Annotated in this window: 48 protein-coding genes and 2 tRNA genes (1 of these 50 only partly in view); 31 read left to right on the plus strand and 19 right to left on the minus strand. The window is 62.5% G+C overall.

The genetic code is table 11. The features are described from left to right. The first annotated feature begins 253 nt into the window (after positions 1-253). Positions 254-1,774, plus strand: a complete 1,521-nt coding sequence (locus tag BMIN_RS02430) for a sensor histidine kinase (protein WP_022861359.1) — start codon at positions 254-256, stop codon at positions 1,772-1,774. Positions 1,775-1,975: 201 nt separating this feature from the next. Here BMIN_RS02430 and BMIN_RS02435 read toward each other — a convergent pair whose 3' ends face one another. From BMIN_RS02435 to BMIN_RS02455, 5 genes are all read right to left on the minus strand, one after another. Next, positions 1,976-2,254 (minus strand): WhiB family transcriptional regulator, encoded by a 279-nt coding sequence (locus BMIN_RS02435; RefSeq protein ID WP_022861360.1) that lies wholly within the window; start codon positions 2,252-2,254, stop codon positions 1,976-1,978. 96 nt (positions 2,255-2,350) lie between these two features. After that, a complete protein-coding gene (locus tag BMIN_RS02440; protein WP_022861361.1) occupies positions 2,351-4,141 on the minus strand; it encodes an FtsK/SpoIIIE domain-containing protein in 1,791 nt (596 codons plus the stop codon). Positions 4,142-4,161: 20 nt separating this feature from the next. Beyond that, the gene (locus BMIN_RS08700; protein ID WP_022861362.1) at positions 4,162-4,422 is read right to left on the minus strand and encodes a hypothetical protein; all 261 of its coding nucleotides are present in this window, start codon (positions 4,420-4,422) and stop codon (positions 4,162-4,164) included. Continuing rightward, positions 4,419-5,747: an LCP family protein gene (locus BMIN_RS02445; protein ID WP_022861363.1), complete on the minus strand. Its 1,329-nt coding sequence runs from the start codon at positions 5,745-5,747 to the stop codon at positions 4,419-4,421. Before BMIN_RS02445 ends, BMIN_RS08700 begins: the two co-directional genes overlap by 4 nt. A gap of 90 nt (positions 5,748-5,837) precedes the next feature. Then, the gene (locus BMIN_RS02455; protein WP_051126349.1) at positions 5,838-7,256 is read right to left on the minus strand and encodes an LCP family protein; all 1,419 of its coding nucleotides are present in this window, start codon (positions 7,254-7,256) and stop codon (positions 5,838-5,840) included. A 219-nt stretch (positions 7,257-7,475) separates the two neighbouring features. On the opposite strand from BMIN_RS02455, the gene BMIN_RS07990 reads away from it, so the two are divergent. The 3 genes from BMIN_RS07990 to BMIN_RS02470 all read left to right on the plus strand — a co-directional run bounded on the left by BMIN_RS07990 (position 7,476) and on the right by BMIN_RS02470 (position 12,141). Then, a complete protein-coding gene (locus BMIN_RS07990; protein WP_051913486.1) occupies positions 7,476-8,153 on the plus strand; it encodes a hypothetical protein in 678 nt (225 codons plus the stop codon). Positions 8,154-8,257: 104 nt separating this feature from the next. Continuing rightward, complete coding sequence (locus BMIN_RS02460; protein WP_156097296.1) at positions 8,258-10,630, plus strand: glycosyltransferase family 2 protein; 2,373 nt, start codon at positions 8,258-8,260, stop codon at positions 10,628-10,630. Further along, positions 10,627-12,141, plus strand: coding sequence for a DUF5719 family protein (locus BMIN_RS02470; protein ID WP_152595203.1), 1,515 nt, complete (start codon positions 10,627-10,629; stop codon positions 12,139-12,141). Before BMIN_RS02460 ends, BMIN_RS02470 begins: the two co-directional genes overlap by 4 nt. Positions 12,142-12,194: 53 nt before the next feature. Here BMIN_RS02470 and BMIN_RS02475 read toward each other — a convergent pair whose 3' ends face one another. Beyond that, positions 12,195-12,644, minus strand: a complete 450-nt coding sequence (locus BMIN_RS02475; RefSeq protein WP_152595204.1) for a metallopeptidase family protein — start codon at positions 12,642-12,644, stop codon at positions 12,195-12,197. 57 nt (positions 12,645-12,701) lie between these two features. On the opposite strand from BMIN_RS02475, the gene BMIN_RS02480 reads away from it, so the two are divergent. After that, positions 12,702-13,520, plus strand: coding sequence for an HAD-IIB family hydrolase (locus BMIN_RS02480; RefSeq protein ID WP_022861368.1), 819 nt, complete (start codon positions 12,702-12,704; stop codon positions 13,518-13,520). 136 nt (positions 13,521-13,656) lie between these two features. Beyond that, positions 13,657-14,358: a ComF family protein gene (locus BMIN_RS02485; protein ID WP_152595205.1), complete on the plus strand. Its 702-nt coding sequence runs from the start codon at positions 13,657-13,659 to the stop codon at positions 14,356-14,358. 140 nt (positions 14,359-14,498) lie between these two features. On the opposite strand, the gene BMIN_RS02490 is transcribed toward BMIN_RS02485, so the two are convergent. From BMIN_RS02490 to glgB, 5 genes are all read right to left on the minus strand, one after another. Next, complete coding sequence (locus BMIN_RS02490) at positions 14,499-15,860, minus strand: Y-family DNA polymerase (protein ID WP_022861370.1); 1,362 nt, start codon at positions 15,858-15,860, stop codon at positions 14,499-14,501. After that, positions 15,857-16,465 carry a LexA family protein gene (locus BMIN_RS02495; protein ID WP_022861371.1) on the minus strand — a complete coding sequence of 203 codons (609 nt, stop codon included), beginning with the start codon at positions 16,463-16,465 and terminating at the stop codon, positions 15,857-15,859. Before BMIN_RS02495 ends, BMIN_RS02490 begins: the two co-directional genes overlap by 4 nt. Positions 16,466-16,696: 231 nt before the next feature. Next, positions 16,697-17,764 (minus strand): sensor histidine kinase, encoded by a 1,068-nt coding sequence (locus BMIN_RS02505; RefSeq protein WP_026647513.1) that lies wholly within the window; start codon positions 17,762-17,764, stop codon positions 16,697-16,699. Between the two features lie 32 nt (positions 17,765-17,796). Next, positions 17,797-18,540 carry a response regulator transcription factor gene (locus BMIN_RS02510; protein WP_022861374.1) on the minus strand — a complete coding sequence of 248 codons (744 nt, stop codon included), beginning with the start codon at positions 18,538-18,540 and terminating at the stop codon, positions 17,797-17,799. A gap of 14 nt (positions 18,541-18,554) precedes the next feature. After that, positions 18,555-20,837: a 1,4-alpha-glucan branching protein GlgB gene (gene glgB, locus BMIN_RS02515; protein WP_022861375.1), complete on the minus strand. Its 2,283-nt coding sequence runs from the start codon at positions 20,835-20,837 to the stop codon at positions 18,555-18,557. A 144-nt stretch (positions 20,838-20,981) separates the two neighbouring features. Here glgB and BMIN_RS02520 point away from each other — a divergent pair, with 144 nt between their 5' ends. Both BMIN_RS02520 and BMIN_RS02525 read left to right on the plus strand, forming a co-directional pair. Further along, a complete protein-coding gene (locus BMIN_RS02520; protein ID WP_022861376.1) occupies positions 20,982-21,578 on the plus strand; it encodes a CarD family transcriptional regulator in 597 nt (198 codons plus the stop codon). 87 nt (positions 21,579-21,665) lie between these two features. Next, complete coding sequence (locus BMIN_RS02525) at positions 21,666-22,151, plus strand: 2-C-methyl-D-erythritol 2,4-cyclodiphosphate synthase (RefSeq protein ID WP_026647514.1); 486 nt, start codon at positions 21,666-21,668, stop codon at positions 22,149-22,151. Here BMIN_RS02525 and BMIN_RS02530 read toward each other — a convergent pair. From BMIN_RS02530 to BMIN_RS02540, 3 genes are all read right to left on the minus strand, one after another. After that, on the minus strand, positions 22,120-22,965 hold the full coding sequence (locus tag BMIN_RS02530; RefSeq protein WP_022861378.1) for a metal ABC transporter permease: 846 nt from the start codon (positions 22,963-22,965) through the stop codon (positions 22,120-22,122). The two genes, BMIN_RS02525 and BMIN_RS02530, sit on opposite strands and share 32 nt — an antisense overlap. A gap of 111 nt (positions 22,966-23,076) precedes the next feature. After that, entirely contained in the window at positions 23,077-23,916 is an 840-nt protein-coding gene (locus BMIN_RS02535; protein ID WP_022861379.1) for a metal ABC transporter ATP-binding protein, read from the minus strand. Between the two features lie 131 nt (positions 23,917-24,047). Continuing rightward, positions 24,048-25,085, minus strand: a complete 1,038-nt coding sequence (locus BMIN_RS02540) for a metal ABC transporter solute-binding protein, Zn/Mn family (protein WP_026647515.1) — start codon at positions 25,083-25,085, stop codon at positions 24,048-24,050. A gap of 128 nt (positions 25,086-25,213) precedes the next feature. On the opposite strand from BMIN_RS02540, the gene BMIN_RS02545 reads away from it, so the two are divergent. The 6 genes from BMIN_RS02545 to pyk all read left to right on the plus strand — a co-directional run bounded on the left by BMIN_RS02545 (position 25,214) and on the right by pyk (position 33,416). After that, positions 25,214-26,095: a bifunctional methylenetetrahydrofolate dehydrogenase/methenyltetrahydrofolate cyclohydrolase gene (locus BMIN_RS02545; RefSeq protein WP_022861382.1), complete on the plus strand. Its 882-nt coding sequence runs from the start codon at positions 25,214-25,216 to the stop codon at positions 26,093-26,095. A 215-nt stretch (positions 26,096-26,310) separates the two neighbouring features. Then, entirely contained in the window at positions 26,311-27,795 is a 1,485-nt protein-coding gene (gene rpsA, locus BMIN_RS02550) for a 30S ribosomal protein S1 (RefSeq protein WP_022861383.1), read from the plus strand. A gap of 124 nt (positions 27,796-27,919) precedes the next feature. After that, positions 27,920-28,591 carry a dephospho-CoA kinase gene (gene coaE, locus BMIN_RS02555; protein ID WP_022861384.1) on the plus strand — a complete coding sequence of 224 codons (672 nt, stop codon included), beginning with the start codon at positions 27,920-27,922 and terminating at the stop codon, positions 28,589-28,591. 4 nt (positions 28,592-28,595) lie between these two features. After that, positions 28,596-30,707: an excinuclease ABC subunit UvrB gene (uvrB, locus tag BMIN_RS02560; RefSeq protein ID WP_026647516.1), complete on the plus strand. Its 2,112-nt coding sequence runs from the start codon at positions 28,596-28,598 to the stop codon at positions 30,705-30,707. Between the two features lie 70 nt (positions 30,708-30,777). After that, positions 30,778-31,755, plus strand: coding sequence for a TerC family protein (locus BMIN_RS02565; RefSeq protein WP_026647517.1), 978 nt, complete (start codon positions 30,778-30,780; stop codon positions 31,753-31,755). Positions 31,756-31,973: 218 nt separating this feature from the next. After that, complete coding sequence (pyk, locus tag BMIN_RS02570) at positions 31,974-33,416, plus strand: pyruvate kinase (protein WP_022861387.1); 1,443 nt, start codon at positions 31,974-31,976, stop codon at positions 33,414-33,416. Positions 33,417-33,627: 211 nt separating this feature from the next. Here the strand turns inward: pyk and BMIN_RS02575 are convergent, their stop codons facing one another. Beyond that, entirely contained in the window at positions 33,628-34,239 is a 612-nt protein-coding gene (locus tag BMIN_RS02575) for an NUDIX domain-containing protein (RefSeq protein WP_022861388.1), read from the minus strand. Positions 34,240-34,454: 215 nt separating this feature from the next. Between BMIN_RS02575 and BMIN_RS02580 the strand changes: the two genes are divergently transcribed. The 6 genes from BMIN_RS02580 (at position 34,455) to glgX (ending at position 42,652) form a co-directional block, all read left to right on the plus strand. Further along, a tRNA-Leu gene (locus BMIN_RS02580) sits at positions 34,455-34,528 on the plus strand. Positions 34,529-34,603: 75 nt separating this feature from the next. Beyond that, positions 34,604-35,425, plus strand: coding sequence for an ANTAR domain-containing response regulator (locus BMIN_RS02585; protein WP_026647518.1), 822 nt, complete (start codon positions 34,604-34,606; stop codon positions 35,423-35,425). Then, complete coding sequence (gene polA / locus BMIN_RS02590; RefSeq protein WP_051126353.1) at positions 35,403-38,477, plus strand: DNA polymerase I; 3,075 nt, start codon at positions 35,403-35,405, stop codon at positions 38,475-38,477. Before BMIN_RS02585 ends, polA begins: the two co-directional genes overlap by 23 nt. Positions 38,478-38,635: 158 nt before the next feature. Next, positions 38,636-39,604, plus strand: coding sequence for a Nif3-like dinuclear metal center hexameric protein (locus BMIN_RS02595; RefSeq protein ID WP_022861391.1), 969 nt, complete (start codon positions 38,636-38,638; stop codon positions 39,602-39,604). 177 nt (positions 39,605-39,781) lie between these two features. After that, positions 39,782-40,414 carry an NUDIX hydrolase gene (locus BMIN_RS02600; protein ID WP_026647519.1) on the plus strand — a complete coding sequence of 211 codons (633 nt, stop codon included), beginning with the start codon at positions 39,782-39,784 and terminating at the stop codon, positions 40,412-40,414. Positions 40,415-40,528: 114 nt separating this feature from the next. Next, positions 40,529-42,652: a glycogen debranching protein GlgX gene (gene glgX, locus BMIN_RS02605; protein ID WP_026647520.1), complete on the plus strand. Its 2,124-nt coding sequence runs from the start codon at positions 40,529-40,531 to the stop codon at positions 42,650-42,652. A gap of 55 nt (positions 42,653-42,707) precedes the next feature. Here the strand turns inward: glgX and BMIN_RS02610 are convergent, their stop codons facing one another. Beyond that, complete coding sequence (locus BMIN_RS02610) at positions 42,708-43,901, minus strand: ABC transporter permease (protein ID WP_022861394.1); 1,194 nt, start codon at positions 43,899-43,901, stop codon at positions 42,708-42,710. Positions 43,902-44,063: 162 nt separating this feature from the next. Continuing rightward, on the minus strand, positions 44,064-44,537 hold the full coding sequence (locus BMIN_RS02615) for a DUF4186 domain-containing protein (RefSeq protein ID WP_033395576.1): 474 nt from the start codon (positions 44,535-44,537) through the stop codon (positions 44,064-44,066). Between the two features lie 164 nt (positions 44,538-44,701). Here BMIN_RS02615 and BMIN_RS02620 point away from each other — a divergent pair. The 10 genes from BMIN_RS02620 (at position 44,702) to BMIN_RS02665 (ending at position 56,343) form a co-directional block, all read left to right on the plus strand. After that, positions 44,702-44,775 (plus strand) — tRNA-Pro (locus BMIN_RS02620). A gap of 301 nt (positions 44,776-45,076) precedes the next feature. Continuing rightward, positions 45,077-46,714: a type I restriction-modification system subunit M gene (locus BMIN_RS02625; protein ID WP_081648025.1), complete on the plus strand. Its 1,638-nt coding sequence runs from the start codon at positions 45,077-45,079 to the stop codon at positions 46,712-46,714. After that, positions 46,701-47,705, plus strand: a complete 1,005-nt coding sequence (locus BMIN_RS02630; protein ID WP_022861397.1) for a virulence RhuM family protein/type II toxin-antitoxin system death-on-curing family toxin — start codon at positions 46,701-46,703, stop codon at positions 47,703-47,705. Before BMIN_RS02625 ends, BMIN_RS02630 begins: the two co-directional genes overlap by 14 nt. Further along, a complete protein-coding gene (locus BMIN_RS02635; protein ID WP_022861398.1) occupies positions 47,702-48,916 on the plus strand; it encodes a restriction endonuclease subunit S in 1,215 nt (404 codons plus the stop codon). Before BMIN_RS02630 ends, BMIN_RS02635 begins: the two co-directional genes overlap by 4 nt. After that, positions 48,913-52,035: a type I restriction endonuclease subunit R gene (locus tag BMIN_RS02640; protein ID WP_022861399.1), complete on the plus strand. Its 3,123-nt coding sequence runs from the start codon at positions 48,913-48,915 to the stop codon at positions 52,033-52,035. The genes BMIN_RS02635 and BMIN_RS02640 overlap by 4 nt, the downstream gene beginning before the upstream one ends. A 125-nt stretch (positions 52,036-52,160) precedes the next feature. Beyond that, on the plus strand, positions 52,161-53,471 hold the full coding sequence (locus BMIN_RS08000; protein ID WP_022861400.1) for a nuclease-related domain-containing protein: 1,311 nt from the start codon (positions 52,161-52,163) through the stop codon (positions 53,469-53,471). Positions 53,472-53,845: 374 nt separating this feature from the next. Then, positions 53,846-54,373: an FMN-binding protein gene (locus BMIN_RS02650; RefSeq protein WP_022861401.1), complete on the plus strand. Its 528-nt coding sequence runs from the start codon at positions 53,846-53,848 to the stop codon at positions 54,371-54,373. A gap of 5 nt (positions 54,374-54,378) precedes the next feature. Continuing rightward, a complete protein-coding gene (locus BMIN_RS08005; protein ID WP_022861402.1) occupies positions 54,379-55,014 on the plus strand; it encodes an FAD:protein FMN transferase in 636 nt (211 codons plus the stop codon). Beyond that, positions 55,004-55,432: a hypothetical protein gene (locus tag BMIN_RS02660; RefSeq protein WP_034886246.1), complete on the plus strand. Its 429-nt coding sequence runs from the start codon at positions 55,004-55,006 to the stop codon at positions 55,430-55,432. Before BMIN_RS08005 ends, BMIN_RS02660 begins: the two co-directional genes overlap by 11 nt. Continuing rightward, the gene (locus BMIN_RS02665; RefSeq protein WP_156097297.1) at positions 55,387-56,343 is read left to right on the plus strand and encodes a ferric reductase-like transmembrane domain-containing protein; all 957 of its coding nucleotides are present in this window, start codon (positions 55,387-55,389) and stop codon (positions 56,341-56,343) included. The genes BMIN_RS02660 and BMIN_RS02665 overlap by 46 nt, the downstream gene beginning before the upstream one ends. 213 nt (positions 56,344-56,556) lie before the next feature. Here BMIN_RS02665 and BMIN_RS02670 read toward each other — a convergent pair whose 3' ends face one another. Then, positions 56,557-56,865: a GIY-YIG nuclease family protein gene (locus BMIN_RS02670; RefSeq protein ID WP_193345790.1), complete on the minus strand. Its 309-nt coding sequence runs from the start codon at positions 56,863-56,865 to the stop codon at positions 56,557-56,559. A gap of 51 nt (positions 56,866-56,916) precedes the next feature. Between BMIN_RS02670 and BMIN_RS08705 the strand changes: the two genes are divergently transcribed. Continuing rightward, the gene (locus BMIN_RS08705; protein ID WP_162138761.1) at positions 56,917-57,252 is read left to right on the plus strand and encodes a MoaF-related domain-containing protein; all 336 of its coding nucleotides are present in this window, start codon (positions 56,917-56,919) and stop codon (positions 57,250-57,252) included. 130 nt (positions 57,253-57,382) lie between these two features. Here the strand turns inward: BMIN_RS08705 and BMIN_RS02680 are convergent, their stop codons facing one another. Then, positions 57,383-57,671 carry the 3' portion of a hypothetical protein gene (locus BMIN_RS02680; RefSeq protein ID WP_022861406.1) on the minus strand. 86 nt of this gene lie beyond the right edge of the window, so the window shows 289 of its 375 coding nt (coding positions 87-375); its start codon lies beyond the right edge, outside the window; the stop codon is at positions 57,383-57,385.

The following is a 57,671-nucleotide window of genomic DNA, read 5'->3' on the forward strand; positions in this document are numbered from 1 at the left end:
GCTCGACGTCTGGGAATCCATTGTCCCTCCAGTCTTACATTACGGTACCGTAACCTACGATACCGTAACAATGGGATGTGTCAATCCGCGTGTCAACGCGGCGCCGATGCGGCGATCCGGCACGATGAGACCGGCCGGCGGATGCCGGCGATCGGCTAGTGAGCGGTGCCGGCGATCATCTGGCATACCGCTCCTGGGATGCGCCGCGTGTGCGATGGCACGATCCCTGACGTCATGCGTATGATGAGGAATTATGGCGGACTTCTCACAGATTCTTACCACGCGTCCCGACCTGTCCGACGGCGATCGGGAGTGGCTGCATCATCTGGTGGCGGATTGGCAGGTCATCGCGGATCTGAGCTTCGCCGACCTTCTTCTGGTTATGCGCAGGGGGGACGGACGGTATGTGGTGGCCGAGCAATGCCGGCCGTCCACGGTCATGACGCTGCGGGTGGATGATGTCGTGGGTCATGAGGTGGACGAGAACCTTGTGGAGGAGCTTGATATGGTCATGGCCTCGACCAAGCCCGTGAAGTCAGATCATCTGACCTGCGTGGGACGGGCGCAGGTGTGCAACGTCTACACGCCCGTGCGTCGCGAGGGACGGACACTGGGCGTCGTGGTCCGTCAGACGAACATGGCCACGCGGGAGTCGAACGGCCGCTATGAGAACGAGAGCATCAACGCTGGAAAGCTACTGTTCCAGATGATCGCACGTGAGCAGTTCCCCTACAGCAATCCCGTGATGAGCCAGCGCCATGTCGCCAGGGTGGCGGACGGCTTCATTCTGGTGACGAACGAGGGCATCGTGAGGTACGCGTCCCCCAACGCGATCAGCTGCTTTCGGCGACTGGGATCCCTGGCGACGATGCAGGGGCATTATCTCAGCGAGATCGGCACCCAGCTGATCCATGCCAAGGATCCGGTTCCCGAAAGCCTTCCTCTGGTGCTCAGCGGAAAGGCGGCCGTGGATTCGGAGCTGGACGCCAACCGCTCCGCCGTCTCGATGAGGTCGCTGCCGTTGTGGGATGAGATGGGACGCACGGGCGCCATCGTCCTATGCCGCGATGTGACGGAGATCCGTCGGCGCGAAAAGGAGCTGCAGACGAAGGACGCGACCATCTCCGAGATACATCACCGGGTCAAGAACAATCTTCAGGCGGTTTCGGCCCTGCTGCGCCTGCAGGCGCGCAACACCAAATCCGCTGAGGTGAAGAAGGAGCTTGCCGAGGCCCAGCGTCGCATACAGACCATAGCCACCGTCCATGAGGGTCTGAGCCAGACGGCCGACGAGATCGTCGACTTCGACAAGGTGATATCCAAACTGCTCAGGATGAGCGTCGACCTCGCGTCGATGAGCGATCAGAACATCCATATCGGATATGTGGGACGCTTCGGCATGATGCCCGCCCAGGACGCCACCCCCTTGTCGCTGGTGCTCACCGAACTGATCACGAATGCGGTGGAGCATGGGTATGAGGGCCGATCCGAGGGGTCGATCACGGTGTCCGTGGGACGTAGTGGCAGCAACCTCAATGTGGTCGTCGAGGACGATGGATCGGGTCTGGATTCGGAGGAGTCCAACGGCATGGCACGGTCGTCGGGATCAGGTCTGGGGACGCAGATCATCAACACCTTCGTCACCAATGATTTTGGAGGCACGGTGCGCTGGGAGCCTCGGCACGAGGGGGGAACGCGCGTCGTGCTCAATATACGGCTGAGAGCGGCGCAGGATTACGCTCAGGATTATGCGGATGATGACGCCCTGGGATGACGCCCTGGGGCAGATCCCGAGGATGATGCGATTCCACCCGCGATTCCACGGGTGAGAGCTGGCTGGGTGATGATTGGTTTCTTGCGAAAGACGGAAGAGGGCCCTGCCGTTGTCGTGACGGCGGGGTCCTCGGAATCCAAGCATCGATGACGCCGTGTCGATGGCGGGGGAGTACGGGACCGGCCCCGTCGCGGAATGAGATCAGATCTGCATCTGAAGGTTCTGGGAGCGCCGCGCCCTCATGGCCCTGCGCTTCAAGGCCCGACGCTCATCCTCGCTCAGACCCCCCCATACGCCATAGTCCTGATTGGTGTCCAGCGCGCATTTGAGGCATGCGTCGATGACCTTGCACGTGCGGCATACGGCCTTGGCCTCCTCGATCTGCTGATACGCCGCTCCCGTGTTCCCCACGGGGAAGAAGAGCTCGGGATCCTTGTCGCGACAAGCGGCCTTGGCACGCCAATCAAACGCACTGCTCATAGATATGTGCCTTCCTTGTGTCATCCACGATGACGGTGAACGAAAACGAACCTTTATCAGATAACCACTAACGGTCTGACTTTTCAAGGGTTTTACTCAACGTAAATATTCCGTGCCCGCCTTTCCGATCGCGCATTGGATCATGCGGGCCGTTCCTGCGCGGATCAGGACCGCCCGACCGGGGATGGAATAGTCCTCGTCGTCAAGGTCTCCCAGAAGGTTCGACGGAATGCCGTCCATCGCGTCGATGGCACGGTCGCCGCTGGGAAAGACGATTCTCGTCGACACCCCGTCGAGTCGCGACCGCGGTGGTTTCGACGCCGCCGCGACAACGGTCCATGAGGTGTCGTGCGATGCCTCTTCGATGATGTTCGAAAGAGGATCGGTGCTTAGCGGATCGAGGAGGGCGTCGGCGTCGTCCACCAGAAGAAGACGGTGGCCATCCTCGCGTCCGGCGCCGTCGTCCGTCTCCGTCGTCGGACCGGCGTCATGCCCGCTTCCGATCGTGATCTCGCGGAGGACGTGGCGGTGACCGCCGTTCGCGTCCTCCGTCCGGCGTGGCCATGATATGAGCGTGATGACGGGAGAGACGCCCCCATGCGTGCGAAGCTCCTGAAGGATGGTCCGCAGAAGCGTGGTCTTCCCCCGTCCGCGTGGTCCCGTGATGATGATGGTGCCGTCTCCGATGGGCAGTCGAGCGGTCGTCAGATGTATGCCGTCGTCGGACAATCCTATGGCGATCGCGCGGCGCCCGGAGTCCACATGATCCGGATGATTCGCATCGCCGCGTCGGGACAGACCGGTCAATGGCACGCTCCGCGGCAGCGCGCGGCTGAACAGGGGAGGCTGGGGCGGGATCCCCGTGACCGACATGGCCGTGATCGTTGAAGCCACCAGTCGTTGGGGCGATTGCGCGGCCGAACAGCGGAAGCGTCTGATCGACTCCCCGTCGTCCACGTATCCCAGTCCGGGGGAGCGGGGACTGATAAGAGCCGCCGAGCCGTTCCCGATCATCTCCACGGACTGAAGGGAGTCCTTCACCCGAAGGCAGATGCGCAGGGACAGGTTCGCCTTCATGTCCGAACCTACCTGTCCCAGAGGATTCTGCGTGCAGGCGATGAGGTGCATACCCAGGGATCTGCCCAGCGACGCTATGGTCGTCAGCCGGTCGATGTAATCGGGCAGTCGCCCTCGAAGTGCATGGAACTCGTCCACGACGATCATCATCGTCGCCGGAGGGATGGGAAGATCCCGAGTGTCGCTGACATGGTGCTTCGCGACCAGCATCTCCCTGCGTGTCAGCTCCTTTTCGATTCCCAGCAACGCACGTCTGGCGTGACGAAGATCCAGATCGCATACCGTCCCCACCGTATGAGGCATATCCGCAAGCGCGTCAAGGCCCGCGCCTCCTTTGAAATCCAGAAAGACGAACTGGACGCGCGTCGGCGGGTATCGGCACGCCAGAGCGAGGCACCAGGTGCGCAGGACGACGGATTTCCCCGATCCCGTCGTGCCCGCCACCAAGGCGTGGGGACCCTGAGCCGAAAGATCGAGAGCGAGCTCTCCTGTGTCGCACATGCCGATGGGGACGCGCATGGGCGGCGCCCATCCCGAAAGACAAGGCGCCCACATCCCCGCGATGATTCGCCACCAGAGACGTGGATCTCCCCGCATCCCCACAAGCGGCTCCAGAGGAGGGCACGCGAGGATGGCGTCCTTGTCGCATGCCGATGATTCACGGGCGGGCGGGCGTTGCCCGTCGTCCGTCCGTCGGGCGTTCGCCGTATGCCTTCTCATAAGGAACCATGCGACGGGCGAGATCATGGCGGCGGCCGACATCAGAGCAAAAAGCCAGTTGCCGTGGATGAGGAGAACGATCAGAACCACGGTCTGTCCCAGAAGGGGGATCAGAGAAAGGACGAGAGGGGTCGTCCCGGAAGCCGCATCTCCTCGGAGACCTCGGAGACCCCGGAGACGAGGACGCCAGCGACGTCGGCGGCGCTGGGAGCCATATGATGCGGCTGCTTCCGGCATCTCATCAGGGTTTTTGCGTTCATGAGCCATGTACCCACGATCGTGTGCGGACCCGTCGGAAGGCGGGGAAGCGGCCGGGTGTGGTCGAACGTCGAGGCGTGGCCGGAGTCCGTCCGTGCCTCGACGTCGCTCATTGGCTTTCGGCGAGCGTCCCCACAACTCCGGCCTTATGCGTCCCCTGTACCAGGGAGTTGAAGAGGTCAAGGTTCTTGGCATCGTCAAGAAGAACGGATGATCCGACGCCGTCCACATAGTAGTCGGGGTCGCTCCAATAGAGGCTTCCCGTCACGCCGTCGTCTCCCGTGGCGCTTTTGAACGCCAGCGCCATGGACACGAGGGTCAGAGGCGAGGATTTCTCATCCACGGTGATTGAATCGAGTCCCGAGGACGCCAGCGCCCGGACCGTCGAGGGATTGGCAAGGACCTTCGCGGAAGTGGCCTTCGAAACCACAGCGGCGATCACCTTGCGTTGTCGTTCCGCCCGTCCGAAATCCCCGTTGGGATCCTGATAGCGCATGCGGGAGAAGGCCAGGGCGGTGGCCCCATCGGCGTGATGGCATCCAGCCGTCCACTTCAGCTGCGAATCCGCGTCATCGACGGTTCTGTCATAGCAGAGCTCCACTCCGCCTATCGCGTCGACGACCTTCTGGAGCCCTCCGAAGCGGATCTCCGCGACGTGGTCGATCTTGTGCCCGGTTATTGATTCGACCTGCTCCACAAGCGCCTTCCGGCTGACCACTTCGGCGACCGCGTTGATCTTCATGTAGGAGTCCGACACCTTCATCAACGAGTCACGTGGTATCGAGATGAGCGAGCTCGCTCCGCTTTTCGGCTTCGTCAGAACGAGGATGGTGTCCGTCCGGAATCCCGGGGTGTCCTGCGAGGTTCCTCCCGCCGATCCATCACGCTCGTCCGAGCCAAGAAGCAGCCAGGACGTCGCCGCGGAATCGTCGGCCATGGAGCTGAGCCATGATGTTTTGTTCAATCGAGAATTCACCCAGTTCCATGCGCCGAACATCGAGAACCCCAGCGCGAGGACGAGCGCCAGAAGGATGGCGAGAACGATCCTCCCCGCTCGGCGCCGCCGCCGAGGCGCCTGCGAGCGCGCCTTGCCGGATGAAGGGGCCGTGGCCGCGACGGCCATCCCCGATCCCCTTTGCGCGGATGAGCGCGGGGGAATGGTCTGCGTCCCTCCCCGTGACGACCGGGGGGCGGGACGAACCGACGACGGGACGGCCATGGGACCCGACGCGGACGATGAGGATGATCGCGGAAGTGCTGTCGCCCGGGGAGCCGATGGGGATTCGGGCCGGCCCGCCGACGAGGAGGGCGTGAAGCTGGGTGGGGTGGCGTCCGAGGCCCTTCTGGCGGAGGAGCCGGACGCCGACCCCCTTCTCGATCGGTGGAGACCGGGATCCGAGGAGGGGATGAAGCTTGGTGGAGTGCCGTCCTGTGCCATGCCTGTCCTCTCTGCCCGTGGTCTCCCCGTGACTACCTACGACTCCACACAGATTTACACTGCATGGCGCGTCAAGGGCGCGTCAACTGGCTAATCCTGCGCAGGAACGGCACAAATTGTGGCATTGAGATACCTGTCGGCGATGCCGATGTACTGTCCGGTGCTGGCGTCGCGTATCGTTCCCGTTTCCGGGTCGACGATCCCGTTGGTGTTGGGATCGATGAGCTGCCCCTGCGCGTCGGTGATGAGCCCGGTCGTCGGATCCACGGTCTGAGTGGACGTGGCAGACGGCGAAGACGACGACGAGGACGACGACGATGACGACGAGGACGATGACGACGAGGACGATGACGACGAGGACGACGACGGGGATTTGGTGGTCGAGGACTCCTTCTGCTCCGTCAGAGGCTTATGGTTGCGCATCTTGGTCCATACCGCATCCGCGGCGGAGGACCATACGACCCTGTTCGGATCGCTGGGGGCGGCCTCGACGGGGGTGGTCATCATGAAGAGACGCGAGGTGTCGAGGTTCTTGAGGCTCATCGCCAGAGAAGCCAGAACCGTGGTGCTCGCCAGTCCGCTGCTGATGTTCAGCGATCCCAGAGCCGCCTTCGCCAGCTGGTAGAGCTGGCTGGTCTGGGTGAAGAGGTTCTTGGCCATGGCCTGTTTGATGAGCTCCTTGACCAGATACTGCTGTCGGGTCGTGCGCATGATATCCGAGCCGTCGGTTCCCGTGCCGTGACGCATACGGGCGTACTGGGTGGCCTGCGTTCCGTTGAGGTGATGGAGCCCCTTGCTCAGGTTGAGGCTCGTGTAGCTGTCCTTGGTGTCCACGGGAATGCAGATGCTGACCCCACCGATGGCGTCGATCATATCCCGCAGTCCGGCGAAATCGACGACGATGAAGTTCTGTATGCTCATCCCGGTCAGGGAGTTGACCGCCGCCATCGTGCAGCTTGCGGCCGATGACAGATCCCCTCCCTCCTGCCAGGCATTGGCGAAGACGGAATTGAACATCACGCTGTACTGCGCGGGAATCGTGCCTTTGGTGGTCTGGCAGCTGGGAACGTCGACGAGCGAGTCGCGTGGAATGGAGACGAGGTTGATGTAGGAACGGTCGGCGCTGACCTGCATGACCATGGTGGTGTCGGCGTTGTGCAGACCTGGATCGTTGCTTCCGCCTATCGCCTCGTTTCCGCTGCCCTCCCGTGAGTCCTGCCCTATGATGAGGATGTCGATCGGCTGACCCTTGTTGGGGTCGACCAGAGTCGGAGTGGATGAGGACTTCTGCGGGATCACATCGACTTTGCTGTTCTGGACCGAGGCATCGAAATCAACCCAGATCGCCGCGGCGATGGTGGAGGGGAGGACGATGAGCACGGAGACCACCACGGCGATCCATGTACCAAGGCGATGGCTGATCCTATAGGCCTGACTGTGCTTGGGAGCCGTCGCTCTCCAACCGGTGAGCTCCGGATTCTTGGTGACTTGTCGTCGATGGGATGCCACTATGCGGCCTTCCTTCTCGCGCGACCAGCCCGGACGCCCTGTCGTGACGGGCGACGGCTAGTCCTTTCTGCAATGAACCACTAAATGATACGGCACTCTCATGAAAGAACCTGCGCGGATCATCATGGGCAGGCCGTGAACCGCGCAGAAGCGGGGACGGGATCTCGCGGGGCAGGTGGCGTCTGACACGCGCCAAGCGTTGTTGCGTACACTGGAAACGTGCATTCCACAGACGGCATTGACCTTTCCGACGCGATCTCGCGCGTTGCCTCGGGTTTCCTCATGCGTTCGGACCAGCGGATCGATGATTCGGTGGCCGCCGTCATCCCCTGCGGTGCGGATACCCGCTATATGCCGGCGACCCTGGCCGCGGTGCTGTCCCAGAGCGTCCTGCCCGGTGCGCTCATCGTGGTGGACTGCTCCAGACACGGCTACGCGGTGGTGCCGTCGAGAATGGTGCTTGCTGACGTGGAAGGTCACGGTTCCGGGGATGTCGTCGGGGATGCGGCTCCGGGAGACGTCTCCCGCCGTGGAGTGTCGGTGGTCGTCGTGGGGGCGCCGCGCGCACGATCCTTCGCGCAGGCCGTGTCGGAGGCGATGCCCGGACTGGGGCTGGCCGGTGATTCGGGCCGGGTGAGGTTCCTGTGGCTTCTGCATGACGACTCGCGCCCCATGGGACGGCGATGCCTTGAATGTCTTCTCGAGGTCAAGAGCAACACGCCAAGCGCCGACGTCGTCGGAGTCAAGCAGCTGGATTGGGACGGGGACGGATTGCATGACGTGGGACGATACGCCTACGGTCATGGTCTTGTGTCTCTGGTCGTGGACGGGGAACCCGACCAGCAGCAGTATGATGACCGACGCGATGTCTTCGCGGTGTCCCTTGCCGGCGCCTGATTCCGTTGGCGACCATCGAGAAGTATGGAGGCATCGACTCATGGTTCGGGACCTTCGCCGAAGGCGACGACCTTTGCCGGAGGATATGCCGTTCAGGTGGTCGTGTGGTGGTTGTTCCGATGGCGGCAGTGGCCCACAGGCGGGCGCGTTACGAGGGCGTCCGAACGCGTGATGGGAGAGCCGTCGATGAGATGGGTCCCCTCGATCCCCTTCCGGAGAGGCTGCGCGCCGAGCGTCGATACCGGTACACCGACGTGGCGATGCATCGGTGGCCCTTCCTGTGGATCGCCGATGTTCTGATGTCCGTTCTCGGCGCGATGGTGAGCCTGCTGCGCAAGAGTCCCTATGAGGCATGGACGCGTCTGTCGTTGCCATGGCGGGGATGGGGGGATGCTTCCCGGGCGGTACGGGCGAGGCGTCGTGTCTCCGCGCAGAGTACCGTCGCCATGTCGCGGCTGCGCATGCTGCGCGCCACGCGACGTCAGATCAGGCAATGGCGCTCCAGGGACCGTGCGCGCCTGTCCGATGGCGCGACGCTGGCTCTCAATCCCCTTGTCAGGGCCCATCTTCATCGACGTGCCATCATTCGTTCCACATGTGCGGTGGCGATGGCGTTCCTCGCCTTCCTCTCCATCGTCATCGTCAGATGGGATGTTTTCCGGGGTGCGCTCGCCGGCGGTTCCCTGATGTCCTCCCAGCTGCCTCCTACGGCGGCGGATCTGGGGATGGTGATTGACGCCGCCGATAACTGGTGGTATTTGGGGAATGCCGCGGGTACGGCCGTTCCCTCGACGCCATGGATGTGGGTGTGGGCCGGGGCGTCCGTGCTCGCCGGAGGCAATGTGGTGGCGGCCCTGTCGCTTCTGTTCTTCGCGTCAGCGCCGGTGTGCGCGCTGTCGATGTGGGCGTTGGCCGGGGTCTTCACGCGGTCCGACACGCTTCGGGTGGCCGCCGGATTGGCATGGGTGTCGGTGGGCGTGCTTATGGGGCTGTACCAGACCGCCAATCTTCCCATGCTCACGGTGATGATGTTTCTTCCCGTGGCCTTCGCCTTCGTGTTCCGGGCCGTGGGCATGTACCATACCGAGGATCCCCGGATCCCGCGGGCGTCGGTGCAGGCGGCGGCGTGCGCGGCTCTGGCCTTCATGCCCGCCGTCGCTGCCGAACCTCAGCTTGTTCTGGGGCTTCTGCTTGTTCTCGTGTCGTTCATGCCGCTTGTCAGACGGCATCGGATCATGCTTCTGATGATTCCCATCCCTTCCGTGGCCATCGTCGCCCCCAACGTCGTCCATGCGCTGGCGACGGTCACCTCCGGAGGCGTCCGGCAGCTTTTCGGCGATGTGATGGTCTCTGGCGTCGACATCAACGGTTCCCCCGCGGCCATGGGACTGATCGACGTTCTCGACAGGGCCTTTGGCCTGCGTCTTGCGACGTTGATCGCCTCGCGGGAGGATCTCACCATGATGCTCACCGTGGTGTCGGCGGTGATGCTGGCCGTCACGGCGGTGGTGGCGTGCCTGTCGCTTTTCCTCCCCTTCGTTCTCCGGGTGTCCCGCATGATGTGGATGGTGATGGTCGTGGGGCTGCTTCTTTCCCTGGCTTCCTCGCGCATCGCGGTATCCACGTCGTCTCAGGGATCCGTCGCGGGGTCCGTTCTGCCCGGGATCGCCTTGGTGATGCTGGGTCTTCTGTCATGCCTGTGCATGGTCGCAGGCGGTGCGGTCCGCCGATTCTCTCCTCTTCCGTTGTCCGCGCAGAGCGAGAAACGCCCGGATTCCCATGGCGCCGTCCGTGCGTCGATGTCCCGCGTCGCGCGCGTCGCCTTGGCCGTCGTCCTGGCGGGGTCCTGCGCCGCGTGGTTCATGTCCGGTCTGGCGCGCGATATGGGACGGGGCGTGTCCACGACGGTGGATGGTCTTCCGATCATCGCCAGCGATTATCTGGGGAAGGACCCGACCCATCGCATACTTGCGATGAGCGCTCAGAACCTCTCCCGTGTGGATACGTCGCTGATGCGGACGCAAAGGGGTGACCTGGTCGACTCATCCCCGGCCATGGCGGCCGCGGAACTGTCCTCGACGGTCGGCCACGCCTCGAATCTTCTGTCCTCGTCGGCCGCCCGGCTTGTGGCGGGGACCGATGACGACGCCATCCGCGACATCGCCTCATTGGGGATCGGCGGGATCTACGTGGTGGCGGACTCGGACGATACGACGGCTTCGAAGGCCACGGAGCATCTGGTCACGAACATCACTTCATCCGACGGCGTGGAGGTCGTGGTAAGCGACGCCTCCGGGGTCTACTACCGGATCACCACTCCTCTGGGATCGACGGTGAAGGACTCCGTCGGACGGTCCGAGCAATCGCGTGCGGATTCGTGGCGTCGTCTATGGCTGGTCGTCATGGGCGTTGTGACGGGTCTTTACTGTTGCGTCGCGATCCCCCTGTCCTTCCGATTGAGAAAGGAGACGGCATGAGCTCCCGCCCAGGACGCATGATGGCGTGGCGCATCGTCGCGGCCATCCTCACCATTGTTCTTGTCATGGCCTTCGTCGCGGCCGTGTCCCTGTATTCCCCGCTCTCCTCATGGGTGGATCAGGCCCGGGGTGATGCGGGCGTTCCCCAGACGGTCGGAGCCTCGCAGATGGAGATGTACTGTCCCGCCCGCATGACGCTGGCCGATGCGGGCGCCTACGGGGACGAGGAGTTTCGGTCGTCCGAGGGTGACATCGCCTCATCTGCGCGATTCGTCGCCGTTGGCTCCGTCTATCGCGCCGACACGACTGGTCTTGATGGGAAGTCCTCCGTCGAGGACATTCCCTCGGCTACGGGCTCCAAGGAGATGTCCGTTCTGTCCGCGAAGGACGGGGACGCATCGTCGCGTCTTCTTTCGGGGCGGGCGGTGGGGGCCAGCAGGGGGACGGGGGTGTCCGGAACCCGCGTGTCGTGGGCGACCCAAGGCGATCTGCGCGGAATCTCGTCCAGCGCGTGTGTGACGGGAGCGATGACGCAGTCCCTTATGGTGTCCGGCACGAAGATCGGAACGACGCAGCAGCTGATTCTCGCCAACTCCTCATCGACTCCCACGACGGTTACCCTAGCCGTGCGGGGAAGCGAGAAAACGGGCGCGGTGGTTCTGTCCACAGGGGGTACGGTGACGGTTCCAGCGGAGGGTGAGAAGATCGTCGACCTGTCCGCCGCGGCTCCGTCTCATGCCGCGTTGTTCCTCACCCTGTCAAGCAGCGCGACTCCGGTGTCCGCAGTCGTGCGCACGGTCGCGATGAATGGTCTGGAAAGCCGCGGATCGGATTTCTCCACCCCATTGGATGCGGCGGCGAAACGGACGGTGATGGCCGGAATGCTTCCGGGGGATTCGGTGCGTATGCTTCTGTTCTCCCGTTCGGATGCGACGGTGTCGGCGTCCTGGCTCACACGCTCGGGACGGAAAGACGTCAGGAGCGTCGAGCTCACCTCCGGCAGGGTCTCATCCATCGACGTCGGCGATGTCCCCAAGGACGCCTATGCGCTTGAGGTGCGGTCCTCGTCACCGTTGTATGCCAGTTCCGTGGCGTCCCGCGCAGGGGATGACGGGCAGGCCGATTTCGCCTTCATCCCGTCATCGTCGGGACATCATTCGGCTGCCGTGGCTCTGCCCGAGGGCGTATCGGGACGCGTGGTCCTGGCCAACGGATCGAACGCCGCGATCGATGCCACCATCCGGGCGGTGGATTCAGACGGATCGCTGATCGGCACGTCAACGGTGTCTCTGGCGGGTGGGGAATCGCGATCCGTCTCCCTGTCCGACGAGTTCCCCCATGCGGCTGCGGTTATGGTCTCAGCGGCGTCGCCCGTGGTCTGGGGTGTGCGCTTATCGGCGTCCGCGCTGTCGGATGATGGGCTGGCGGCCGTCTCGTATGTGGGGTCGACGGCCTTGGAACCCACCAATATGGTCGTGACGACGTACGACGATCGTTCCATCGTTCGCTGATCGGACGAACGTCCGTGACCGCATGCGGTCACGTGGTCACATGGTCGACGTGGTCACATGCCCCAATCGGGATCGATCTCGTCGGGGCGACGGCCAGTCAGATCGGCCAGGCGGGAGACCAGTTCGTCGCGGATCCCCCATTGGAGCTCCATTCTGGTCCGGCAACGGGTCTGCATGGGTAGGCGATAGAGGACTATGCGTGCGGGGATTCCGCGACCGGCGGCGAACCCATGCGACAGCAGATCGGGCTGATCCTCCCAGGGGGCGGGGGAGGACGGAGGAACGTCCTCGACGGCGAATTGGATGGCGTCGACGAGATCCGGCCATGCCTCGTGCAGGCGCCTGATCTGCGCGGCCACCATATCGTCGAACATGCCGGATCGAGTGCGGTATCGGGGGAGGCGCACCCCGAAGGTCGGCGTTCGGATTCCGCGGCCATGACGGTTGCGGTATACGGGCGATTCCCATGGGGGTGTTCTGCGCATGCCCTCCACAATAGCCATGTTCCCCGCCGCCACGCGATACCATAGGCTCAATATGCGAGGAGAAAAGGCGGCGACATGGCGATTGTGCATGATCCCGACGTGCTGGCATCAGGCCATGGCCCTGAATCCATAGGCGCGGTGGGGTTCGATCTGGATAACACTCTGGCGCGCTCCAAAAGGCCGATGACACCGCTTATGGCGTCGAAGCTGGCCGGGCTGACCCGGATGCGGACGGTTGCCGTCGTGACTGGCGGGAGCTTCTCCCTGGTGCGTAGCCAGATCATCGATGTTCTTCCCGAATCCACCGCCCGGTCGTCGATGATTTTTATGCCCACCAGTGGGACCCGCTGCTATGGCTGGGATGGAGAACGCTGGGACTGCATGTATTCCCATGATCTGAGCGAGGCCGATCGCGCGGCCGCGATCGAGTCGCTCACCAGACATGCGAAGGAGCAGGGAATCTGGGAAGAGCATGTCTGGGGGGAACGCATAGAGGACAGAGGCAGCCAGATCACCTTCTCGGCTCTTGGACAGCTTGCCCCTCCGGAGGCCAAGGAGAGATGGGATCCCGACAACTCGCGCAAGAACAGGCTCGCCGATGCGGTGGCGAGCGATCTTCCCCATCTGGAGGTCCGTTCCGGAGGATCCACAAGCGTCGATGTGTCGGACAGGGGCATTGACAAAGCCTATGCCGTCCGGCGCCTTGCGGATATCTGCGGAATCGGTGTCACCGACATCGTTTTCGTGGGCGATCGCATGGATCCGGGTGGCAACGATTATCCGGTGGCTGAGGCCGGGGTTTTCGCGATCCGCGTGTCCGGCCCGGAGCAGACCCTGCACGTGTGCGATGATCTGCTGGCCATCCTGCATGATGGGTCGCATGACGGATCGTGAATCAGTCGGCCTAATTCCCCTTTGATGGGGCGGCTGATGGAGCACAGGGAGTCCTTCGACCACAATTCGTGTCCGTGATGCCGTATCCGGTCGGCGGCACGACCATGGTTCCGTGGGATGGTTCCGTGATTGGCTGATGGCGATTCGTGACGTTCTTCTTCCGCGTGGCTGCGCGGGATGCGACGAGCCCGACGCCGTTCTATGCGGGGCCTGCTCCCGGCTTTTCTCCATGGATCTCGTTCGCCCCTTGCCGGGGATCATCAGCGGGATCTGCCTGTGCTGCGCCGATTACGACGCTGAGGCGCGCCAGGCGATTCTGGCGTGGAAGGACCATGGCGATGAGGAATGCGTCGGGGAATTCGGACGTGCCATGGGGGACAGGCTCGCGCGATGGGTCGTCGGCGATGGACGTGCCCTGATGGAATCGGGGCATCCGGCGGTGGCGCTGGTTCCGGTTCCGTCGTCGTTGTCGTCGATTCGCCGGAGGGGACGGTGGCATATGGAGGGGCTGGCCCGGGTCGTCGGCAAGAGGCTCCGCGATTCGGGGATCGATGCGATCGTCGTTCCCGCGATCTCCCTTGATCGACGCATGAGGCGTTCCGTGGAGGTCGGTGGGCGTCGGGGCCGCGCTCGACGGATGGACGGCGGCGTCTCCCTCGTCGAGCCGCAGCGGGACGTGCTTCGTCGTTCCGCACGCTCGGGCGCCTGCGTGTGCGTCGTGGATGACATCGTTACGACGGGGGAGACGATGCGGCGATGCTGCCGGACTCTTCGAGAGGCGGGCGTGGACGTCGACGTGGCCATGGCTCTCGCCCGGACGCCTCCGCCCATGCCGTGATGCGTTCTGCCGTGATACTCCCATGCCTCGTGATACTCCCGCCATGCCGTGATGCGTCCTGATATGACGCCGTGACGCGGATCCATGGTCGCGGTGAAACGTGGAGGGGCATGCCGGGACACGCCGGGTTGCGCCGAGGCTCAGCGCGCATGGACGACGGCCATCTCATCCCAATGCGTTGTCGATCGGGGTGACAGCATGCCGCGCCGCATGGACCAGTCGGGATTCCCGTCACGGCCGATGACTTCGTTGCGTTCCGTATGCGACCTCCGGATTCCCGCGTGTCCCACCCCGACGCGGCCGGGACCGAATCGCATGGAGACCGCGTCCAGTGCCTGTCCGAGAAGATGACCTCCAGGGTCCGGCCCGAAACCCTCAAGGGCGGGAGCGTCGTCGCGGTCGACGATTCCGCTGAGCATGACGCCGGCCCGCATGAATGCCGTGTGGTCGGTGAACCGGCTTCTCAACGCCGCTCGTGCCGCGCCGGAGATGGCAAGAGGGCTGTCGCTGGGTTCGGGCAACGACATGGACGCGTGAACCGATGGCGTCGCGGTATCGTCGGGCGATCGTCGGCGGCCCTGGCAGAATATGGTGACCTGCGTGCACAGCCCATTCTGCCGGCGCAGTCTGGCGGAGGCGCGTTGGGAATAGACCGTCAGGGCCTCGCCAAGGTCGTCGAGGCTCGTGAGAGGACGTGAGAACATCTGCGAGCAGAGTATCTGCCCGCTTCGATGCCCTCCGACCGCATCGGGATCGGGAGGTACGCAGGGGATTCCCCGAAGCTCCAGAACGGTGCGTTGCACGAAGGTTCCGTATCGTCGCGCGATCATCGTCGGATCGGCGTTTCGAAGGTCCAGAGCCGTTTGGATTCCCTGACTCTCCAATCGCGGCGCGAGTCGTCGTCCCACTCCCCAGATGTCCGCCACGGGAGTGGCGTCGAGGATCTCGTCCGTGGCGCGTCGTGGTCCGGCGCCGTCGCTCTCGGTGCGGCCAATCATCATGACGCCGCCGGTATCGGGGTGTTTTTTGACGTGGTGGCTGACTATCTTGGCCAGCGTCTTCGTGGGGGCCACGCCCATGCTCAATGGCAGACCCAGCCCCTGCATGACCTCGTGTCTCATCAGCCGGGCCGTCTGCATCGTCCGGTTGTCGTCCCACGGCGAGTGCAGGAAGCATTCGTCAATGGAATAGACCTCCTGCTCCGGCATGCGGTGGGAGAGCAGACCCATCATCCGAGCCGAGAGGCTGGCGTAGAGCTCGTAGTTCGAGCTGCGCGCCAGGAGTCCCCACGATGAGGCTTTGTCCCGTATCCGGAACCATGGTGTTCCGTTCGCGATGCCGAGGTCCTTGGCCGCGGGTGAGCGCGAGACGACGCATCCGTCGTTGTTCGACAGCACGACCAGGGGACGGCCACGCAGGGATGGGGCGAACACCGTCTCGCAGGACGCATAGAAGTTGTCCACGTCGGCCAGAACGATGAGCTCGCCCCCGTCATGGGTCATGAGTCGACTCCGGGATCCTGCCCGTCTCGTGATGACTGGCCGCCGCCGCATGCCGGTGGATGACGGCCTCCGCCGTCTATGGGCAGGGCGCGCGGCGCCGGTCTCAGGGGATGGTAGCAGCCGGTGGCCACTCCCCAGACGAGGAGGCTTTGGGGCTCCTCGACGATGATGTCGGGATACCGGCGGTTCTCGGGATGGAGAAGGATCCGATGTCCCCTGCGGACGAGGCGTTTGACCGTGAGATCGCCGTCGATCGCCGCAATGACCACATCACCGTCCTGCGGGTCGATCCCTCTGTCGACGATGAGGAGATCCCCGTCCCAGATGCCGGCCCCCTGCATGGAGTCTCCCGCCACGCTCACGATGAAGGTGGTCTCCGGATGGGGGATGACGTGGTCGTCAAGGCTGAAGTCGCCCACCATGTAATCCTGGGCGACGGAAGGGAACCCCGCATGGACGGATTCCAACGCGATGGGCGGACGGGGGCCGTCCTCGCGTGCGGGGGATGGTCTGTAGGATGCGGTGATGCGGCAGGGGAAGTCCTCCTGGCATGCGGATGGCTGCGTGGTCATGGTTGCGGCGGGGTCTGCGATGATCCGGCTCATAGTCGCCTCCTTCGATTCGAACATATGTTCGATTATAGGAGGGGTGTGGATGTTCGTCCCGCGGTTCGGACACCACTGTGGATGGGAGCCGTCCCTCGACCGTCCCTCGACCCGTCCCCGTCACGGATCCGTGCGGGACTCCCGCGTACGTTTCCGGGGCCATCGCGCGTCGTGGCTCGCGCGTCGCGCGAAGCTCACGGATGGCGGATGGCATGGATCCGGAAGCGGGTTTCAGGCGCGGGCGTCGACATGGTACTGAGGCAGGACGATCTCGAAGTCGGCGCCACGCGGATCGTCCACCACCCGGACCGATCCTCCATGAAGCTGGGCGGCCCAGCGTGCGATCGACAATCCCAATCCGGTCCCGCCCGACTCCGTTCCCGGAGCTCCGCGGCCCTTGACGAAGCGGCGGAAGATGTCGGATCTGGCGTCGAGGGGGATCTGCGATCCATAGTTGACGACGTTGGTGACGATGGTACCCGCGGAGGAGTCCTCCCTGACGCTGATGAGGACGGTGGACTCGTCCGGTGAATGCTTCAGCGCGTTGGAGATGATGTTCGTGAACAGCTGCCGAAGCCGGTCCTGATCGCCTTCCATGGCGATGTCGTCGGGAATCTCGCGCTTGATGACGTGCGCATGACCCGAGTCGGCAATCTCCAGAGGCTCAAGCGTGTCATCGATGAAATCGGCGACGTTGAAACGTTCGATCTCCAGACTCGCCGCCCCGGCCTCCATGCGGGACAGATCGAGGAGGAAGGCGATGAGGTCGGAGAGCCTGTGCGTCTGGTTGAGTATGCTCTCGAGATTCGCGGGTGTGGGATCGACGACGCCGTCCGCCAGGTTCTCAATCATGGCCTGCAGCGCCGACACGGGCGTGCGGAGCTCGTGACTGACGTTGGCCACCATGTCGGCGCGCATCTGATCCGCGTGCTGCAGTTCCTCGGCCATGTCGTTGAACGATCGTGCCAGCTGCCCCACCTCGTCATTGCTGGATGTTCCGGTCCGCACGCGGACGCTGTAGTCGCCGTCGGCCATCGCCTCCGCCGCATCCCTCATCTGTCGGAGGGGAACGGTCAGACCGCGTGAGAAGACGTAGGCGATCCCCAGGGACACGGCGAGCGTCAGCGGCATGGCTATCCACCCGCTCCAACCCACCTTGAGAAGGAACCATGCCATGATGAACGCGATCGTCGTCGAGATCACGATAATCGCTCCCAGCTCCATCTTCAGCGAGGAGATGAACCCGATGGGACGGTCCGAATCGATATGCCGGGTAGTCGAGCGCGATATCCCACGCATGGCGGATTTGCCCTGCTGGCGGATCGTGGGCATCAGTCGGTCCTCGCCGGCGCGTCTCCATCCTCAGGAGGTTCGAAGGCGTATCCCACGCCATGCGCCGTACGGATGGAATCGGAACCCAGCTTGTGGCGCAGGGCCTTGACATGGGAGTCGACGGTTCTCGTTCCGGACGCGTCCGGCCAGTCCCATACCTCCTCGAGAAGCTTCTCGCGTTTGAGAACGGCCCGCGGATGCCGGGCGAGCGTCGCCAGAAGGTCGAACTCCGTGGGCGTCAGATGGATTTCCTCGCCGTTGCGCGTGACGATGCGCTGACGGGGATCGATGACCAGCGAACCGAAATCGAGCACCTTCTCGTTCTCCATGTTCTTTGCGATCGTCGCGGCGCGCTCGACGCGTCGGAACAGGGCCTCGCACCGCGCTATGAGCTCGCGAGGGGAGAAGGGCTTCGTCATGTAGTCGTCCGCGCCGGCACCAAGGCCAAGAACCTTGTCGGCCTCCGCGTCGCGAGCGGTGAGCATGAGCACGGGGACGGGACGCTCCGCCACGATTCGCTTCGTCGCCTCGATGCCATCCATAACCGGAAGCATGATGTCCATGATGACCAGATCGGGTTTGAGCTGCGATGCGGCACGCACCGCGCTCGCTCCATCGGATGCCACTCGCGCGGTCCATCCTTTGGCGCTGATGCGCTGCGCGATGGCCGTCGCCAGATCGGGCTCATCCTCGACCACAAGAATGGTTCGTGGGACATTGCCTTGTGCCGAAGCGTTGAGCATACGGAATCCGCCTTTCAGTTCGTCGGCTTCAAGAATACCGCTCCCAAGGCGGGGATGGTGAGATGCGCCGACCAGCCACGGGAATGGAACTCCCCCTCCCGTGCGGAGAAGGTTCCGTTATGGATTCCCGATCCGCCGTATTTCTCGTCATCCGTGGTGAGAACCTCCGTCCACGTTCCCGGAGCGGTGAGGGGAACCTGGTAGTTCTGCCAGGCATCGCCGGAGAAGTTGACGACGACGACCATCTGGCTTCCGTCGGAGCCCATACGGACGAAGCTCAAGGTGTTGTGCTGAGAATCGTCGCTGGTGAGCCATTGGAATCCGGCGGGATCGAAGTCCTGCGTCCATAGGGCGGGCGTCGACCGGTAGAGTGCGTTCAGGTCGGCGACGAGGGCTTTCACCTGGTCATGGCGCGGATCCCGCAGGGAGTCCCAGTCGAGGGAACCATCGTGGCTCCATTCCCCGGACTGCGCGATCTCGTTGCCCATGAAGGTGAGCTTCTTGCCGGGATGCGCCCATTGATAGGCGAAGAGCGCGCGCACGCCGGCGAAGCGCTGCCAGTCGTTCCCGGGCATCTTGCCCAGCAGCGATCCCTTGCCGTAGACGACCTCGTCATGGCTGATGGGGAGCACGTAATGCTCGGAATAGGCGTAGACCAGCGAGAAGGTGATCTCGTTATGGTGCCAGCTGCGGTTGATGGGATCCTCGTGGAGGTACTGCAGCGTGTCGTGCATCCATCCCATGTTCCATTTGAGGCCGAACCCCAGCCCTCCCATGGACGTGGGCGCCGTGACCCCCGGATACGCGGTGGACTCCTCGGCGATCATCATGATGCCGGGGTTGTTCTTGTACGCGGTGGCGTTGGCCTCCTTGATGAAGTCGATGGCCTCGAGGTTGTCGCGGCCGCCCTGGACGTTGGGATGCCACTGACCGGGTTTGCGGCTGTAGTCCAGATACAGCATCGAGGAGACGGCGTCCACCCTCAACGCGTCGACGTGGTACTCGTCCAGCCAGAAGCAGGCGTTGGCGACGAGGAAGTTGCGCACCTCGCGGCGTCCGAAGTTGAAGATGTAGGTTCCCCAATCGGGGTGCTCGCCACGGAGAGGATCCGGATCCTCGTACAACGGCGTTCCATCGAAGCGTCCCAGCGCGAACTCGTCCTTCGGGAAGTGCGCCGGCACCCAGTCCATGATCACGCCGATCCCCGCCTGATGGAAGGCGTCGACGAGGTATTTGAAATCGTCCGGTCCGCCGAGCCGGGAGTCGACCGCATAGTAGCCGGTCACCTGGTATCCCCAGGATCCGGCGAAGGGATGCTCCGCCAGGGGCATGAACTCGACATGGGTGAAGCCCTCGTCCTTGACGTACGGGACCAGCTGGTCCGCCAGATCGCGGTATGTGCCGATTCCCGGGCGCCAGCTTCCGGCATGCACCTCGTAGATGCTGATGGCGGACTCGTGGGGATCGGATCGCGCGCGGTCGGAAAGCCAGGGGCCATCGTGCCATTCATGTCGGGAGTCGACGATGATGGAGGCCGTTTTGGGGGGGACCTCATGCGACCGCTCCATCGGGTCGGCCTTCATGATCCACGAGCCATTCGCGTCGAGGATCTGATACTTGTAGGCCTGTCCGGCATGCGCGCCGGGAACGAACAGCTCCCAGACGCCCGAGACCCCCAGGGAGCGCATCGCGTGGCGTCGGCCATCCCAGGAGTTCATGTCGCCCACGAGCCGCACGGCATGGGCATTGGGAGCCCATACGCTGAAGGCCGTTCCCTGAATCTGGCGTCCGGATTCGCCGTCGATCGATCCCAGCGGATCGTCGAAACTCATCACGCGGGCTCCCAGAGCCTCCCAGAGCCTTTCATGGCGTCCTTCGCCGAAAAGGTACAGATCCATGTCCCCCAGCGTGGGGAGGTACCGGTAGGGGTCGTCGTCGATGACCGTCTCGCCGGACGGATACGTGGCCTCCACGCGGTAGTCGGGGACGCTCCAGCCGTGCGGGGTGCGGGTGGAGGGAACGAGGGCGACGAATACGCCGTTGCGCTCATGGCGCGCCGCGTAGCGTCCGCCAAGCGTGATGATGCGCACCTCGCCGGCCAATGGCCTGAGCACTCGTATCGTGGTGACGTCGGCGTTCTCGCCTTCGGCGAGATGTCCCCCCAGAACCGCGTGCGGGTTGTGGTAGGAGCCATTGCTCACCAGATCGAGGACATCGTCGTCCACGGGTATCATCGCCGAGTCGTTCAGTGCGGGCGCAGCGACGGGATCGTCATTGATTGTCGTTTTTCCAGCCATGTCACCAGCATAGGCCCGTCATGTCGCCTAATGGGGCCGTGTCCCGATAAATGGCGGCCGTGTCGCCCGTTTTTCCCATGACCGATGGGCGGTCCCCGCCTGATGGCATAATGAACCGGGTTCATTATCTGTGACGGAGGATTCATGGGGTATAAGGTCGGAGACATGGTTGTCTATCCGCGGCATGGCGCCGCGAAGGTCGAGGCCATCACGGAGCGGACCGTCAAGGGCGTGACCCGCGAGTATCTGGAGTTGTCCGTTCTTTCATCGGATGGATTGGTGATCAACGTTCCGGTCGACAATGCCGCCAAGGTGGGGGTGCGCGACATCGTCGGGGCGACCGAGGTCGCCAAGGTCTTCGACATTCTACGCACTCCGGTCATCGAGAAGGAGATGAACTGGTCGCGGCGATACAAGCTGAACGTGGAGAAGATCGCGACGGGGGACGTGAACAAAATCGCCGAGGTCGTTCGTGACCTGTCCCAGCGTGATGTTGACGAGCATGGTCTTTCGGCCGGCGAGAAGCGCATGCTGACGCGCGCGAGGAGCATTCTTTCGTCGGAGATCGCCCTGTCGGAGAACATCGACGAGGAGGAGACCCAGCGTCTTCTTGACGTCAATCTGGGATACGCCGATCCGTTGCCCGGGGATGACGACCATCACACCAAGGCCCCTGATGAGCCGGCGTCCCAGACGCTGGCCCGGCTTGACAAGCAGTCCCCGAAATCCAAGAAGAAGTGAGTGGACGTCGTGGATGATCACGCCACCCCCGATGACTTGGCATCCAGGGGTTCGACGCCGTTCGCTTTCGGCGGGTCGCGCACGGGAATGGGGTTCGACGCCCATCGTTTCTCGGCCGTCGATTCCGGCCGGCCGCTGTGTGTGGCCTGTCTGGAATGGCCTGGCGTCGGCCTTGAGGGTGACTCGGACGGCGATGTGGCGGCCCATGCGTTGATTGACGCTGTCCTCTCGGCGGCGATGCTGGGCGACATCGGCGGCTTCGCCGGTCTGGGTCCTGATTCGCCCGGCGCCGGAGCGTCGGGTCGCGAGCTGCTGATGCGATGCGCCGATGAGGTGGGATCGCACGGGTTGATGATAGAGTCCGCATCCGTGGTCGTCATCGGCAACCGGCCCCGGATCGGCGAGAGGCGGATTCTGGCCGAGAAGGTCATGTCGCGATGTCTGGGCTGTGCGGTGTCCCTCACCGCCACTACGACGGATGCGATGGGATTCACCGGCAGGGGAGAGGGCGTTGCGGCCATGGCCACCGCCGTGGTGAAAGCTATCGCTTCGACGGACGACGCACGCGGATAGCGTGGATGGCGTGGGCCGCGCCCCAGATGATCGTGGACAGGGTCACGATGACGAAGCTCGGCGGCATGGGGACCATGGTGGAGAGCGCGAGCCCCCCCCATATCGATATCAGGCATAGAAGTCCGGACACCAGCATCGCGGCGACCGGCGATGAGGTGACCATCATGGACGTCGCGGCCGGTGTGACGACGAGCGCGAAAACGAGCAGCGTTCCCACTGCGGGAACGGATATGGTGATCACGCCGGCCATAATCGCCATGAAGGCGATGTTCATGGCCGTGATGGGCACTCCTCTCGTGGCGGCGACCTCGTCGTCGAGCGAGCTGAACAGCAACGGATGGAAGATGACGGAGACTACGGCGAGCAGAAGAAGATCGAAAACCGCGAATCCGATGATCTGATTCGTCGTTATCGTCAGAATGGATCCGAAGAGGATCGCCTGCATCTGCTGGGATGCGGCCGTTGACATCCGCGCGAAGAACAGGCCCAGTCCCGTGGCGAAGGCCAGAACGGTTCCAGTGGCTATCTCACGCTGCGACGCGCGCTTCCCCAGCGCGCCTATCGCCAGTGCCCCCGCCAGAGCGAAAACACCCATCCCGGCCCAGACCGGGGCGCCGATGAGCACGGCTCCGGTGGCTCCCGGCAGGCCGATGTGGGCAAGCGCATGGGCCGCGAACGTGGAGTGTCTCGCGATGGTGAAGTACCCCATGACGCCGGCGGCGATGGAGATGCATATCCCCGCGAGGAAGGCGTTCGTCATGAATGGGGAGGACAGTGTCTCCATCCAGTTGGGGTCAAAGGTGAGTCCTGTCATGGAATCCTTCCCGTCTTGTCCGCGTCCTTGGTCGGGCCGTGGGCGTCGTCATGGGCTCCGCTTCCCCGTGGGGGAGACGGGAGTCCGGTTGTGGTGAAGCGTGTGGTGGTGCTATCGGATGTGGGCCGGTTCGGCGCCGGTCGATCTGGCGGCCGACCCGGCGCCGGCTGTGATGAACATGTCCCCCTGGGGGGTGGTCACCACTCCGATCGAGGTCCCGTACAGATGGGTCAGCAGCGCAGGGTCGAGGACGGCGCCCATCGTCGCGTAGTGCGGATGGCCGTCAAGCAGGTACACGGCTCCCGTCAGAATGGGCAGCAGCATGTTCAGGTCATGGGATACCAGATGGACGGTCATGCCCAACTCGCGATTCAGTCTGGCCAGCACGTCCACGACCTCGTGTTGACTGGCTGGATCAAGGTTCGCCAGCGGTTCATCAAGCATAAGAAGAGCCGGGTCGGACCCCAAGGCCTGGGCGATCGCGACTCTTTGCCTCTGCCCTCCGGACAGTTCGCTGAGGCGCTTGCCGGCCTGATCGTCGATCCCCACGAATTCCAGAGCCTGCCGTGCGCGGTCCCGCTGGCGCCGCGTGGCCCGATGCCAGCCGAATTGCTCTCCCATCATGCCCAGAAGGACGGATTGCAGCGCCGTCAACGGGGACTCGGTGTTGGAGGCGTAGTTCTGGGGGACATAGCCGATCCTATGGTTCATGGTTCCGGGCGCGGCTCCCAGGACGCGGGCGCTTCCCGAACTCAGGGGCAGCAGTCCCAGCTCCGCCTTGAGCATGGTCGTCTTCCCGGTTCCGTTCGTTCCCACTATCGCGGTGACGGAACCCGAGGGTATGTGGAAGTTCCCGTGGCTCCATATGACGGTTCCGGAGAGCGTCACCGAAGCGTCATGGAATTCGATGGCATTGGCGGTTTCGGTGGCGGCGGATGCGTTGGTGGTCATGCGGCCAGTATGCCAGACGCTCATGACAATCATTATCATTAATAATCGCATGACGAGGGTGGCCTCTGACGAGGAGGACGATACCGCTGGGGCGCCGAATGAGGGGCGTCACCCAGTAGAGGTGGAGTCCGTCAGCGGGTGGCCGCGTCCTTCGCAGAGGATTCCGTCGCTGCCGAGGATGAGGACGATGAGGACGATGAGGACGATGAAGACGATGAAGACGATGAAGACGAACCCTTATCCTCGGACTGCGCGTCATCGTCCAGGGCGGCGGAGATGTCCCCGACCACGTCGGTTATCCACTCAAGCAGATCGTCGCTTCCCTGCGGCATCTGCTCGCCAACCTCGACAACGGGCAGTGACCGGGCCTTCGCCGCCGCAATGAGGATCCGCGCCGTCGCCCCGCGTTCCTGCTTGTTGTCGATCAGAAGATCGATCTGCGAATTGCTGATCAGGGACGTGAAGCTTCTGATATCGGATGCCGAGGGTTCGGACTCGTTGGCGACGGCCTTCGAGAACCCCTCCGGCGTCTTGTCCTTGAACCCCAGTTCCGACATGAGATAGTAGGACACAGCTTCCGTCGCCGCGTAGGTGGCGTCGTCGTGCTCATCCTTCACGGCGGATACGGCCTTCTCCACGGCGGCCTCGCGCTTCTTCCATGAATCCAGGCGCCTGCTGAAGGCCGACGCCTTGGAGGGCATGGCCTTGGCCAAGGCCTCCTCGACCTCCTCGGCCATGGCGCTGCGCGCGTCCTTCGAGAACCACAGGTGGGGGTTGTCTCCGTCCATGGCCCCCACGGTCTGAGCGGCCGACACTATGGTCGCCGTGGTGGACGCGCTTTTCGTGGCCCACGCGTCGTATCCGGCTCCATTGACGATGACGATGCTGGCGGAGCGGATCCGGCCCACATCCTTGGCGGTGGGCTCGAAGTCATGGGGATCGACGCTGTCCGAGGATAGTATCGACGTCACCTTCACGTCGTCGCCCGCGATCGCGGACGCCAGGGAGCCCCACTGGGCGATGGATGACACCACGGTCACGGCCGTCTTCGCCGTGTCGTCGGGGGATGCGGACGTCGCCGATGACCCCGGCGTCGAGCATGACGCCATCGTCATCGTCATCGCCAGCGCCATCACCGCGCACGCGGCCTTTCGCGCGAAGCACATCATGCGGAAATCCTCTCTCCATCGGATCGGGGATCGTCATGGCGTGATCCCTGGGTGACCTCCGGTGACCTCCCCCCACGATAGCCTAGGGGGGGCGCACATCGATTCCATCGGGGGAACGGGAGGATCATATGCCCATCAGGATGGACGGCAAGGCCATGGCCGGACGGGTCAAAAACGACTTGGCAGACCGCGTGCGATCGCTCGGCGAACGGGGCGTCCACCCCGGGCTGGGCACCATTCTGGTCGGCGAGGATCCGGGGTCGGTTCGGTACGTGAAGGGCAAGCACGCCGACTGCTCGGAGGTCGGGATCGAGTCCATCCGGATCGATCTTCCCGCGCAGTCCACGCAGGACGACGTCATCGCGGCCGTCCGCACGCTCAACGATGATCCGCGATGCACCGGGTTCATCGTCCAGCTCCCTCTTCCCGACGGCATCGATGAGACGGCGGTGGTCGATGCCATCGACCCCGCGAAGGACGCCGACGGCATGCATCCTTATAATCTGGGTCAATTGGTGTCGCATGTCTCGGGACGGATCGGAACCCCTCTGCCCTGCACCCCACGCGCGGTGATGACGCTTCTTGACGGTTATGGCATCGACGTGGCCGGACGCGAGGTGTGCGTCGTCGGAAGGGGCATCACCATCGGCCGGACCATGGGGCTGATGCTGACCCGGCGTGGCGCGGACGCCACCGTCACGCAGTGTCATACGGGAACGCGGGATCTACGGTCCCATCTGCGTCGTGCCGACATCATCATCGCTGCGGCAGGCCATGCCGGGATCGTCGGTCCGGACGACGTGAGCGATGGGGTCGTCCTTGTCGATGTGGGAGTCTCCCGCGTCTACGATGACGCCGTGGGACGATACCGCATCAAAGGCGACGTGGATCACCGGTGCTACGAGCGCAGCGGCGCCTACACCCCCAACCCCGGAGGAGTGGGGCCGATGACGCGGGCCATGCTGCTCAGCAACGTCGTGGAGATTGCCGAACGTTCGTCGGCGCGCTGAGACCGAGTGATCACGTCGCCGTGGCGCGTGGGATTGGTTTCGGCGGAGTCTCCACGGTCGGGGGTGCCGAGGGCCGGGGTTGTCCGACACGCCCGGAACGGCCGTCGGGTGATTGTGCAGGGGGCTAGTTATTATAGACCTGAGTGTGCCTGAGAGGGCACGGATAATTGAACATCGATACAATCCATCAATAATCTCACAGAAACCCACAATTAATGGCAGAGAACAATAGCGGAGTCACCAAGGTTGCGATCAACGACATCGGCACCGAAGAGGACTTCATCAAGGCAGTCGATTCCAGCATCAAGAACTTCGATGACGGCGATCTGGTCGAGGGGACCGTCGTCCGAGTCGATAGGGACGAGGTCCTGCTGGATATCGGCTACAAGACCGAGGGCGTCATTCCCTCCCGCGAGCTTTCCATCAAGAAGGATGTCGATCCTGACGATGTCGTCGAGGTCGGCGACACCGTGGAGGCGCTTGTCGTCACCAAGGAGGACAAGGAAGGCCGCTTGATTCTGTCCAAGAAGCGTGCTCAGTACGAGCGCGCCTGGGGCGACATCGAGAAGATCAAGGCGGATGACGGCGTCGTCGAGGGTACCGTCATCGAGGCCGTCAAGGGCGGTCTCATCGTCGACATCGGACTGCGCGGCTTCCTGCCCGCGTCCCTCGTCGAGATGCGCCGCGTCCGTGATCTCTCGCCGTACATCGGGCAGAAGATCAAGGCCAAGATCCTTGAGCTCGACAAGAACCGCAACAACGTCGTCCTGTCCCGTCGCCAGTATCTTGAGGAGACCCAGTCCGAGGTCCGCGAGACCTTCCTGAGCCAGCTCAAGAAGGGGCAGATCCGTGAGGGCGTCGTGTCCTCCATCGTCAACTTCGGCGCGTTCGTCGATCTGGGCGGCGTGGACGGACTCATCCACGTCTCGGAGCTTTCCTGGAAGCACATCGACCATCCGTCGGAGGTCGTCAAGGTCGGAGACAAGGTCACCGTCGAGGTTCTTGAGGTGGACATGGACCGCGAGCGCATCTCGCTCTCGCTCAAGGCCACCCAGGAGGATCCGTGGCAGCGTTTCGCGCGCACCCATGTTCCCGGACAGATCGTCAAGGGCAAGGTCACCAAGATCGTGCAGTTCGGCGTGTTCGTCTCCGTCGAGGACGGAATCGAGGGTCTGGTCCACATCTCCGAGCTCGCGAACCGTCACGTCGACAATCCCGAGACCGTCGTCAAGCCCGGCGAGGAGATCTTCGTCAAGGTCATCGACGTCGATCTCGACCGTCGTCGCATCTCGCTGTCGCTCAAGCAGGCCAACGACTCCGTGGATCCGTCCTCCGAGGACTTCGATCCGGCGCTCTACGGCATGCCGGCCGAATACGACGAGAACGGCAACTACAAGTATCCCGAGGGCTTCGATCCGACCACCAACGAGTGGATCCCGGGATACGAGAAGCAGCGCGAGGAGTGGGAGTCGCAGTACGCCACCGCCCACGACCTGTGGGAGGAGCACAAGGCCTTCGCCTCCAAGGAGATCGAGAACGCCGCCGCCTCCGCCGCCGAGGATGGACAGGGCTCCGAGCACGAGGCTCCCAAGGCTGAGGCCGCGTCGAACTATTCGTCCGATGCGTCCACCAGCGGAACCCTCGCCGATTCCGATCAGCTTGCTGCTCTGCGCGAGCAGCTGCTGAGCGAGAAGAAGTGATGCGTCGCGGCGTCGGTCGCATTCTCTGACGCCGTTGCAGCCGATGGCCCGTCCTGTGATCGCAGGACGGGCCATCGCGTGTATCACGAGATCTTCGCGGTCTCTGCCGTAGCATGGGCATGTGATGAGAATCGGATTGACAGGAGGCATCGCAGCGGGGAAGACCACGGTCGCCCGCCGGTTCGGCGACCTCGGCATCCCCGTCATCGATTACGATGATCTTGCTCGGCGGGCGGTCGCTCGGGGGAGCGGCGTTCTGCGAGAGATCGTCTCCGTGTTCGGTCCGGAGGCGCTTGGAACCGACGGCGAGCTCGATCGCGTATGGATGGCCGGGCATGTGTTCGGTCCCGGCTCAGGCGCCGACGCGCGCGTGCGTTTGGATTCCATCGTCCACCCCGAGGTGTTCCGCATGGCGCTCGATCGTGAGGCATCGCTGGATGATCCGAGACTCGTCGTCCATGATGTGCCGCTGCTGGCCGAGGTCATCGGAACCATACCCTTCCGTTTCGACCACATCATCACGGTGGAGGCGCCGGCGAGCGTGCGGGTGTCGCGTATGATGACGTCCCGCGGCATGAGCGAGGAGCAGGCGCGCGACCGTATCGCCAGCCAGCCGTCCGGGAGGTCCCGCAGGGCCATCGCCGACATCGTCATCGACTCCACCCTGCCGTTGCCGGACATGATGGATCTCGTCGATTCGCTGGCCGCGCAATGGGCCGCGGAATGCCCGCCACGGCATCCCCTGCGGCATACTGTATGGACAGGGTCGGCCACGGATGCCGACGGAAACGTGTGAGGACATGGGATTCAACATCGAACGGACGAACAAGCCCTTTGTCGTCAAATCACCATACAGGCCGTCCGGCGATCAGCCGCAGGCCATTGACGAACTTGCCACCCGCATCAACAACGGCGAGAACGACGTGGTGCTCATGGGCGCCACCGGAACGGGCAAAACCGCGACCACCGCGTGGCTTATCGAGCGGTTGCAGCGACCGACTCTGATACTTGAGCCCAACAAGACGCTGGCCGCGCAGCTGTGCGCGGAGTTCCGCGAGCTCATGCCCGACAACGCGGTGAGCTATTTCGTGTCCTACTACGACTATTACCAGCCCGAGGCGTACATTCCCCAGACGGACACCTTCATCGAGAAGGATTCGAACATCAACGACGACGTGGAGCGACTGCGGCACGCCGCCACGGCGAATCTGCTGACCCGGCGCGACTGCGTGGTGGTGGCGACGGTCTCATGCATATATGGTCTGGGAACCCCCGAGGAGTATGCGGGGAGGATGCTGTTCCTCAAGGAGGGGCAGCGGATGGACCGAGACCAGCTGCTGCGCCGGTTCGTCTCGATGCAGTACAAGCGCAACGACATCGCCTTCACGAGAGGGACCTTCCGCGTCAGAGGGGACACGGTTGAGATCATTCCCGTGTATGAGGAGCTGGCGATACGCATCGAGTTCTTCGGGGACGAGATCGACCGCATATCCACGCTCCATCCGCTGACGGGCGACGTCATCGCCCATGAGACGCAGGTGCACATTTTCCCCGCGTCCCATTACATAGCCGGTCCCGAGAGAATGGCCAGAGCGCTGTCGTCCATTCATGAGGAGCTGGACGACCGCGTCGCCGAGCTGCGCAGGCAGGGCAAGGAGCTTGAGGCCCAACGCCTGACGATGCGCACGACCTACGACTTGGAGATGCTCTCGCAGGTCGGCGTCTGCTCGGGAGTCGAGAACTACTCGCGGCATTTCGACGGCAGAGATCCGGGGACGCCGCCGCACACGCTTCTGGATTTCTTCCCCGACGATTTTCTGCTGGTCATCGACGAGTCCCATGTCACCGTCCCCCAGATCGGTGCGATGTACGAGGGGGATGCCAGCCGCAAGCGCACGCTGGTGGAGCATGGGTTCCGTCTTCCGTCGGCGATGGACAACCGCCCCCTGAAATGGCCCGAGTTCCTCGATCGCGTGGGGCAGACCGTGTATCTTTCGGCGACGCCCGGCGATTACGAGATGGGACTGTCCGACGGCGTGGTGGAGCAGATCATCAGGCCCACCGGTCTGGTGGATCCCCGGATCGACGTGCGCCCCGTGGAGGGTCAGGTCGACGATCTCCTCGCGGAGATCCGGGACCGCGTCTCCCGTCACGAGCGCGCGCTGGTGACCACGTTGACGAAGAAGATGGCGGAGGATCTCACCGATTATCTGCTCGACAAGGGAGTCAAGGTCGAGTATCTGCATTCGGACGTCGACACGCTTCGCCGAGTGGAGCTTCTTCGGGAGCTTCGCGAGGGCACGATCGACGTCATCGTGGGCATCAACCTTCTTCGGGAGGGGCTCGATCTTCCCGAGGTGTCGCTGGTGGCGATACTCGACGCCGACAAGGAGGGGTTCCTCCGCTCGTACCGTTCCCTGATCCAGACGATCGGCAGGGCCGCGAGGAACGTCTCGGGAACCGTCATCATGTACGCGGACCACACCACCGAGGCGATGCACAAGGCCATTGACGAGACCAACCGCCGTCGGGACAGGCAGATCGCCTACAACCGGGAGCATCATATCGATCCCAAGCCGTTGATCAAGAAGATCAGCGACGTCAACGACATGCTGGCCAAGGAGGACGTCGACACCGAGACGCTGCTCGCGGGAGGCTATCGCAACGCGGGGAAGGCGGGCAACACCCATCTGGGGGTTCCGCGTGCTGACGAGAGGGAGGCGCGCCGCCGCCATGAGGAGATCCTCAAGGCGGGGCTGCCCGCCCAGGATCTGAGCGACATCATCCGGGAGCTGAGCGCGCAGATGCACACCGCGGCGGAACAGCTGCAGTTCGAGCTGGCCGCGCGACTGCGCGATGAGATACGTGACCTGAAGAAGGAGCTGAGACAGATCACCGACGCGCGACGCTGACGCCGTCGTGCGGCGCCGGGCACCGGTCGCGGGCGGCCCGTGGTCACAGCCACTTCCTATGCTGGAGGGCATGTCGGAAACCCCTATCGCCTTCATGGTGGCGACCTTCATCGTTCTCGCGGTGTTCTTCGTCGTCGATATCTTCGTCATCGGGCGGCGTCCCCACGTGCCGTCGACGAAGGAGTGCATCAGGCACATCGTGTTCTTCGTCGCGATGGCGCTCGTCTTCGGCGCGCTGATCTGGGTGGTCTCGGGGCCGAAGCCGGCGGTGGAGTTCTATTCGGGGTGGCTGACCGAATATTCGCTGAGCATCGACAATCTGTTCGTGTTCGTGATCATCATGTCGAACTTCGCGGTTCCGAAGGTGCTGCAGCGATACGTGCTGAGCGTCGGAATCGCCGTGGCGCTTGTGCTGCGCGGGATCTTCATTCTGGTGGGTGCGGCCATCATCACGCGCTTCACGTGGGTGTTCTTCCTGTTCGGGGCTTTTCTCATCGTCACGGCGATCAAATTGGTCACCGGACATGACGAGGACGAGGAATACCACGAGAACGGGCTGATCCGCATGCTGCGCCGCGTCGTTCCCCTCACGGACGACTTCGATGGGGAGCATCTGAGGACGACCCGTGACGGACGGCGTTACTGGACTCCGATGCTTATCGTCTTCCTGGCGATCGGCACCACGGACGTTATGTTCGCCTTTGATTCGATTCCCGCGATTTTCGGTTTGACCAAGGATCCGTTCATCGTCTTCACCTCCAACGTCTTCGCGCTTCTGGGGCTGCAGCAGCTGTACTTCCTGTTGGGCGCGCTGCTCGACAAGCTCGTGTACCTTCCGTTGGGGTTGTCGGTCGTTCTGGGATTCATCGGGGTGAAGCTCATCATGGAGGCCCTTTCGGGCAATACCCTGCCGTTCATCAATGGGGGACAGGGTGTCGAATGGGTCCCGGAGGTTCCCACATGGCTGTCCCTTCTGGTGATCGTCCTTGCGATCGGAGGCGCGTCGTTGGCGAGCGTCATCAGCATGAAGCGGGCCGAAAAGGAGTGACGTCCGCGGACGTCCTGCGGGGATGTCCCTGGCGGAGCGACGTGATGCCGGCTGCTCGTCTGCGCGAAAGAAGGATGTGGCGAAAGAGGGGTGTGAGCGCTAACAACACGCTGGAAATACTTCGCACAATCGTACCGCAAACCTAGTAGTGTGGAAGCTGCGTGTCCGGGGTGCATCCGGATCACGGTATTTTTACACGAACAGGAGTAGGCAGGCATATGCGTAAAGCCAAAATCGTCGACACCATCGGTCCCGCTACCGAATCGCTGGAGAACATCACCAAGCTCGTCGAGGCCGGAATGGACGTTGCGAGGCTCAACCGTTCGCACGGAACTCCGGAAGATCATCTCAAGGTCTACAACAACGTCCGTGAGGCCTCCAAGGCCACGGGCCGCAATGTGGCCGTTCTCGTCGACCTGCAGGGGCCGAAGATCCGTTGCGGCTGGTTCAAGAAGAACGCCGATGGCGAGGACAAGGTCCAGCTCACGGAGGGCCAGGAGTTCGTCATCACCACCGATGACGTCGAAGGCGACGAGACCATCACCTCCACCACGTTCAAGGGTCTTCCCGGTGATTGCCATGCGGGCGACCCCATCCTCATCGATGACGGCAAGGTCCGTCTCGAGGTGACGAAGGTCGAGGGCAACAACGTCCACACCAAGGTGGTCGTCGCGGGTCCCGTCTCCAGCCATAAGGGCATCAATCTTCCCGGCGTCGCAGTGAGCCTTCCGGCTCTGACGGAGAAGGACGAGGCGGATCTGCGCTGGGGAATCCAGACCGGCGCGGACATCATCGCCATGTCCTTCGTGCGTTTCGCCACGGACATCGACCGCGCCCACGAGATCATGGACGAGGAGGGACGCCGCATCCCGATCGTCGCCAAAATCGAGAAGCCCCAGGCGGTCGAGAATCTCGAGGAGATCGTCAAGGCATTCGATGGCATCATGGTCGCCCGTGGCGACATGGCCGTCGAGATGCCGTTCGAGGAGGTCCCGCTGGTCACCAAGCGGTGCATCGAGCTCGCTCGTCAATACGCCAAGCCGGTGATCGTCGCGACCGAGGTCCTGGGATCCATGGTGCATTCCCCGGTGCCGTCCCGCGCGGAGGCCTCCGACTGCGCCAACGCCATTCTTGATGGCGCGGACGCGACCATGACGTCCAACGAGACCGCGGTGGGCGATTACCCCGTCGATACCGTCAAGACGATGAGCCGCATCTCCGGATATGCCACCGAGCACGGATACGACCGCATCCCCAATCTCAAGAACCTTGATATGTCGAGCACGGGTGCCGTGTCATCCGCGGCCGTCGATCTTGCCGAGAAGCTCAATGCCAAGGCGATCGTGGCCTTCACGCAGACCGGCAGCACCGTGCATCGCGTCTCCCGCGAGCGTCCCGCCTCGCCGATCTACGGCATCACCAACAACTTCCACACCTTCCACTGGCTGGCGCTCAGCTGGGGAACCGAGGCGTTCCTGGTCGATGAGGATTACCACGGCAAGAGCCGCAAGGATCTGATGATCTATACGGATGAGGTCCTCCGTTCCGCGGGCAAGGTCTCCAACGGTGACAAGATCGTCGTTCTCAGCTCCGCCCAGGGGGATCACCAGCCCGGCCGCACGGATTCGATCTACGTTCACACCGTGGGCGCCTGCGACTGATACCGCCCGTCGCCCATCGTCCGTCGCCCGCAAGGCACAGGGACGTAAAGATTACGGTGACGTAAAGATACAGGGCAATAAAGATACAGGGCAGGAAGAATCAGGAAGGGCCCGCACAACAGGAATAGTTGTGCGGGCCCTTCCCTATGCGCGGACCGCGCCGACGTGGTCTATGCCGGTCGGGCCGTCCGCGCGGTCATCGTCATTCGGGTCATTCCGCGGAGGGGCCGGTCTGGGGATGCCGCAGTCCCTCATGCAGCCGCATGATCGCTATGATCGATTTCGCATCGATGACCACGCCCCTGATCACCATGTCGTAGGCATCGTCAGGGGAGACGAGGCGAACGTTGGACCTCGGTGATTCCGGCCCTATCTCACCACGGTCGACGGTGCTCAGATCCGTTGCGTAGAACAGCGAGGTGTGCTGCGTGGAGAAGCTGGGAGTGTTGAGGAAACGCATGAACTGCGAGATGTGCCCGGCGTCGTATCCGGCCTCCTGACGGAGTTTTCGCAGCGCGACGTCGACAGGTTTCTCGTGGTCCAGATGGGCGTGCCCGGCGGGAATCTCCAACGTCCACCGATGGCTGGGAAGCCGGTACTGCTCCACGAGCGGAATGCTTCCATCCGGGGTCTGTGCCAGAATCCCGATGGTGTCCCCGTGGTTCTCGCGCAGGATCAGGCGATCGAATCGCGACGACGTCGACGAGCTCAGTGACACGCGCTCCACGGTGAAGTAATGACCGTCGATGAGCTGCTCCCTGGATTGCTCCCTGACGGGCGCGGGACGCCATGGATCGAACCGGCGATAAGTTTTCTTGTTCATGGCAACTCCTCGTCACATCACTGATCAACAGGCCGTCAAGTTCAATGGACGCCTGTCTGAAACCCTTTCCCATTGTAAGGCTCCGCGACGTGAAACGCCGTGGGCGCAAGAGGCCATACCGGTCCGTATGCCTCGACGACACACGGCGTCAGGGGTGCTGATATGCTTATCTGCGTGATGTGCGACGGGTGGTCGGGAAGGCTGCCGCCGTGACCGCCCCTGTATCCCAATTGGTAGAGGAAGCAGCCTCAAAATCTGCACAGTGTGGGTTCGAGTCCCACCGGGGGCACGTGTGAGTGTATGGCGCATGAGGTCGTCGCCGATGCCGGAGAGTGGATCCAGCGTCCGTTGGAAAGAGGTTGATATGCCCACGAGGAAGAGGAACAACGAATCAGCGACCGGCGTGGATAACGAGGTTCTCACCCCTGAGGAGCTCAAAGCCGTGACGCAGGCCGTCGACACCGAAGCCAAGGATGACGAGGTCGTGTCCGCTCCGGCGACACCGTCCAGAACGTCGAGCCATCCCACGGTGGTTGTGGCCGAGGACGAGTCCGTCAATCGCATGGATCTGGTGGCCATGCTTGAGGACAACGGCTATAAGGTGGTCGGCCAGGCCGCCAACGGCGAGGAGGCGGTGGAGCTCACGCGGAAGCTGCGCCCGGATGTCGTCTGCATGGATGTCAAGATGCCCCGTATGGATGGCATCGCCGCCGCTGGAACGATCTGCGACGAGAACATCGCGCCGGTGGTCATGCTCACCGCGTTCTCTCAGCCCGATCTGGTCAAGAAGGCCACCGGTGCGGGCGCGATGGCGTATGTGACCAAGCCGTATGAGGAGTCGAAGCTTCTTCCGGCGCTCGAGGTCGCCATGGGACGTTTCAACGAGATCAACGACCTTCTGGACAGCGTGGAGGCCAGTGAGCGGCGTCTTCAAGAAGCCGAGGACAGTCTGCGCGTCGCCGAGGAGAAGCTCCGCAAAAGCGAGGAGACCCTCGAGGAGCGCAAGCTCGTCGACCGTGCCAAGGGACTTCTCATGGACAAGGCCGATTTCTCGGAGCAGGGCGCCTTCCGATGGATTCAGAAGACATCGATGGACCAGCGCATTCCCAAGAAGAGACTTGCGCTGGCGATCATTGCCAAATACGGCGAACCCAAGGAGGACGATGTCCCAGAGGACGAGCAGTAGCCGGAATCCTGAAACGCACGCGGTGGAGGACACGGGCACGCTGCTCGTCGTCGATGGCCACTCTCTGGCCTTCCGCGCCTTCTTCGCGCTTCCGGCCGATAATTTCAGCACATCCTCGGGTATGGCCACCAACGCGATATGGGGCTTCGCTTCGATGCTGTCGCAGGTCATACAGACCGAAAAACCCGATCATCTGGCCGTCGCCTTCGACGTCAAGGGCGGGACGTTCCGCAACACGCTCCTTCCTCAGTACAAGGGAACCCGCGACGCGGCTCCCGAGGAGCTGCTCCCGCAGCTTCCTCTGATCCAGCGCATGCTCATGGCTCTGGGCGTGGTCTATATCGAGAAGCCCGGCTATGAGGGCGACGACATCATCGGAACCCTCGCGAGCATGGGCGAGAAGGCCGGCCTGCGCACTTTGGTTCTGTCCGGGGACCGCGACGCCTTCCAACTCATCGACGACGACATCACCGTCCTCTATCCCGGCCATCATTTCAAGGACCTCCACCACATGACCGCCGCGGCGGTCATCGAGAAGTATCACGTCACGCCCACGCAGTATCCCGATCTCGCGGCCCTGCGCGGCGAGACCGCGGACAACATCCCCGGCGTTCCCGGAGTCGGCGACGGATACGCCGCGAAATGGATCGCGAAGTACGGATCCCTTCAGGGGATAGTCGAGAACGCGGAGTCCATCGGCGGCAAGAAGGGCGAATCCCTGCGGGAGAATATCGACCAGGTCCTGCTCAACCGCAAGGTCAACGCCTTGGTGAGGGATCTGGATCTGGGCGTGGACATTGACGCCATGACGTTCGGGCATCCCGACAGGAAGGCGCTGACGGAGCTTTTCCATGAACTGGAGTTCGGGGAGAGGACCATGCGCAGGGTCCTGGATGCCTTTGACGCCGGGGGAGACGATTCAGACTCCGGCGTTGAGCCGGCCGCGGAGTTGGACATGCCGCGGATCGAGATCGTCTCGACGGCGGATCAGCTTCGCGCATGGGCGGCACAATGCCATGCGGGTGATGTCGGCGCCACCGATGCCGCGGCATCCGTCGCAGGTGCCGGCGCTGCCTCCGACCCGGGGCCCTCCGACCGAGATATTCCCATGCCCGGGGAGGATGGGCTCCCCGCCATCGACCAGAGGGTCGGATCACCCACCATCGAATCCGCCATCACGGTGCATGCCGAGGGATGTCCCAAGCCCGGTGGCGAAAGTCTTGAGACGCTGGTCCTGATGGACGGCGGGCGCGCTGCGGTTATCGAGGCGGCTGACATCGAGGTGGCTGACATCGAGGTGGCTGACATCGAGGTGGCTGACATCGAGGTGGACGACATCGAGGTGGACGACACCGAGCCGTCCGCAGCGGCGCGGCCCGGAACAGCAGCGGCGCAATCTGGAACGGCTCGGTCGGGAACGTTGCGTGACGCTCTGTCCGACGCTCTGTCCTCATGGGAGGACCGGGTGATCGTCCATGGATACAAGGAGCATCTCCACATACTCGGCGCATGGGGAATCGGTATGCCCCGACCGGTGTTCGACACGAAGCTCGGCGCGTATCTTGACCAACCGGATTTCCACGCGGACACGGTGGAGCAGTGCGCGGCGCATTTCCTCGACGTTCATGTGGACGATCCCGACGAGGAGCCGGCGCAGGGAACGCTTGACATCGACGGCACGACGGACGATGAGTCGGATGACCGCACCGCAGGGCGGAACGCCGTGCGGGAGAAGGCCGTGCGACACGCGGCCATCGTTCACGCGTTGGCGGTGAAGCTGGGCGCGGTTCTTGATGAGAGGCATCAATATGGGCTGCTGACGACCATCGAGCTGCCCGTGTCCCAGTCGCTGTACGGCATGGAGGTCGCGGGCGCCCGCGTCGACGCGGAACGCATAGACGATCTTCTGAAGCAGTTCACGGCGGACGCCGAACAGGCCCAGAGCATCGCATGGGAGGCTGCGGGGCGCGAGGTGAACCTGCAAAGCCCCAAACAGCTCCAAAGCGTGCTTTTCGACGAGCTTGGCCTTCGTCCCACCCGCAGAACGAAAACCGGCGCCCGGACGACCAGCGCCGCCGCGTTGCAGGACCTGTACGTGCATTCGGCGGGCAACGAGCGCGCCAACACCTTTCTGGGAGCGCTGCTTCGCCATCGGGAGACGAACAAGCTCAAGCAGATCGTCCAGACGCTGATCGACTCCATCAACCCACGGGATGGACGGATCCACACCACCTATGAGCAGACGGTGGCCGCGACGGGACGTCTGAGCTCGACCGATCCGAACCTGCAGAACATCCCCAACAGAAACACCGAGGGCCGTGAGATCAGGTCCGTGTTCGTGCCGGGGGAGGGATACGAGTCGCTTCTCAGCTGCGACTACTCGCAGGTCGAGCTGCGCATCATGGCCGACCTGTCCGGCGACGAGGCGTTGATCGAGGCCTTCCGCTCGGGGGCCGATTTCCATCGCTATGTGGCCAGCCTCGTATACCAGATTCCGGTCGAGGACATCTCCTCCGACCAGCGAGGCCACGTCAAGGCCATGAGCTACGGGCTCGCCTACGGACTGAGCACCTACGGGCTGGCCAGGCAGCTGGGAGTCAGTCCGGCGGCCGCCGACGTGCTCAAGGAGAAGTACTTCGCCACGTTCGGCAAGGTCCATGACTATCTCGAGTCCCTTGTCGCGGGCGCGCGGGACAAGGGCTATACGGAGACGATGTTCGGACGCCGTCGGTATTTCCCGGCTTTGCGCTCCACCAACAGGGCGGCGCGTGAGGCGGCCGAGCGTGGAGCCCTGAACGCGCCCATCCAAGGATCGGCGGCGGACATCATGAAGCTTGCCATGATCCGTGCCACGCGCTCATTGCGGGCGGCGGGTCTGCGCAGCCGCGTCATCCTCCAGATTCACGACGAGCTCGTGGTGGAGGTCGCCGCGGGTGAGCTCGACCGGGTGGAGCAGGTGGTTCGCGACGCGATGGAGAACGCGGTGTCGTTGGCCGTGCCTTTGAGCGTGTCCGTAGGAGTGGGTGCCGACTGGCAGTTGGCCGCACATTAGCCTCATTGGACCATTGCCTCATTGGACCACGGTGTTTGCGGGTATCCGGCCGGATCCGTGGGGTTGTGGATCGTGCGTCCGCAGGCGGTTGCGTTCGGGGTCTTCGAGACCCCGCCGGAGTCCCGTCGTCGTTGTGGTGCTGGAAGGAGTCGATCGTCATGGTGAGATTGTCACGGGTCGTCGAGGCGTTGGAGATGCTGTATCCGCTGCGATGGGCGGAGGACTGGGACCATCCAGGTCTGATCGTGGGCATGGGTGACGACGAGGTCCGTACCATCGCCTTCGCCGTCGATCCCACGGCCGCCGTCGTTGATGCGGCCATCGGGCGGGGAGCCGATCTTCTCGTATGCCACCATCCTCTGCTGTTCCGTTCCGTGCATGAGGTTTCCGGACTTCCATATGCCGGAGGGGCTTCGCACGGCGCCCTTGTCGCGAAGCTGTATCGCGCGGGTTGCGGATTGTGGGTCGGGCACACCAACGCCGATGCATCCTTGCGTGGCGTGGGACAGGCCGCGGCGGACGCGTTCGGCATCGTCGATCAGCGTCCCCTCGTGCCGGCGAGGGCGCCGGACGGGCATTCTGTCGTACAAGGCGGTGACGACGATGGCTCGCTCTCCATATCCGGTCACGCGGGTCGCGACGGGACGGACCGGCGGTCGACGTTCGAACCGGGATTGGGCCGTGTGGGTCGTCTTCGCGAGCCGCTGCCCTTTGCCGATTTCGTTCGGAGGGTGGCAGAGGCGCTGCCGCCGACGCCCTTGGGCGTTCAGGCGGCCGGGGATCCGGATGCGCTGGTCCGTACGGTCGCCGTGCTTCCCGGATCCGGGGACTCGCTGTTCGATGAGGTGCGCGCGGCCGGTGTGGACGTGTACGTCACCAGCGATCTGAGGCACCATCCCGCCACGGATGCCATCGAACGCGCGCGATTCGAGGCGCGCGTGACCACGGATGGCGATCATACCGTCCGTCCGATGCTTATCAATACCCCTCATTCGGCCATCGAATCCCTCTGGCTTGGTTACGCGGTCGAGGACGTCCCCGATCAGGTCGAACGCCTCACCGGCGAGAGACCCGGGGTCTTCCGGGTGGGGATCACGACCGATCCCTGGACCATGGTGGTGCGCTGACGGAAAAGCGACGGCGGTTTGCGGGAACGCGGGGACGGGAGAAACGGAGAAATGATGGCTGATCATCGTCATGGCATCGGATGCGGAGACGCGAACGGCACAATGGACGGCACTGCGAATGGCACCGTGAAGGGGACGACGGCATCGGCGGTGCCGACGGACGCGCGGATTGCGGGTATGCGCGTCGATAGGATTCCCGCGGAGGTCTCCAGACGTTTGACCGAGTCCTCCGATGGAGTTGATATGGACGCCGAACCGAGAATCGCCGGCAGCGAGACCGTCTATTCGGGGCCCATCTTCGACATCCAGAACGTGATCATCGATCTCCCGACGACGTCGGGGGGAGCGGATCGCATCCAGCGCCAGCTCATCCATCATGCGCCCTGCGTGGTCATGCTGGTGCATGACGTCGAGCGCGACCTCTATCTGCTTGAACGCGAGTACCGGATAGGGTCGCATGGATTCGTGCCGGGACTGCCGGCGGGTCTTATCGATCCGGGCGAGGACGTGGAGCATGCGGCCATGCGCGAGCTTGCCGAGGAGACCGGCGTGGTGGTCGAAGGTCCGGATGACGTGCGCATCGAACGCGTGGAGGACTGCTACTCGTCCGAGGGCATGACCGACGAGCTAGCGCATATCATGATCGTGCGTCTGCGGCGATTCACGATGAAGCCGCGCCATTTCGACGACAGCGAGCATGTGGAGTCCGCATGGGTGACGTGGCGGGAGCTGATGGACTCGCATGTCGCGGCGTCGAACTCGACGATTGCCATACTTCATGAGCGTCTGAGGCGCGAGAGGCGGCGATAGCGTTCCGGGCGATGGCGTCCATTAGGTGGAGGTTGTCGGATGGTTCACCGTCAGTCGCTCCACGACGACACCAATCGTGAGATACTTGTTCGCATGCAGATCAGACCTGGATCCATGTTTCCTCTTGGGGCGAGCTACGATGGCGCGGGTGTGAACTTCGCACTGTTCTCACAGGTGGCCGAACGGGTGGAGTTGTGTCTTTTCGATGATTCCAATCACGAGACGCGCATCGAGATGACCGAGCAGAACTCCTACGTGTGGCACAACTACATTCCGGGAATCCAACCCGGGCAGCTTTACGGATATCGCGTCCACGGACCGTACGATCCGGCGAGAGGCCTGCGCTGCAACCCCCACAAGCTGCTTCTCGACCCCTACGCCAAGGCCATCGAAGGCAACATCGACGGCGATGAGAGCCTGTACTCGTACTGGTTCGAAAGCCCCGACGACCTCACGGCGATGAACACGCTGGACTCCACCGAGCACACCATGAAGGCCGCCGTCATCAACCCCTACTTCGATTGGGGAAGCGACCAGCATCCGTTCATCCCGTACCACGATTCGGTCATCTACGAAGCGCACGTGCGGGGGATGACCAATCTCGATCCCCATGTGCCGCCCGACCTTCGCGGCACCTACGCGGGACTCTCCCATCCCACCGTCATCGAGTATCTCAAGAAGCTCGGCGTTACGGCCATCGAACTCATGCCGATACATCAGTTCGTCAACGACGCCTTCCTGCAGGAGAAGGGACTGAGCAACTACTGGGGATACAACACCATCGGATTCTTCGCCCCGCATAACGCCTACTCGAGCTCCGGACAGCGGGGCGAGCAGGTCAACGAGTTCAAGGCCATGGTCAAGGCATACCATCGCGCCGGCATGGAGGTCATCCTCGATGTGGTCTACAACCACACCGCCGAGGGCAACGACAAGGGGCCGACGCTGAGCTTCCGCGGAATCGACAACAAGTCGTACTACCGTCTGGTCGATGGGGACGAACAGCACTATTTCGACACCACGGGCACGGGCAATTCCCTTCTTATGCGCTCGCCGCACGCACTGCAGCTGATCACCGACAGCCTGCGCTACTGGGTGACGGAGATGCATGTGGATGGCTTCCGGTTCGATCTCGCCGCCACATTGGCGCGGCAGTTCCAGGAGGTGGACAAGCTGTCCGCGTTCTTCGACATCGTCGAGCAGGATCCGGTGATCTCACGCGTCAAGCTCATCGCCGAGCCCTGGGACCTGGGCTCCGGAGGCTACCAGGTGGGCGGCTTCCCGTCGAGCTGGTCGGAGTGGAACGGACGGTACCGCGACTGCGTGCGCGACTTCTGGCGTTCGCAGCCGTCCACGCTGCCCGAATTCGCGAGCAGGCTGATGGGCAGCTCGGACCTGTACCAGCAGAACGGGCGTCGTCCCGTGGCGTCGGTGAACTTCATCACCTCCCACGACGGCTTCACCATGAACGATCTGGTGAGCTACAACGAGAAGCACAATGAGGCGAACGGCGAGGGCAACCGCGACGGGGAGAGCAACAACCGTTCATGGAACTGCGGTGTCGAAGGCCCGACGTCCGACCCCGACGTCAACGAGCTGCGACGGCGTCAGATGCGCAACCTGTTCGCCACCCTTCTGGTGAGCCAGGGGATTCCCATGATCTGCGGGGGTGATGAGGTCGCCCGCACCCAGCAGGGCAACAACAACGCCTACTGCCAGGACAACGAGATCTCCTGGACGAATTGGGAGATGGACGACTCCAGGCAGGAGCTGCTGGACTTCGTCTCGAAGATGATCCATCTGAGGCTGGAGCATCCGGTTCTTCACCGACGGCGCTTCTTCACCGGGCGCGACGCCGAGGACGACGGGTCGGACAGGATTCCGCAGGTCGAATGGTTCGATCATGACGGTTCGATCATGGATATGGACGACTGGCAGAACACCCATGCGTTCACCGTGATGATCTTCCTCAACGGCGCGGACATCCCCGAGGTCGACTGGTACGGCAATCGCATGGTTGACAACGACTTCATCCTCATATTCAACGCGCATTACGAACCCATCATGTTCACGCTTCCCGACGAACGATACGGCACGAAATGGCAGCTCGTCGTCGACACCCATAACCCCGAGGGGCCGGAGTTGAGCTATGAGGCGGGGTTCGCCATCACCGCGCAGCCGCGCAGTTTCCTGCTGCTCAAAAGCGCGACCAAGCCCGTGGTTCCCATCGAATACTGACCGGTCGAATAACTGACCGGAGGCGCCGGCACTTCCCGTCCGGCACCTCCCGTTCTCAGCGTTGCGTGGCCAGTCTGGAACCGGTGTCGGCGTCGGGATCCGTCCGCTTCTCATCATGGCCGGCGGCGGGGATGACCATCGCGTTCCCCTCGACTACCATGTTCTGGATGTGGCGCATCCTGCTTTCCACACGGTCGGCCTCGATGGCCGCGACCTGACGGGTGAAGACCATGAACCACGCCATGAATAGCAGCCCCGCGACGCCCTCGACGTTGGTGAGGGTGTTGCCGCCGGCGAGCCATAGTCCTCCCGCCACGCAGCATACGACGATGATCGCGTCCGACATCACGTACATGGCCCGTGAGAACTGCGGAGCCACCCATGGCAGTCCCACGAGAAGCACGCCCATCACGCAGGGGAGACCGCGCGCGAACACGTTGTGCAGGATGGGATGGGGCGTGTACCGGAAGGCCCCGATGCCGATGAAGGCGATGCCGGACAGGATGAGGAGCACCCCGAGGATGATCGTTCGCGTGCGGAAATGTTTGGCCTCCACATCGGTGGCGCGGCCGTTGTCCGTGAGATGCAGCCTGTGCAGCCGTTCGGTGGTGATGAGCTCCGACAGCGCGAAGTACGTGATGATGATGACGCAGACCCCGGCGAGCATAAGGGTCGAGTTGAACATGCGCGCCGCGAAGGTGGTGCGGTCTCCCAGCTGGGAGAAATTGTTGCCGGACCAATACGGGTCGTCGCTGGTCAGACCCGCGGTGGTCACGCCTGCGACGACGAACAGGGGGAGGAGTCCGGACAGCGTCTTGGCGTCCATCAGCGTCGCCTGAACGAAGGTAAAATAGCCGGCGATGCCTGCGAACGCGGCGCACAGACCGGAAAGATAGTCGTTGGTCGTGCGGCCGAGCAGTTCGTTCATCATTCCGAGCATCATGAAGGACGCGAGGAACAGCGTCGAGGCGTAGACGGTCGACAGGGCGGCGATCTCGATCACGCGGCGGATGGGGGTGAGCCAGCCGAACCGCAGATTCCATGAGCGTGACTGGCGTGCGTAGCCGATGGCGAACGAGAGCGTTCCGCAGGCGGCGATGATGGCCGAGCAGATCAGATACAGCCGTTGACTCACCTGCCAGATGGCCGGGGCGAATGCAAGGAAGACCGTCATCCCCGCGTATCCGACGCCCGCGCAGATGAGGCTGGACACCAGTCCCGCGGTTTCGGCTCGCTGATGTCGTCCCATATGCTACCTCCCGCGGTCTCGCGGCCATTGTAGCGATGTCATGAGATATGGGGGTTGCGGAGGGGGAGTGCGGGGAGCGACTGGATCTATCTGTCTAGCTGTCTATTTATCTATATATAGAAATTCACTTATATATGGAAATTCATCAATAGCGGTATGCGTTCAGAAGAGGGTGGGATTGAGATCGGGGCTGGTCGGCGATCGTCCTGATCGCTTGCGCCCTGATTGCGCGGACCGCGCATCCGGTTGTTCCGAGGACGCCTGCATCTGGATGTCGATCCATGCCATCACAAGGTCCGCCAGACGTGAGATCTCCTGATCGGTCAGCTCCCGACCCTGAGGGATTCCGTGCCATTTCGCTATGCAGCCCCGGCAGCAGGTCGCAGTGGCATGCTGGGCGGTGAAAACGGGATGACCACGCCACGGCGTCTGCCTGCCGTTCTTGACGGGATGCGCGTCCCCGACGCGCGAGCGAAGAAGCTCGCGGGCATGACGGGAGATGACGTCGCGCCCCTTGCCGTCGGCATATGAGCGATCGTGGGTGTTGAGGACGAACCTGGCGCGGAAATCGGAATGGGAGAGCCGGTCGAGCGTGTCATCGATCCATCGAGATTCCGGATCGTCGCTCTGGGACATGGCCGACACCTCCACCGTTGGCACCTCTCCACCGTTGACATCTCTGCCGTCGGCGGCATAGCCACCGGCGTGGCGCCTGAGTGCTGTTGACGCCTTCACGCGGCATTGTAGGCGTGTGAGGGGACGGTTGCGGGTATGATGGACAACCGTGCCCCGAGGGGCATCGGGCCGTAGCGCAGCTTGGTAGCGCGCCTGCTTTGGGAGCAGGACGTCGCGGGTTCAAATCCCGCCGGCCCGACCGCCGGCGCTGTGCTCGGATCATTGGCTTGGAATGGCTGGGTTCGGTCGTGTCGCTTGGACGTCGTTGTGGCTGTGGATCGTGCTATCCGCAAACTGACGTTGGTATGCGTATGGGGTCCATATGGTCGCGTGAGGGATCTCTTGTGATGCCGGTCAATTCATGACATTTTCAAGAATGCTCTTGAAGGTGGGATAATGTCTTCGGACCGCGGTAACTGGTGCTTCTATGGAGACGCCGATAACCGCGATCCGGTCAGACTCGATGATGATGCAACTATTTGCGGGGAGAAGATACGCGTATGCCACCAGCAACCAAGGAGGGTCAGCGCGCGGAGCTGCATCGGATGATCTGGAGGATCGCCAATGATCTTCGTGGTTCGGTGGATGGATGGGATTTCAAGTCGTATGTGCTTGGTCTTCTCTTCTACCGGTATATCAGCGAGAACCTCACGTCGTACATCAACCGCGGCGAGCATGAGGCCGGCAACCCCGGTTTCGACTACGCGGCCATCAGCGATGAGCAGGCGGAGATCGGGCGCGGGGACACGGTCCAGGAGAAGGGGTTCTACATCCTGCCCAGCGAGCTGTTCGTCAACGTGCGCGCCCGGGCGGCGAAGGACGTGAACCTCAACGAGACGCTGGAGCGGGTGTTCAAGGACATCGAGGGATCCGCGGTCGGTACGCCCAGCGAGGACGACATGAAGGGCCTGTTCGACGACATCGACGTCAACAGCAACAAGCTCGGGGCCACGGTCGCCAAACGCAACGAGAAGCTCGTCGGTCTTCTCGACGCCATCGGGGGCCTGAGGCTCGGCGATGCCGGTGACGCGGTCATCGACACGTTCGGCGACGCCTACGAGTACCTCATGACCATGTACGCCTCCCAGGCGGGCAAGTCCGGGGGCGAGTTCTTCACCCCGCAGGAGGTCTCGGAGCTGCTAGCGCGTATCACGGTGGTGGGCAAGACCGAGGTGAACAAGGTCTACGATCCCGCCTGCGGGTCGGGGTCTTTGCTGTTGAAGTTCGCGAAGGTCCTGGGCAGGGACAACGTGCGGCAGGGTTTCTTCGGTCAGGAGATCAACCTGACTACCTACAACCTGGCGCGCATCAACATGTTCCTGCACGACATCAACTACGAGAAGTTCGACATCGCCCTCGGGGACACCCTGTTGGAGCCGAAGCATTGGGACGACGAGCCGTTCGAGGCGATCGTCTCCAACCCGCCCTACTCGATCCACTGGGAGGGCAAGGATAATTCGCTGCTCATCAACGACAAGAGGTTCGCGCCCGCCGGGGTGCTGGCTCCCAAGTCGAAGGCGGACCTCGCGTTCACCATGCACATTCTGTCCTGGCTTTCGGAGGATGGTACCGCCGCCATCGTCGAGTTCCCAGGCGTGCTCTACCGGGGTGGCGCGGAGCGCAAGATCCGTCAATACCTGGTGGACAACAACTTCATCGACGCGGTCATCCAGCTGCCGCCCGACCTGTTCTTCGGAACGACCATCGCCACCTGCGTCATCGTGCTGAAGAAGTCGAAGAGGGACAATGCGATCCTGTTCATCGACGCTTCCGACCAGTTCGAGCGCTCCGGCAACAAGAACCGCCTCACCGACGAGAACCGGGAGTATATCCTCGGCTGGTTCATCGAACGTGAGGACGTGGAATACCGTGCCAAGCTCGTGTCCAACGAGCGGATAGGCGAGAACGAGTACAACATCGCCGTCTCCAGCTACGTGCGTCCCAAGGACACCCGGGAGAGGGTCGACATCCACCAGCTCAACGCGGACATCGCCGGAATCGTCAAACGAGAGCAAGAGCTCCGGACGCAGATCGACGCCATTGTCGCGGACCTAGAATCCGACGAGAGCCCACGTATTGCGGAATCGGACGCATCCAACGGCATGAAGAGCAAGGTGGATGATCATGCCATCCGATGAAGCCCACGGTGAGCCCGACTTCGAGAGCCGAGAGGTCTCCGTCGGCGAGGATGCGGGGCGGGTCGTCCTGTATCGTTCCGGCAACGGTCGCGTCAGCCTGCAGGTGCGGACCAGTGGCGATACCGTCTGGCTGACTCGTCGGCAGATGGCCGAGCTTTTCGACCGTGACGTGAAGACGATCGGCAAGCATATCGCCAACGCCAGGCGGGAGGAGCTCGCCGATGTTCCAGTTGTCGCAAAATTTGCGACAACTGCCGCGGACGGAAAGACCTATCAGGTCGAGCATTATTCGCTGGACATGGTGCTGTCGGTCGGCTACAGGGTGAAGTCCGCCGAGGGCGTGAAGTTCCGCCAGTGGGCGAACGACGTCCTGAAGCGCTATCTGATCGAGGGAGTCGCCATCAACCGGCGCAGGCTCGACGGCATCGGCAAGGTCGTGCGTATCCTCTCCCGGTCGACGGACCCGCTGGTCGCCGGCGCGGCGGACGTCCTTTCGACGTATCTGCCCAGCCTGAGGCTGCTGCGGGATTATGACGCGGGCTCGATCAGTGCCTCGCCCAAGGCCACGCCGCGCTGGACCCTGACGGTCGGGGAGGCGCGCGAAGTGATTGCCGGGCTCCGGTCGGCCTTCCCCGAGGACGATCTTCTGGGCAACGAGCGCGGGGGTGGTCTCGAGGCGGTTATCGGCGCCATCTACCAGAGCTTCGGCGGCCATGACTTGTATTCCACCGTCGAGGAGAAGGCCGCGAACCTGCTGTACCTGACCGTCAAGGACCATCCGCTCGCCGACGGGAACAAACGGACCGCCGCGGCGCTGTTCGTGACGTTCCTCGACCGCAACGGCATGTTGAAGGATGAGCGAGGCGATCCCCGCATCAGCAGCAACGCGCTCGCCGCTCTGTCGTTGATGGTCTCCATGAGCAATCCCAAGGAGAAGGACGTCATGATCGCACTTATTACCCGAATGGTGACGGGCGAGGCGCACGCATGAGCAGAATAGACAATCTTATTCAGGAACTGTGCCCGGATGGGGTTGAGTTTCGTACCATTAGCGAGGTTGCGCAAGTTAGTACGGGTAATAGCGATCGTAAGGATGCCACTCCTGATGGGAAATACCCATTTTATGTCCGCTCAAAATCTATTCAGCGCTCAGACACCTATGAGTTCGATGAGACTGCCATTGTGATTCCTGGCGAGGGCGGAATTGGCGACATTTTTCATTACGTTGAAGGGAAATACGCTCTACATCAACGTGCTTATAGGATTCATTTCATTAATCAACACATATCAACCAAATTCGCTTATTACTATTTTTCTGTAAAATTCAAAGAGTTCATACTTAAGAAGGCAGTGAGCGCCACAGTCATTTCGATACGAAAGCCGATGATAGAAAGTTTCCGTGTTCCTGTTCCTCCGCTTGCGGTGCAGGAGGAGATCGTGCGGATTCTGGATTCGTTCACTTCGCTGGAGGCGGAGCTGGAGGCGGAGCTGGAAGCACGGAGGAAGCAGTACGAGTACTACCGCAATAAGTTGCTTAGTGCAGACGGTCAGGGCGATAGCAGAGTAGACGATCTGATCCAGAAATTGTGTCCGGATGGGGTGGATTACAAGTCTGTCATTGAACTATTTGATCTTCGCAATGGTTACACACCATCAAAATCCAACCCTGCATATTGGAATGGCAGAGGCACCATTCCGTGGTTCAGGATGGAAGATATTCGTGCTAATGGAGGGGTTCTTAATCATGCGTTACAACAGATTCCCGAGATTGCTGTAAAAGGTGGGAAACTGTTCCCAGCTAATTCGCTATTAGTAGCAACATCTGCGACGATAGGTGAGCATGCATTAGTTACGGTGCCCCACCTTTCGAATCAAAGATTCACATCCCTAGCCCTTAAACCTCGATACCAACATATGATCGATATGAAATATATGTATTACTACGGGTTCATTCTCGATGACTGGTGTAGGAATAATGTAACGACCTCGAGCTTTGCATCCGTAGATATGGCAGGTTTCAAACATTTTCGTGTTCCCATTCCAGCGCTTCCTGTGCAGGAGGAGATCGTGCGGATTCTGGACAAGTTTAATTCCCTGGTATCTGATCTTTCGTCCGGTCTGCCTGCTGAGATTGCGGCTCGTCGTCAGCAGTATGAGTTTTATCGTGATCGGTTGTTGTCGTTTAAGGAGCTTGGGGTATGAGCGAGGCTAGGGCGTTGAGGTACGACCCGATCGCCGTGTCGGCGGAGAGCACGGTGGTGTCGGAGTATGTGCCTGACGCTTCCGGCGAGGAATCGTATCAGTCTGAGGCTGAACTGGAGGACTCGCTGATCAAGCTGCTTGAGTCGCAGGCGTATGAGTATCTGCCGCTTCATACGGAGTCCGATCTGGTGGATAACCTGCGTGCCCAGCTCGAGGCGTTGAACCATATGACGTTCACGGATGGGGAGTGGCAGCGGTTCTTCACGCACAGCATCGCCGACAGGAACGATGGCATTGTCGAGAAGACGGTGCGCATCCAGGAGGATTCGGTCCAGGTGCTGCGTCGTGATGACGGCAGCACGAAGAACGTCATGCTCATCGACAAGGCGAATGTCCACAACAACAGCCTGCAGGTCGTCAACCAGTATGAGGTGCCGGGGAGACCGGATGGTGGTCCGGCGAAGTATTCGAATCGGTATGACGTGACGATTCTGGTGAACGGACTGCCCCTGGTGCATGTGGAGTTGAAGCGTCGTGGAGTGGATTTGCGTGAGGCGTTCAACCAGATCGACCGCTATCAGCGGGACTCGTTCTGGGCGGGCAGCGGCCTGTTCGAGTACGTGCAGTTGTTCGTGATCAGCAACGGGACGCTGACGAAATACTATTCGAACACGACGCGACGCCAGCACATTGTTGAGGCGAGGCAGCAGAGTAGGTCGACGAGGCGGCAGACGTCGAACAGCTTCGAGTTCACCAGCTGGTGGGCCGACGCGAACAACAAGCCCATCATGGATCTGCGGGCTTTTACGAAGACGTTCCTCGCGAAGCACACGCTGCTGAACATCCTGACCCGGTACTGCGTGCTGACGGCTGACCGGATGCTGCTGGTGATGCGGCCGTATCAGATCGTCGCCACGGAACGCATCCTGCAGCGGATCCTGGTCTCGTCGAACTACCATCAGCTGGGCACGGTGAAGGCCGGCGGCTATGTCTGGCACACCACCGGTTCAGGCAAGACCCTGACGAGTTTCAAGACCGCGCAGCTGGCCACCCGGATGGATGGCGTGGACAAGGTGCTGTTCGTCGTGGACCGCAAGGACCTCGACTATCAGACGATGCGCGAGTACGACCGCTTCCAGAAGGGCGCCGCCAACTCCAACACGTCCACGAGGGTGTTGAAGCGGCAGTTGGGGGATCCGGGCGCGCGGATCATCATCACCACGATCCAGAAGCTTTCCCTGTTTGTTCAGGCGAACCCGCAGCACCCGGTGTATTCGCAGCATGTGGTGATCATCTTCGACGAATGCCATCGTTCCCAGTTCGGCGACATGCACACGCTGATCACCAAATCATTCAAGCGCTACAACCTGTTCGGATTCACCGGCACGCCGATCTTCTCGGCGAACGCCGGTGCCGGCGGGAACCCCCGGCTCAGGACCACCGAGCAGGCGTTCGGCGACCGGCTGCACACGTACACGATCGTCGACGCGATCCGCGACAGGAACGTGCTGCCGTTCCGCATCGACTACGTCAACAGCGTGCAGGTGGGCGCGGTGCAGGATGCCCAGGTGTCGGCCATCGACACGGAGAAGGCGCTGCTGGACAATCGGCGTCTCTATCAGATCGTCAAATACACGCTGGAGCATTTCGACCAGAAGACCCGCAGAGCCAGCAGCTACGAGCATGCGCTGGTGACGAACGTGGCCGACGTGGTGAAGTCTCGTCGCTCCGGGCATGACGCGGTCGCGGAGGTCAGGCGGACGCAGCGGGCGCATGGGTTCAACGCCCTGTTCGCCACGGCGTCCATCCAGGCGGCGAAGCGCTACTACATTCAGTTCCAGCATCAGCAGGCCGATCTGCCGCCGGACCGGCGTTTGAAGATCGGGCTGATCTACTCGTACGCTCCCAACACGCAGTCGCAGGAGGGAATCCTCGACGAGGAGGACTTCGACCCGAACGCCCTGCACGGTGACGACCGGGACTTCCTTGAGGATGTGATCCAGGACTACAACGAGATGTTCGGCACGAGCTACGACACGAGCGCGGACAGGTTCCAGAACTACTACAAGGATCTCTCGCTGCGCCTGAAGAACCGGCAGATCGACCTGGTGATCGTGGTCAACATGTTCCTCACCGGCTTCGACGCGACCACGTTGAACACGCTGTTCGTGGACAAGAACCTGAGATTGCATGGCCTGATCCAGGCGTTCAGCCGGACGAACCGGATCCTCAACTCGGTCAAGACGTACGGCAACATCGTCTCCTTCCGCAACCTGGAGAAAGAGACCAACGAAGCATTGGAGCTTTTCGGCAACAAGGACGCCAAGGGCATCGTGCTGCTCAAACCTTACAACGACTACTACCAGGAGTATGCGAAGAAAGTTCATGAGCTGGTCAGTTCGTATCCGGCCGGCGAGCGGATCGTGGGCGAAAGCCAGCAGAAGGCGTTCATCGCCCTGTTCGGCACGATCCTGAGGCTGCAGAACATCCTCAGTTCCTTCGACGAGTACACGGGACACGAGATCCTCTCGGAACGCGACGGCCAGGACTACCGCAGCATGTACCTCGACCTGTATGCCGAGTTCCGGAAGACCGGGAACGGGGACAAGGAAAGCATCAACGATGACGTGACCTTCGAGATCGAGCTCGTCAAGCAGGTCGAGATCAACGTCGACTACATCCTCATGCTCGTCGAGAGATACCGGCAGGAGCACGGCAACGGCGAGGACAGGGAGATCCGCGCCGAGATCAGCCGGGCGGTGGACGCCAGCCCCACATTGCGCGACAAGAAGGACCTCATCGAGACCTTCGTCGACACGATATCCCTGACCAACCCGGTCGACCGGGAATGGCAGCGGTTCATCGCCGCCAGGCGTGAGCAGGAGCTTCACGCCATCATCGACGAGGAACACCTCAAACCCGAACCCGCCGAGCGGTTCATCAGCAACGCGTTCCGCGACGGCGCCCTGCAGACCAGCGGCACCGCCATCACCACCATCCTGCCACCCGTCTCGCGCTTCACTGCCCATGGAGGGCATACGGAGAAGAAGCAACGCGTCATCGACAAACTGAACGCGTTCTTCAGGAGATTCACCGGACTGGGTGCAGGGGAGAGCTGACAGGGCCATCGGCGGGACCACGAGGAAGATGAAAGCCGAGGCTTCCCCGAGCCCTCCGGGTATAATATCCCCCGATGCACGGAGAATGGGGCGACGGGCATGGGAACCGATGGAGGCTAATCGGAATGGGATTGATGGATGCGCTGCGTGGCACATCGGTGGAGGGACCGATCGTCGTCCGCGACGGCGACGGCGCGCAGCAGGATCTTGATGCCTTGGAACGACTTCGTGGGGAGGCGGCCGGGGACGTACGTGATGCCATCGACAGGCAGATCCACCTGATCGAAGCGGGAATCGACGGCGAGAAGCGGATACTCTTTGAGCTGACGAACAGCCACGTTCCCATGCTTATCCTGCATGATCTGAACCTCAAGTATGACGGGCTTGACGCGCAGATCGACTTTCTCGTCATCACCGCATGCCATCAGTTCGTCATCGAATGCAAGAACCTCTTCGGCGACATCGAGATCACGTCCGATGGTGACTTCATTCGCACCGTACGATACGGTCGGCGCTTCTCCCGGGAGGGCATATATTCCCCCATCACCCAGAACCGTCGGCATCTCGACCTCATTCGCAGCCTTAGGCGAGAGACGAAGAACGCCCTGTTGAAGCCCCTTTTCGACAGGAGCTTCGCAGACAACTACAGGTCCGTCGTCGTGCTGGCGAATCCGCGAACCGTTCTCCATGCCCGATACGCGCGCAAGGAGGTCCGGCGCCAGGTCATCCGTGCCGACCATCTCGTGGATCTCATCCGACGGATGGATGGCGAACCGGATTCCGTCAGATCGAGCGGCAAGGAGATGCGGGAGCTCGCCGACTTCTTCGTCCAGGCCTGCGTCGAATCGCCGACGGACCACGTCGCCCGTTTTCGCCGCCTCGTGGAGGCGCAGGCCAATGAGCGAACCGGGACGGAGCAGAAGGACGAGTCCGACTCCTCGGTCTCCCGAATTCCCGTCCTGGATGTTTCCGTGGCGTCGCCGGCTGCGTCGGATGATGCGTCCGATGACGACGGGGAGTCGGATGGGGCTTCGCCGCATGCCCCCGAAAGCGCGAAGGATTCGTCGTCCGTACCGCCGCATCCCGTGCACGCGGTGGCGTCGGCGATGATGCCGGCATCGGGGACCCGAGATGAAGACGGTCCGAAGAACCCGGAGAGTCCGGAGGATTCGCGCGATCACGGGAGTCCAGAGAGTCTGGAAGTTCTCCGACGCTCCGGGAGTCGGGGGAGCTCTGATGATCCCGCATCATCGGATGCGTCGTCCTCGGCGCAGGGCGATGCGTATCAGGATGCCGTCGTCTGTCCTCGATGCGGTGCACCCATGGTCCGACGCCGCGTCAAGCACGGCCCCAATGTCGGATCGGAGTTCTACGGCTGCTCGCGATTCCCGCATTGTCATGCGATAGTCGCGATTGATGCAGGGCAGCGGACATGAGCGTGCAATTCCCGTGTCCCCACCGGTTCGTAGTCGGTGGGAATACCGGAGGCAACAGCGTCCGGTGCATTCGTGTCAGGACGCTGAGTCGATGGCGGTTTTCAACCGTGGGTGAAAGCCCTGCCGTCCTTTATGCTCCTTCGTGTGGTTCATCTTGTGACTCACCTGCGGCCGTGATTCCCGCATGTTCATTAGCCCGGCGGGGCATAGTAGGGACCGTGATCGGGAATCGTTCAGGCGGCTTTCCGCAGACGTTCACCGAGCGTTGCGGAATCGTCCAGCATGAACCTCGATGATCGCATCACGTGGCGGATGATCCGCTGTGAGTGTTCGATACAGACTGTTCGATACGGACAGCGTTCCAGGAGGATGGCATGAACAGAATCGGGAGGGTCTCAGTTGTGGTCGCGTCCATGGCTGCACTGGGGCTTGACGTGGCGGCGCTCGTGTTCATCCCGCAGATGAGGATACAGCAGAGCCGCGCGCTTCTGGCGCAGGCCACGACGGCGGCCGCGGCCTCATCCGGTTCGGCGTCGGCATCCTCGTCGTCCGCGCCTTCCTCTTCCTCGTCTTCTTCTTCATCCGGATCCTCGTCGTCCTCGTCCTCGACGGGGTTGCAGGACGGAACATACACCGGGTCGACCACGGTGACCAGTCGAGGAGACGTGCAGGTGCGCATCACCGTGTCCGGAGGATCGATCACGGCAGTCGACGCGCTGCAGTACCCGCAGGAGAATCCGACCGCCGTGTCGATCAACGGACAGGCGATCCCCATATACATTAAGGAGGCTTTGGCCGCGCAAAGCTCCGAGATCCAGCTGGTCAGCGGCGCGACCGAAACGTACAGCGGGTTCACCGGCTCTCTGCAGAGCGCCATTCTCCAAGCAAAAGCGAAAGGATAGACGCCATGCAGGCGCGGACACTCAATGTGATGAATCTGCCGTTCACCGTCCTTGTGGACACGCCCCGCGACGGAACGGTGGTCGAACTCGCTTCGGATGGAGTCGAGAACGTACTCAACGACATAGACCAACGCTTTTCCCCGTTCCGCCCCGATTCCCTCGTCTGCCGATATCGTGCGGGGGACAGGTCGATGCTTGATGATGATGACTTCACCGAGGTCTATAGCCGTTCGATTCTGGCGCGGACGGAAACCGACGGCTTGTTCGATCCCTTCTTCCGCGGAGGCTACGATCCCACGGGACTAGTCAAGGGATGGGCCGTCGAAAGGGCCTTCGGCATCGCTCTGGCCCCGCTGATCACGCAGGGGAGCATCGCCGCGGCGGCCATCGACGCCGACGTCTGGGCCACCGCGCTCCTTGCGGCGCCGCTGCGTGATGTCGACCGTCTGGTGGGCGAGCACGAACTCACGGCCTTCCTCGTCCTCGGGCCGGAGCGCTTCCTCGTGTACTCCAACGGCCGAAGAACCAAGCCCGTGGAGCATGACGGAGAGGTCGTTGCACAGCGGTCCGCGGCGGCAAGGAATCCGCCGATGACAAGGAATCCCACGATAAGCGCAGGGAGGTTCTGCGATGAACGATAGACGGTCCTTCTCCGCCATAACCCTCGTCTGGCTCGTGGTTCTACTCATCCTCCCGGCGCCGATGATGCTCACGTTGTCCCTCGGTCTTCCCGTCATCCATCTCGGGAATATCCCATCCATGCAGATGGGCGTCGTCGCCTATACGTGGATGCTGGCGGCGGTGCTGCTGTCCACTCGTCCGCGGTGGCTTGACCGTCACGTCGGACTGCCGCACATCTACGTCATCCATGGCGTGATAGGTCTTCTGGCCGTCGTCGCCGCGCTGGCGCACGACCTGTTCTCATCGTCCACCGGGCTCGTGAAGCAGACGGGGACGCTGGCGCTGATCCTCCTCATATCCCTCGCCTGCTGGTCGATCGTGTTCATGTCGGGATGGCTGACGTCGCGCATACCACTGCTGGCGCGCATCAGAGCCTGATGGAGCGCGTGGCCCACCACGAGCTGTCCGTGTGGCTCCACCGGCTCAACCTCCTCGCGGTTCTTCTGGTGTTCGTCCACGTGCAGCTCATCGACTACGTGTCGTCCATCCGCTGGTTCATGGTGGTGTTCGACGGCATGACCATCCTGACCCTGCTGCTGTATGTTCTCGGCAAGGCCCGTATGCGTAGGCAGGCGCTGCGTGGGCGTCTCGTCGCCCATCGCATGATCGCGCCGCGCGTCCATGAGCTGACCGTCCGTGTCGAGGTCCCCGCCACGATGACATGGGAGGCAGGGGACTTCGCCTTCATCCGATTCCCCGGAATCAGGGGTATGCGCGAGTATCATCCGTTCTCCATCGTCAACGCGCCGTCGTGGGACGAGAAGCCGACCGACGGCGGCGACATGGCTGACCGTCCGTCGCCGCGCGGAGGCACGAGGATAGCGCTCTGGACCTTCGCCATTCGTGAGGACGGCGACTTCACGCGCGGGCTGCGGTCCGTCGTCGTCGGCAGCGAGGTCGGCCTTCTTCCACCCTTCGGCAGAATCCAGCGTTTTCTTGAGGAGCATTCCGGAGCGCCCATCGTGATAGTCTCCGGCGGAATCGGCGTCACGCCGATGATAGCCGTGGCCGAACGCTTCGCCCGTCGCATGGCCGCCGTCGTGTACACGGCGAAACGTGGGGAACTGCTGTCCTATAGCGAGCGTCTTCAACGTCTGAGTCAGCGCTATGACCGCCCCGTGATCGTACAGGAAGGCAGACTGAGCCGCAGGCAGATGGAGGACGTCGTGATCCCCGGGGCCGTGTATCTCATCGCCGGCCCCGACAGGATGCGGAGGACATGGGCGCGCTTCCTGAAGGGTCGCGGGGTCCCGTCCGCGCGGATGTACGACGAGCCCTTCTCCTGGTGATGGCGTCGGAGAGGACCCATCGCTGATTGATGGGATGCCTGATGGGATGTCGTGTTTGCAGACTGCTGGGTGTGCGGACGGCGATGGCGGGTTCATGCGGACGGGGCATGAACCGGTTTTCGCGACGAAGTCGCAGGGGCCGGATGGCCGCGGGCGATAACTGGTTGGATGACTTCAGTCGGTTAATGTCTGGAGTGTCCGGCCGGTGTCTGATCAGTTGTCGTTGTATCCGAATTCTCGACTGGTGAGAGCATCCTTCCACCATTTCTCTCTCGAAAGGATTTTCTCATCCGGTTCACGCTGATTGTAATTTTCAAGAAGCGTGTATTGAAAATACTCCCGCACATAGTCTTCCCCCTTCTCATCCACAAGTTTGCGCAACTCGACGTCGCCCCCATGAAGAGTTTTCACGTAGTCCGTCCACCGCTTAAGAAGCATCCCCTTATCGGCCGTCGCTGACCCCACATACAGCTTTCCTGTTGCCGTGTCGGTGATAACGTACACGCCCTTCTGGCTGTTCAAAGCGTTAAACCAGTCATTGAGGTGGCGATTGATTAGGAAAGAGGCAATGATATGAGTGACGTCAGCAACAGCTACGAGATGGTCGGCAACGCCTATCTGTTCGACTTCGGGGAGGGGGCGAAGTACGAGCTGCGCTTCCTCTCCGACTCCAAACTCGATGTGACCGTCGTCGAGGACGCGAACTATCCGGCGGGAACGCTCAACCACTTCGACATCGAGATCACCCCGATCCGAGATCGTGTCTTCATGGTCACATGGATCGAGGAGGATGCGGGCAACACGGTCACCCACGTGGAGGATTTCGCCGATGCCGTGGTCTGGACGAACATCACGGATATCGCGTCCAAGGGGTTCTGGCGCCTGAAGGGTTCCATCATCCCCCGATGAGGGGATGGACGATGGCGGTACGGGTGAGTGATGTTCCGCTCGTACCGCCATCGATTCTCTGGTTATCGTCGAGTGCAACGATTGGACTTTGGGACCCGAGACTCTACCGGAGCGTCGTTTGTCATATCCCTTATGCGGTCATTCCGTCGTCGGCATTGTCTGCGCGCGTACCCTCCTTCTCGCGCAGATGCGCAAGGTCGGCGTCGATGAGACGAGACTCTTCATCGGGAATCGGATCGCCATCCAGATCACGTCGCAGGCCAGCACCGAAGTTCTGCTTGAGAAACGACCTTTCGAGATCGTCGGCGCTCGACTTGCGTCCACTGGGTTTGGGGCTCCGTCCGTCGCCGGACGCGGAATCATCAAGCCGCTGGCACATGACGCATCGGCTCAGCCCACCGGTTCCGGCGATTCTGTCG

This window comes from Bifidobacterium minimum (assembly GCF_000741645.1).
Lineage (GTDB): Bacteria > Actinomycetota > Actinomycetes > Actinomycetales > Bifidobacteriaceae > Bifidobacterium > Bifidobacterium minimum.

Excerpts from the sequence above, each read along its gene's own strand:
- BMIN_RS02480 (WP_022861368.1), top strand. The coding sequence starts at position 12,702 with ATGGCGATTGTGCATGATCCCGACGTGCTGGCATCAGGCCATGGCCCT.
- BMIN_RS02470 (WP_152595203.1), top strand. The coding sequence starts at position 10,627 with ATGAGCTCCCGCCCAGGACGCATGATGGCGTGGCGCATCGTCGCGGCC.
- BMIN_RS08700 (WP_022861362.1), bottom strand. The coding sequence starts at position 4,422 with ATGAGCGACGTCGAGGCACGGACGGACTCCGGCCACGCCTCGACGTTC.
- coaE (WP_022861384.1), top strand. The coding sequence starts at position 27,920 with ATGAGAATCGGATTGACAGGAGGCATCGCAGCGGGGAAGACCACGGTC.
- BMIN_RS02610 (WP_022861394.1), bottom strand. The coding sequence starts at position 43,901 with ATGGGACGACATCAGCGAGCCGAAACCGCGGGACTGGTGTCCAGCCTC.
- BMIN_RS02520 (WP_022861376.1), top strand. The coding sequence starts at position 20,982 with ATGGGGTATAAGGTCGGAGACATGGTTGTCTATCCGCGGCATGGCGCC.
- BMIN_RS02625 (WP_081648025.1), top strand. The coding sequence starts at position 45,077 with ATGCCACCAGCAACCAAGGAGGGTCAGCGCGCGGAGCTGCATCGGATG.
- BMIN_RS02575 (WP_022861388.1), bottom strand. The coding sequence starts at position 34,239 with ATGAACAAGAAAACTTATCGCCGGTTCGATCCATGGCGTCCCGCGCCC.
- BMIN_RS02525 (WP_026647514.1), top strand. The coding sequence starts at position 21,666 with ATGGGGTTCGACGCCCATCGTTTCTCGGCCGTCGATTCCGGCCGGCCG.
- BMIN_RS02505 (WP_026647513.1), bottom strand. The coding sequence starts at position 17,764 with ATGCGTGGGATATCGCGCTCGACTACCCGGCATATCGATTCGGACCGT.
- BMIN_RS02545 (WP_022861382.1), top strand. The coding sequence starts at position 25,214 with ATGCCCATCAGGATGGACGGCAAGGCCATGGCCGGACGGGTCAAAAAC.
- glgX (WP_026647520.1), top strand. The coding sequence starts at position 40,529 with ATGTTTCCTCTTGGGGCGAGCTACGATGGCGCGGGTGTGAACTTCGCA.
- BMIN_RS02565 (WP_026647517.1), top strand. The coding sequence starts at position 30,778 with ATGTCGGAAACCCCTATCGCCTTCATGGTGGCGACCTTCATCGTTCTC.
- BMIN_RS08705 (WP_162138761.1), top strand. The coding sequence starts at position 56,917 with ATGAGTGACGTCAGCAACAGCTACGAGATGGTCGGCAACGCCTATCTG.
- BMIN_RS08005 (WP_022861402.1), top strand. The coding sequence starts at position 54,379 with ATGCAGGCGCGGACACTCAATGTGATGAATCTGCCGTTCACCGTCCTT.
- BMIN_RS02435 (WP_022861360.1), bottom strand. The coding sequence starts at position 2,254 with ATGAGCAGTGCGTTTGATTGGCGTGCCAAGGCCGCTTGTCGCGACAAG.
- BMIN_RS02495 (WP_022861371.1), bottom strand. The coding sequence starts at position 16,465 with ATGAGCCGGATCATCGCAGACCCCGCCGCAACCATGACCACGCAGCCA.
- BMIN_RS02640 (WP_022861399.1), top strand. The coding sequence starts at position 48,913 with ATGAGCGAGGCTAGGGCGTTGAGGTACGACCCGATCGCCGTGTCGGCG.
- BMIN_RS02595 (WP_022861391.1), top strand. The coding sequence starts at position 38,636 with ATGGTGAGATTGTCACGGGTCGTCGAGGCGTTGGAGATGCTGTATCCG.
- pyk (WP_022861387.1), top strand. The coding sequence starts at position 31,974 with ATGCGTAAAGCCAAAATCGTCGACACCATCGGTCCCGCTACCGAATCG.
- BMIN_RS02635 (WP_022861398.1), top strand. The coding sequence starts at position 47,702 with ATGAGCAGAATAGACAATCTTATTCAGGAACTGTGCCCGGATGGGGTT.
- BMIN_RS08000 (WP_022861400.1), top strand. The coding sequence starts at position 52,161 with ATGGGATTGATGGATGCGCTGCGTGGCACATCGGTGGAGGGACCGATC.
- BMIN_RS02650 (WP_022861401.1), top strand. The coding sequence starts at position 53,846 with ATGAACAGAATCGGGAGGGTCTCAGTTGTGGTCGCGTCCATGGCTGCA.
- uvrB (WP_026647516.1), top strand. The coding sequence starts at position 28,596 with ATGGGATTCAACATCGAACGGACGAACAAGCCCTTTGTCGTCAAATCA.
- BMIN_RS02430 (WP_022861359.1), top strand. The coding sequence starts at position 254 with ATGGCGGACTTCTCACAGATTCTTACCACGCGTCCCGACCTGTCCGAC.
- BMIN_RS02630 (WP_022861397.1), top strand. The coding sequence starts at position 46,701 with ATGCCATCCGATGAAGCCCACGGTGAGCCCGACTTCGAGAGCCGAGAG.
- BMIN_RS02585 (WP_026647518.1), top strand. The coding sequence starts at position 34,604 with ATGCCCACGAGGAAGAGGAACAACGAATCAGCGACCGGCGTGGATAAC.
- glgB (WP_022861375.1), bottom strand. The coding sequence starts at position 20,837 with ATGGCTGGAAAAACGACAATCAATGACGATCCCGTCGCTGCGCCCGCA.
- BMIN_RS02540 (WP_026647515.1), bottom strand. The coding sequence starts at position 25,085 with ATGATGTGCTTCGCGCGAAAGGCCGCGTGCGCGGTGATGGCGCTGGCG.
- BMIN_RS02445 (WP_022861363.1), bottom strand. The coding sequence starts at position 5,747 with ATGGCACAGGACGGCACTCCACCAAGCTTCATCCCCTCCTCGGATCCC.
- BMIN_RS02600 (WP_026647519.1), top strand. The coding sequence starts at position 39,782 with ATGCGCGTCGATAGGATTCCCGCGGAGGTCTCCAGACGTTTGACCGAG.
- BMIN_RS02535 (WP_022861379.1), bottom strand. The coding sequence starts at position 23,916 with ATGACCACCAACGCATCCGCCGCCACCGAAACCGCCAATGCCATCGAA.
- BMIN_RS02490 (WP_022861370.1), bottom strand. The coding sequence starts at position 15,860 with ATGACCCATGACGGGGGCGAGCTCATCGTTCTGGCCGACGTGGACAAC.
- BMIN_RS02660 (WP_034886246.1), top strand. The coding sequence starts at position 55,004 with ATGAACGATAGACGGTCCTTCTCCGCCATAACCCTCGTCTGGCTCGTG.
- rpsA (WP_022861383.1), top strand. The coding sequence starts at position 26,311 with ATGGCAGAGAACAATAGCGGAGTCACCAAGGTTGCGATCAACGACATC.
- BMIN_RS02530 (WP_022861378.1), bottom strand. The coding sequence starts at position 22,965 with ATGACAGGACTCACCTTTGACCCCAACTGGATGGAGACACTGTCCTCC.
- BMIN_RS02485 (WP_152595205.1), top strand. The coding sequence starts at position 13,657 with ATGGCGATTCGTGACGTTCTTCTTCCGCGTGGCTGCGCGGGATGCGAC.
- BMIN_RS02510 (WP_022861374.1), bottom strand. The coding sequence starts at position 18,540 with ATGCTCAACGCTTCGGCACAAGGCAATGTCCCACGAACCATTCTTGTG.
- BMIN_RS02475 (WP_152595204.1), bottom strand. The coding sequence starts at position 12,644 with ATGGCTATTGTGGAGGGCATGCGCAGAACACCCCCATGGGAATCGCCC.
- polA (WP_051126353.1), top strand. The coding sequence starts at position 35,403 with ATGTCCCAGAGGACGAGCAGTAGCCGGAATCCTGAAACGCACGCGGTG.
- BMIN_RS02615 (WP_033395576.1), bottom strand. The coding sequence starts at position 44,537 with ATGTCCCAGAGCGACGATCCGGAATCTCGATGGATCGATGACACGCTC.
- BMIN_RS02665 (WP_156097297.1), top strand. The coding sequence starts at position 55,387 with ATGGCTGACGTCGCGCATACCACTGCTGGCGCGCATCAGAGCCTGATG.